Annotated in this window: 53 protein-coding genes, 2 tRNA genes and 1 other RNA gene (1 of these 56 cut by a window edge); 32 read left to right on the plus strand and 24 right to left on the minus strand. The window is 63.2% G+C overall.

The annotated features are described in order from the left end of the window. Positions 1 to 313 precede the first annotated feature (313 nt). Positions 314 to 970, minus strand: a complete 657-nt coding sequence (locus tag AC4P1R_RS16255; protein WP_069459892.1) for a c-type cytochrome — start codon at positions 968 to 970, stop codon at positions 314 to 316. A gap of 156 nt (positions 971 to 1,126) precedes the next feature. Between AC4P1R_RS16255 and AC4P1R_RS16260 the strand changes: the two genes are divergently transcribed. The 3 genes from AC4P1R_RS16260 (at position 1,127) to AC4P1R_RS16270 (ending at position 3,031) form a co-directional block, all read left to right on the plus strand. Continuing rightward, the gene (locus tag AC4P1R_RS16260; RefSeq protein WP_069459891.1) at positions 1,127 to 1,879 is read left to right on the plus strand and encodes a 3-deoxy-manno-octulosonate cytidylyltransferase; all 753 of its coding nucleotides are present in this window, start codon (positions 1,127 to 1,129) and stop codon (positions 1,877 to 1,879) included. Positions 1,880 to 1,893: 14 nt separating this feature from the next. After that, entirely contained in the window at positions 1,894 to 2,748 is an 855-nt protein-coding gene (locus AC4P1R_RS16265; protein ID WP_069459890.1) for a prephenate dehydratase, read from the plus strand. Positions 2,749 to 2,893: 145 nt separating this feature from the next. After that, the gene (locus AC4P1R_RS16270) at positions 2,894 to 3,031 is read left to right on the plus strand and encodes a DUF1127 domain-containing protein (RefSeq protein ID WP_069459889.1); all 138 of its coding nucleotides are present in this window, start codon (positions 2,894 to 2,896) and stop codon (positions 3,029 to 3,031) included. Positions 3,032 to 3,150: 119 nt separating this feature from the next. On the opposite strand, the gene nudC is transcribed toward AC4P1R_RS16270, so the two are convergent. Together nudC and AC4P1R_RS16280 are read right to left on the minus strand one after the other, a co-directional pair. Then, positions 3,151 to 4,131 (minus strand): NAD(+) diphosphatase, encoded by a 981-nt coding sequence (gene nudC, locus AC4P1R_RS16275; protein WP_069459888.1) that lies wholly within the window; start codon positions 4,129 to 4,131, stop codon positions 3,151 to 3,153. A gap of 2 nt (positions 4,132 to 4,133) precedes the next feature. Then, positions 4,134 to 4,580, minus strand: a complete 447-nt coding sequence (locus AC4P1R_RS16280; protein ID WP_492177207.1) for an HIT domain-containing protein — start codon at positions 4,578 to 4,580, stop codon at positions 4,134 to 4,136. Between the two features lie 64 nt (positions 4,581 to 4,644). Between AC4P1R_RS16280 and ffs the strand changes: the two genes are divergently transcribed. The 5 genes from ffs to AC4P1R_RS16305 all read left to right on the plus strand — a co-directional run bounded on the left by ffs (position 4,645) and on the right by AC4P1R_RS16305 (position 9,003). Continuing rightward, an RNA gene (ffs, locus tag AC4P1R_RS16285) (signal recognition particle sRNA small type) lies at positions 4,645 to 4,742 on the plus strand. Between the two features lie 48 nt (positions 4,743 to 4,790). Further along, positions 4,791 to 6,680, plus strand: coding sequence for a DNA polymerase III subunit gamma/tau (locus AC4P1R_RS16290; protein ID WP_151611863.1), 1,890 nt, complete (start codon positions 4,791 to 4,793; stop codon positions 6,678 to 6,680). A 57-nt stretch (positions 6,681 to 6,737) separates the two neighbouring features. Further along, positions 6,738 to 7,061, plus strand: coding sequence for a YbaB/EbfC family nucleoid-associated protein (locus tag AC4P1R_RS16295; protein WP_069459885.1), 324 nt, complete (start codon positions 6,738 to 6,740; stop codon positions 7,059 to 7,061). Between the two features lie 49 nt (positions 7,062 to 7,110). After that, positions 7,111 to 7,716, plus strand: coding sequence for a recombination mediator RecR (gene recR, locus AC4P1R_RS16300; protein WP_069459884.1), 606 nt, complete (start codon positions 7,111 to 7,113; stop codon positions 7,714 to 7,716). 36 nt (positions 7,717 to 7,752) lie between these two features. Then, positions 7,753 to 9,003, plus strand: a complete 1,251-nt coding sequence (locus AC4P1R_RS16305) for a lytic murein transglycosylase (RefSeq protein ID WP_492177208.1) — start codon at positions 7,753 to 7,755, stop codon at positions 9,001 to 9,003. Between the two features lie 294 nt (positions 9,004 to 9,297). On the opposite strand, the gene AC4P1R_RS16310 is transcribed toward AC4P1R_RS16305, so the two are convergent. The 6 genes from AC4P1R_RS16310 to speB form a co-directional block, all read right to left on the minus strand. Continuing rightward, positions 9,298 to 10,263 (minus strand): bile acid:sodium symporter family protein, encoded by a 966-nt coding sequence (locus AC4P1R_RS16310; RefSeq protein WP_069459882.1) that lies wholly within the window; start codon positions 10,261 to 10,263, stop codon positions 9,298 to 9,300. Between the two features lie 16 nt (positions 10,264 to 10,279). Further along, positions 10,280 to 11,713 carry an NAD-dependent succinate-semialdehyde dehydrogenase gene (locus AC4P1R_RS16315; RefSeq protein WP_069459881.1) on the minus strand — a complete coding sequence of 478 codons (1,434 nt, stop codon included), beginning with the start codon at positions 11,711 to 11,713 and terminating at the stop codon, positions 10,280 to 10,282. 22 nt (positions 11,714 to 11,735) lie between these two features. Continuing rightward, on the minus strand, positions 11,736 to 13,328 hold the full coding sequence (gene ggt, locus AC4P1R_RS16320) for a gamma-glutamyltransferase (protein ID WP_069459880.1): 1,593 nt from the start codon (positions 13,326 to 13,328) through the stop codon (positions 11,736 to 11,738). 10 nt (positions 13,329 to 13,338) lie between these two features. After that, a complete protein-coding gene (locus AC4P1R_RS16325; protein WP_069459879.1) occupies positions 13,339 to 14,724 on the minus strand; it encodes an aspartate aminotransferase family protein in 1,386 nt (461 codons plus the stop codon). Between the two features lie 221 nt (positions 14,725 to 14,945). Further along, positions 14,946 to 15,758 carry a transporter substrate-binding domain-containing protein gene (locus AC4P1R_RS16330; RefSeq protein ID WP_492177758.1) on the minus strand — a complete coding sequence of 271 codons (813 nt, stop codon included), beginning with the start codon at positions 15,756 to 15,758 and terminating at the stop codon, positions 14,946 to 14,948. Between the two features lie 83 nt (positions 15,759 to 15,841). After that, on the minus strand, positions 15,842 to 16,906 hold the full coding sequence (speB, locus tag AC4P1R_RS16335; RefSeq protein WP_069459877.1) for an agmatinase: 1,065 nt from the start codon (positions 16,904 to 16,906) through the stop codon (positions 15,842 to 15,844). Between the two features lie 187 nt (positions 16,907 to 17,093). Here speB and AC4P1R_RS16340 point away from each other — a divergent pair, with 187 nt between their 5' ends. The 4 genes from AC4P1R_RS16340 to AC4P1R_RS16355 are packed head-to-tail and all read left to right on the plus strand — an operon-like array spanning position 17,094 to position 20,069. Further along, the gene (locus tag AC4P1R_RS16340) at positions 17,094 to 17,792 is read left to right on the plus strand and encodes a GntR family transcriptional regulator (RefSeq protein WP_069459876.1); all 699 of its coding nucleotides are present in this window, start codon (positions 17,094 to 17,096) and stop codon (positions 17,790 to 17,792) included. A 32-nt stretch (positions 17,793 to 17,824) separates the two neighbouring features. After that, positions 17,825 to 18,550 carry an ABC transporter permease gene (locus AC4P1R_RS16345; RefSeq protein WP_069459875.1) on the plus strand — a complete coding sequence of 242 codons (726 nt, stop codon included), beginning with the start codon at positions 17,825 to 17,827 and terminating at the stop codon, positions 18,548 to 18,550. Next, entirely contained in the window at positions 18,550 to 19,254 is a 705-nt protein-coding gene (locus AC4P1R_RS16350) for an ABC transporter permease (protein WP_069459874.1), read from the plus strand. The genes AC4P1R_RS16345 and AC4P1R_RS16350 overlap by 1 nt, the downstream gene beginning before the upstream one ends. Positions 19,255 to 19,265: 11 nt before the next feature. Continuing rightward, positions 19,266 to 20,069, plus strand: coding sequence for an ABC transporter ATP-binding protein (locus AC4P1R_RS16355; RefSeq protein WP_069459873.1), 804 nt, complete (start codon positions 19,266 to 19,268; stop codon positions 20,067 to 20,069). 27 nt (positions 20,070 to 20,096) lie between these two features. On the opposite strand, the gene AC4P1R_RS16360 is transcribed toward AC4P1R_RS16355, so the two are convergent. Continuing rightward, positions 20,097 to 21,725, minus strand: a complete 1,629-nt coding sequence (locus tag AC4P1R_RS16360) for an MFS transporter (RefSeq protein WP_069459872.1) — start codon at positions 21,723 to 21,725, stop codon at positions 20,097 to 20,099. A 256-nt stretch (positions 21,726 to 21,981) separates the two neighbouring features. Between AC4P1R_RS16360 and rimP the strand changes: the two genes are divergently transcribed. From rimP to AC4P1R_RS16410, 10 genes are all read left to right on the plus strand, one after another. Then, the gene (gene rimP, locus AC4P1R_RS16365; RefSeq protein ID WP_069459871.1) at positions 21,982 to 22,599 is read left to right on the plus strand and encodes a ribosome maturation factor RimP; all 618 of its coding nucleotides are present in this window, start codon (positions 21,982 to 21,984) and stop codon (positions 22,597 to 22,599) included. A gap of 45 nt (positions 22,600 to 22,644) precedes the next feature. Continuing rightward, the gene (nusA, locus tag AC4P1R_RS16370; RefSeq protein ID WP_069459870.1) at positions 22,645 to 24,255 is read left to right on the plus strand and encodes a transcription termination factor NusA; all 1,611 of its coding nucleotides are present in this window, start codon (positions 22,645 to 22,647) and stop codon (positions 24,253 to 24,255) included. A gap of 5 nt (positions 24,256 to 24,260) precedes the next feature. Then, a complete protein-coding gene (locus AC4P1R_RS16375; RefSeq protein WP_069459869.1) occupies positions 24,261 to 24,968 on the plus strand; it encodes an RNA-binding protein in 708 nt (235 codons plus the stop codon). Between the two features lie 105 nt (positions 24,969 to 25,073). Continuing rightward, a complete protein-coding gene (gene infB / locus AC4P1R_RS16380) occupies positions 25,074 to 27,737 on the plus strand; it encodes a translation initiation factor IF-2 (RefSeq protein ID WP_492177209.1) in 2,664 nt (887 codons plus the stop codon). 214 nt (positions 27,738 to 27,951) lie between these two features. Beyond that, the gene (rbfA, locus tag AC4P1R_RS16385; protein ID WP_069459867.1) at positions 27,952 to 28,359 is read left to right on the plus strand and encodes a 30S ribosome-binding factor RbfA; all 408 of its coding nucleotides are present in this window, start codon (positions 27,952 to 27,954) and stop codon (positions 28,357 to 28,359) included. A gap of 2 nt (positions 28,360 to 28,361) precedes the next feature. Continuing rightward, positions 28,362 to 29,297 (plus strand): tRNA pseudouridine(55) synthase TruB, encoded by a 936-nt coding sequence (gene truB / locus AC4P1R_RS16390; RefSeq protein WP_069459866.1) that lies wholly within the window; start codon positions 28,362 to 28,364, stop codon positions 29,295 to 29,297. A 352-nt stretch (positions 29,298 to 29,649) separates the two neighbouring features. Continuing rightward, on the plus strand, positions 29,650 to 31,365 hold the full coding sequence (locus tag AC4P1R_RS16395) for a sensor histidine kinase (RefSeq protein ID WP_069459865.1): 1,716 nt from the start codon (positions 29,650 to 29,652) through the stop codon (positions 31,363 to 31,365). A 182-nt stretch (positions 31,366 to 31,547) separates the two neighbouring features. Next, positions 31,548 to 31,817, plus strand: a complete 270-nt coding sequence (gene rpsO / locus AC4P1R_RS16400) for a 30S ribosomal protein S15 (RefSeq protein ID WP_069459864.1) — start codon at positions 31,548 to 31,550, stop codon at positions 31,815 to 31,817. A gap of 454 nt (positions 31,818 to 32,271) precedes the next feature. Beyond that, positions 32,272 to 34,416, plus strand: coding sequence for a polyribonucleotide nucleotidyltransferase (gene pnp, locus AC4P1R_RS16405; RefSeq protein ID WP_069459863.1), 2,145 nt, complete (start codon positions 32,272 to 32,274; stop codon positions 34,414 to 34,416). A gap of 253 nt (positions 34,417 to 34,669) precedes the next feature. Next, a complete protein-coding gene (locus AC4P1R_RS16410) occupies positions 34,670 to 35,686 on the plus strand; it encodes a class I SAM-dependent methyltransferase (RefSeq protein WP_069459862.1) in 1,017 nt (338 codons plus the stop codon). 66 nt (positions 35,687 to 35,752) lie between these two features. Here AC4P1R_RS16410 and fabI read toward each other — a convergent pair whose 3' ends face one another. Genes fabI through fabA form a run of 3 tightly spaced genes read right to left on the minus strand, consistent with a single transcriptional unit; the run spans position 35,753 to position 38,350 of the window. Beyond that, on the minus strand, positions 35,753 to 36,559 hold the full coding sequence (gene fabI, locus AC4P1R_RS16415; protein ID WP_069459861.1) for an enoyl-ACP reductase FabI: 807 nt from the start codon (positions 36,557 to 36,559) through the stop codon (positions 35,753 to 35,755). 4 nt (positions 36,560 to 36,563) lie between these two features. Next, positions 36,564 to 37,784: a beta-ketoacyl-ACP synthase I gene (fabB, locus tag AC4P1R_RS16420; protein WP_069459860.1), complete on the minus strand. Its 1,221-nt coding sequence runs from the start codon at positions 37,782 to 37,784 to the stop codon at positions 36,564 to 36,566. Between the two features lie 50 nt (positions 37,785 to 37,834). Then, the gene (fabA, locus tag AC4P1R_RS16425; RefSeq protein ID WP_069459859.1) at positions 37,835 to 38,350 is read right to left on the minus strand and encodes a 3-hydroxyacyl-[acyl-carrier-protein] dehydratase FabA; all 516 of its coding nucleotides are present in this window, start codon (positions 38,348 to 38,350) and stop codon (positions 37,835 to 37,837) included. A 372-nt stretch (positions 38,351 to 38,722) separates the two neighbouring features. On the opposite strand from fabA, the gene irrA reads away from it, so the two are divergent. Then, the gene (gene irrA, locus AC4P1R_RS16430) at positions 38,723 to 39,145 is read left to right on the plus strand and encodes an iron response transcriptional regulator IrrA (RefSeq protein WP_069460031.1); all 423 of its coding nucleotides are present in this window, start codon (positions 38,723 to 38,725) and stop codon (positions 39,143 to 39,145) included. An 18-nt stretch (positions 39,146 to 39,163) separates the two neighbouring features. On the opposite strand, the gene AC4P1R_RS16435 is transcribed toward irrA, so the two are convergent. After that, positions 39,164 to 39,799: a trimeric intracellular cation channel family protein gene (locus tag AC4P1R_RS16435; protein ID WP_069459858.1), complete on the minus strand. Its 636-nt coding sequence runs from the start codon at positions 39,797 to 39,799 to the stop codon at positions 39,164 to 39,166. A 70-nt stretch (positions 39,800 to 39,869) separates the two neighbouring features. Continuing rightward, positions 39,870 to 40,661, minus strand: coding sequence for a YdcF family protein (locus tag AC4P1R_RS16440; protein ID WP_069459857.1), 792 nt, complete (start codon positions 40,659 to 40,661; stop codon positions 39,870 to 39,872). A 181-nt stretch (positions 40,662 to 40,842) separates the two neighbouring features. Between AC4P1R_RS16440 and AC4P1R_RS16445 the strand changes: the two genes are divergently transcribed. Further along, positions 40,843 to 41,235, plus strand: coding sequence for a cupin domain-containing protein (locus AC4P1R_RS16445; protein ID WP_492177210.1), 393 nt, complete (start codon positions 40,843 to 40,845; stop codon positions 41,233 to 41,235). A 206-nt stretch (positions 41,236 to 41,441) separates the two neighbouring features. Here AC4P1R_RS16445 and AC4P1R_RS16450 read toward each other — a convergent pair. Then, positions 41,442 to 41,517 (minus strand) — tRNA-Ala (locus tag AC4P1R_RS16450). A 245-nt stretch (positions 41,518 to 41,762) separates the two neighbouring features. Further along, on the minus strand, positions 41,763 to 42,155 hold the full coding sequence (locus AC4P1R_RS16455; RefSeq protein WP_069460030.1) for a TIGR02300 family protein: 393 nt from the start codon (positions 42,153 to 42,155) through the stop codon (positions 41,763 to 41,765). A gap of 283 nt (positions 42,156 to 42,438) precedes the next feature. On the opposite strand from AC4P1R_RS16455, the gene aroA reads away from it, so the two are divergent. From aroA to rpsA, 3 genes are all read left to right on the plus strand, one after another. After that, positions 42,439 to 43,806 (plus strand): 3-phosphoshikimate 1-carboxyvinyltransferase, encoded by a 1,368-nt coding sequence (gene aroA, locus AC4P1R_RS16460; RefSeq protein WP_151611883.1) that lies wholly within the window; start codon positions 42,439 to 42,441, stop codon positions 43,804 to 43,806. Beyond that, entirely contained in the window at positions 43,806 to 44,444 is a 639-nt protein-coding gene (cmk, locus tag AC4P1R_RS16465; protein ID WP_492177211.1) for a (d)CMP kinase, read from the plus strand. Before aroA ends, cmk begins: the two co-directional genes overlap by 1 nt. Positions 44,445 to 44,704: 260 nt before the next feature. Continuing rightward, on the plus strand, positions 44,705 to 46,411 hold the full coding sequence (gene rpsA, locus AC4P1R_RS16470; RefSeq protein ID WP_069459853.1) for a 30S ribosomal protein S1: 1,707 nt from the start codon (positions 44,705 to 44,707) through the stop codon (positions 46,409 to 46,411). Between the two features lie 188 nt (positions 46,412 to 46,599). Here rpsA and AC4P1R_RS16475 read toward each other — a convergent pair whose 3' ends face one another. Further along, positions 46,600 to 48,138: a hypothetical protein gene (locus AC4P1R_RS16475; protein ID WP_492177212.1), complete on the minus strand. Its 1,539-nt coding sequence runs from the start codon at positions 48,136 to 48,138 to the stop codon at positions 46,600 to 46,602. Positions 48,139 to 48,461: 323 nt separating this feature from the next. Between AC4P1R_RS16475 and AC4P1R_RS16480 the strand changes: the two genes are divergently transcribed. Further along, complete coding sequence (locus tag AC4P1R_RS16480; RefSeq protein ID WP_492177213.1) at positions 48,462 to 48,815, plus strand: DUF6665 family protein; 354 nt, start codon at positions 48,462 to 48,464, stop codon at positions 48,813 to 48,815. On the opposite strand, the gene AC4P1R_RS16485 is transcribed toward AC4P1R_RS16480, so the two are convergent. After that, positions 48,812 to 49,333 (minus strand): BA14K family protein, encoded by a 522-nt coding sequence (locus AC4P1R_RS16485; protein WP_069459851.1) that lies wholly within the window; start codon positions 49,331 to 49,333, stop codon positions 48,812 to 48,814. The two genes, AC4P1R_RS16480 and AC4P1R_RS16485, sit on opposite strands and share 4 nt — an antisense overlap. A gap of 313 nt (positions 49,334 to 49,646) precedes the next feature. Between AC4P1R_RS16485 and AC4P1R_RS16490 the strand changes: the two genes are divergently transcribed. Then, positions 49,647 to 49,731 (plus strand) — tRNA-Leu (locus AC4P1R_RS16490). A 139-nt stretch (positions 49,732 to 49,870) separates the two neighbouring features. Here the strand turns inward: AC4P1R_RS16490 and AC4P1R_RS16495 are convergent. Both AC4P1R_RS16495 and AC4P1R_RS16500 read right to left on the minus strand, forming a co-directional pair. Beyond that, positions 49,871 to 50,902 (minus strand): hydroxyacid dehydrogenase, encoded by a 1,032-nt coding sequence (locus AC4P1R_RS16495; RefSeq protein ID WP_069459850.1) that lies wholly within the window; start codon positions 50,900 to 50,902, stop codon positions 49,871 to 49,873. Positions 50,903 to 50,984: 82 nt separating this feature from the next. Beyond that, complete coding sequence (locus tag AC4P1R_RS16500; protein WP_069459849.1) at positions 50,985 to 51,314, minus strand: hypothetical protein; 330 nt, start codon at positions 51,312 to 51,314, stop codon at positions 50,985 to 50,987. A gap of 118 nt (positions 51,315 to 51,432) precedes the next feature. On the opposite strand from AC4P1R_RS16500, the gene AC4P1R_RS16505 reads away from it, so the two are divergent. Continuing rightward, positions 51,433 to 52,059: a ribonuclease D gene (locus AC4P1R_RS16505; protein WP_069459848.1), complete on the plus strand. Its 627-nt coding sequence runs from the start codon at positions 51,433 to 51,435 to the stop codon at positions 52,057 to 52,059. 12 nt (positions 52,060 to 52,071) lie between these two features. Here AC4P1R_RS16505 and AC4P1R_RS16510 read toward each other — a convergent pair whose 3' ends face one another. Then, a complete protein-coding gene (locus tag AC4P1R_RS16510) occupies positions 52,072 to 52,485 on the minus strand; it encodes a YqaA family protein (protein WP_083265384.1) in 414 nt (137 codons plus the stop codon). 14 nt (positions 52,486 to 52,499) lie between these two features. Next, the gene (locus tag AC4P1R_RS16515) at positions 52,500 to 52,781 is read right to left on the minus strand and encodes an Rdx family protein (RefSeq protein ID WP_069459847.1); all 282 of its coding nucleotides are present in this window, start codon (positions 52,779 to 52,781) and stop codon (positions 52,500 to 52,502) included. Positions 52,782 to 53,068: 287 nt separating this feature from the next. On the opposite strand from AC4P1R_RS16515, the gene AC4P1R_RS16520 reads away from it, so the two are divergent. Together AC4P1R_RS16520 and AC4P1R_RS16525 are read left to right on the plus strand one after the other, a co-directional pair. Further along, positions 53,069 to 53,524 (plus strand): DoxX family protein, encoded by a 456-nt coding sequence (locus tag AC4P1R_RS16520; protein WP_069459846.1) that lies wholly within the window; start codon positions 53,069 to 53,071, stop codon positions 53,522 to 53,524. Positions 53,525 to 53,632: 108 nt separating this feature from the next. Continuing rightward, positions 53,633 to 54,118 (plus strand): GFA family protein, encoded by a 486-nt coding sequence (locus tag AC4P1R_RS16525; RefSeq protein ID WP_069459845.1) that lies wholly within the window; start codon positions 53,633 to 53,635, stop codon positions 54,116 to 54,118. A gap of 287 nt (positions 54,119 to 54,405) precedes the next feature. Here AC4P1R_RS16525 and lepA read toward each other — a convergent pair whose 3' ends face one another. Beyond that, positions 54,406 to 56,041: the 3' portion of a translation elongation factor 4 gene (gene lepA, locus AC4P1R_RS16530; protein WP_069459844.1), read on the minus strand. Its footprint extends 200 nt past the window's final position; the window shows 1,636 of its 1,836 coding nt (coding positions 201-1,836); its start codon lies beyond the right edge, outside the window; the stop codon is at positions 54,406 to 54,408.

A 56,041-nucleotide genomic window follows, 5' to 3' on the forward strand; every position in this document is an offset into this window, starting at 1 on the left:
TCCGAGCGGAAACGTCCCCTTCGCCGTGGGAGCAGGACTTAGCTCGGATCAGATCGTGATTGGTGGCGTTCATGCCTTCATACGCACAGATATTAGCATTGCAAAAGCAAAATCCGCTACTGCATGTCTCTTTGATCGATCTCGATGAAAGGACAAAGACATGCAGTAATTCAAAGTGCTACAGCGACCTTTGCGCGTCCCGATAGGACGCGCGGCGCTGTAGTCTCGCGTCGCCCCCCCCCGCAAAAACCGGACGAAAAGGAAAAGCCCGGCTGGTGAGCCGGGCTTTCTACTCAGACTTGTCTGGTTGAAATCAGTTTGCCGGTGCGGGTGCCGGAGCTTGGACGTCCTGGGCCGTCTGGCCTTCAACCGGAGCAGTTCCCTCCGTAGGAGCGGCTTCCGTCGCGCCGGTCGCTTCCGGAGCCGGCAGCGGTGCCGGATTATCCGAGTGCTCGCGCAGCCAGGCGATCAGGTTGGCCCGCTCGTCGGCTTTCTTCAGGCCGGCAAAGCCCATGGCCGTGCCCGGAACGTGCTTCTTCGGCGCTTCCAGGAAATAGCTCAGGTGGTCATAGTCCCACACGACCTTGCCCCCTTCGGCGAAGCTCTGCATGCCGGCGGAATAGCTGAAGCCCTCATGCGAGGCGACCGGGCGGTTGACGATGTCCCAGAGGTTCGGGCCGACCTTGTTGGGTCCGCCCTTCTCCACGGTGTGACAGCTCGCGCACTTCTTGAACACGGCTTCGCCCGCGGAGGCATCGGCTGTCGCCAGCAGCGGGCCAATCGGTTCGGGTGCGGCTTCCCCGCCGCCGGCGGCGCCGGGTTCGGCGGACGTCTCCTCGGCGACGATCGCGAAACCTTCCTTCTCGGGAGCTTCGGAATGGAATATGCCTTCCGAGGCGATGGACACGGTCATTAGCACGAAGACCGTACCCAACAAGGCACCCACACCCATGTTTACATATGGATTCATCTGCAAACGCTCCCTTTGCCACCGGCGCAAACAAAAAACCGGCCCATCTTGAAATCGCGCGGAACCTATGTCTTTTGGCTCTGCGTTGCAACAGTGATTATGGCCCCCGAAGTGAGACCTTTTGACACTTTCTGTGGGGTTCTTGAAGGCCAGACGATGATTCACGAAAAATCCGGCAAAAGCTTGGTGCTCATTCCGGCGCGCATGGCCTCGACCAGGCTGCCTGGAAAACCGCTTGCCGACATATGCGGTCTGCCGATGATCGTTCAGGTCGCACGGCGCGCACAGGAGGCCGATGTCGGCCGCATCGTGGTCGCCGTCGACCATGCGGAGGTGTTTGCCGCGGTGAGCGACGCGGGTTTCGAGGCGATCATGACGCGCGGCGACCACCAGTCCGGCTCCGACCGGATCCATGAGGCGCTCACCAAGGCCGATCCGGAGGGCGCGGCCGAGATCGTCATCAACGTCCAGGGGGACCTTCCGACGATCGAGCCCGGGCCGATCCGCGCGGCGCTCAGGCCCCTCGAGAATGCCTCGACCGACATCGCCACCCTGACGGTGGCGATTACCGACGAGCACGAAAAGACCAATCCGAACGTCGTCAAGGTGGTGGGCTCGCCCCTTTCCGAGAGCCGTTTGCGGGCGCTTTATTTTACCCGCACGACGGCACCCTACGGTGCCGGCCCCCTTTATCACCACATCGGCCTCTATGCCTATCGGCGCAAGGCGCTCGAGACTTTCGTGTCGCTCAAGCCCTCGACGCTCGAAAAGCGCGAATCGCTGGAGCAACTGCGGGCGCTGGAAGCCGGCATGCGCATCGACGTCGAGATCGTCGATTCCGTGCCCCTCGGCGTCGATACGCCGGCAGACCTCGAGAAGGCCCGCCGCATACTTTCCGCCAGAAGCTGAGGAAGGAACCGAGAGTGACCGTCAAGACCAACCGGATATCCTTTCAAGGTGACCATGGCGCCAATTCGGACATGGCCTGCCGCGACATGTTTGCGGGCATGGAGCCGCTGCCCTGCCAGACCTTCGAGGATGCCTTTCTTGCGGTCGAAAACGGTGATGCGGATCTGGCGATGATCCCGATCGAGAACACGATCGCCGGGCGCGTCGCAGACATCCACCACTTGCTGCCGGAGTCGCGTCTCTTTATCGTCGGCGAATATTTCATGCCGATCCGCTTCCAGTTGATGGTGCTGCCGGGCGTCAAGCGCGACGAGATCCGCACGGTGCACAGCCATATCCATGCGCTCGGCCAGTGCCGCAAGATCGTGCGCGCCAACGGCTGGAAGCCCGTTGTGGCCGGCGACACCGCCGGTGCCGCGAAGCTCGTCATGGAGACCGGGGACCGTTCGATGGCGGCGCTCGCGCCTCGACTGGCCGCCGAACTTTACGGCCTGGAGATCATCGCTGAGAACGTCGAGGACACCGATAGCAACGTGACCCGCTTTGTCGTGCTGTCGCGCGAGGAACAGCGGATCGTGCGCAGATCCGATGACGAAGTGATCATCACCACTTTTGTCTTCAACGTGCGCAACATTCCGGCTGCGCTCTACAAGGCCCTCGGTGGCTTTGCGACCAATGGCATCAACATGACGAAGCTTGAAAGCTACCAACTCGGCGGCAAGTTCGTGGCGACGCAGTTCTATGCCGATATCGAGGGGCATCCGGACGACCTTGCCGTCCGGCATGCGATGGACGAGCTGCGCTTCTTTTCCGAGAAGGTGCGCATCCTCGGCACCTATCTGGCTCACCCTATGCGCGGCGTGCTCTGACCGCGCGTCGCGCCCCAGCCCGAAAAAGCGGCAAAAGTGCGGTAGGGCGCCACGCGCTGAACGCATGCCTAGTTTGCAATCATGTCTCTACTTAAATTCCGGGCAAATGCCTATTTGACACTCGTCAAGATATGGAGTGTCAAAGATGAAGATCCGCCAGAAGATCATGGATTATGCAACGAAGCGCCGCGCGATCCGCGAGCTGAACGCTCTCGACGATCATGCGCTGAGCGATATCGGCCTTTCCCGTTCGCAGATCCAGGCCGCCGTCTACGGCCGCTGATGAGAGATATGCCCCGCGCCGTTGGCCGGCGCGACGCAGTCGTTTTGAACGCCCCGCCGTCACCCGAGCGGGGCGTTTCCCGTAAAGGCAGACCCGCAACTGAGCCCGGTGACAAAGGATCAGCCTCGCTCGGGCCAGGCGAGCCAGTCGCGCATGAGCTGGTGCGCGATCGCCCCCTTCGGCGGCGGGATGTGCTCGTCGCCGGTGTCGGCGATGCCGGTCGTGCGCTCCAACATGGCCTCGGTCTCGGCACGGGTGAACCAGCGCACGTCTTCGAGTTCCTGTTCGTCCCGCTTGATCGTCGTGGATTTCGCCTCCGCATAGCAGCCGATCATCAGTGAGTGCGGCAGCGGCCAGGGCTGCGAGGCGTGATAGCGGACCCGCCCGATGCGGATGCCCGATTCCTCCTGCGTCTCCCGGCGCACGGCGTTCTCGATCGTCTCGCCCGGCTCGACGAAGCCTGCAAGGCAGGAATACATGCCGGGCGCGAAATGCGGGCTGCGACCGAGAAGGCAGAGATCGTGCTCGAGATCGATCGTCAGCATGATGACGACCGGGTCCGTGCGGGGAAAGACCATGTGGCCGCAGGCGGTGCAGATGCGCCGGTAGCCGCCGGCCCGCCCGTCCATCGGACCGCCGCAGCGGCCGCAGAAGCGGTTGTTGGCGTTCCAGACGATCAGGCTCGATCCCTGCGCGAACTGGCCTAGGAGTTCCTCCGGCAGCATCTGTTGGCGATAGAGCATCCGCGCATCGGCGATCTTGAAGGGTTCGGGCAGGGTCTCCTCGGTGAGACCCGACGGCACGGCGAGCCGCGGCTCGCCATTCTGCAGATAGCCGAGCAGGATCGATTCATCGAGCGCCGGTTCGAGGTCGGCGAGCTCGTAGGGGGCAAAGAGCGGATCGATGATCTTCGCGTCGTGCTTGACGATCAGCTTGGCGCCGGAAAAGGCAAGAAAATGCGCCGCCGGATGTTTGAGCGCCAGTTCGAGGCAGTCGTCGCTTCGATGTTCGGATTGGCGTTCGAGGTGGTTCTCCGCAAAAGCGACGAAAGTGCTCGGTTCCGGGTGAGGGCTGTGAAGATCGAAGATCGTTTTCGTCATGTTCAGAGATTTTCCAATATGCGTTCCGCGAATGCCTGGTGATCCGTCTCCAACCACGGTTCGGCCTTGCCGAACCCCCAGACAGGACCCGGCCAGTTGGGGTCGCCCGTGCGCCGGGCGACGACATGCACATGGAGCTGCCGAACGATGTTGCCGAGTGCGCCGATATTGACCTTCTCCGCCCCGGCCACCTTTTTCAGGGCCGTCGCCACCATGTTCGTCTCGAAAGTCAGCATCGTCTGGTCGAGCGGCGACAGATCGAAGATCTCCGAGACACCGTCGCGCTGGGGGATGAGGATGATCCAGGGCCAGCGGCGGTCGTTCATCAGGCGCAATTGGCAGAGGCCGATCGAAGCGATCGGGATGCCGTCGCGCTCAAGGCGCTCATCGAGCGTGAAGGTGGACAAGAAACTCTCCTCGGTGTGCAACGGATTCCCCTTGTTTTGCATACCGATATCAGTTTTTTGATGGCTTGGCTTGCATTTGCTGGCGATATTGCCGATATGGAAGCCGGGAGGTTGGTGGTGGACGAGCCACTCGCCAACCGGGTCAGGTCCGGAAGGAAGCAGCCCTAACGAGCCACGGCACGGGTCATCGTGCCAGCCTCCCACCTTCTTCTCCGTCCTGTCGGGACAAGAGTTCGAGCAGCGGCAGGGTCGATGAGCGACGAAGCGCCTATTTCATCCCCCGGTTCCCTTCCCGTATCACCCGCCGAAAGACCGGCCGCCTATCGCGTTCTCGCACGCAAATATCGCCCGAAGGACTTCTCCGATCTCATGGTCGGCCAGGAGCCGATGGTGCGTACGCTCACCAACGCCTTCGAGACCGGCCGTATCGCTCAAGCCTATATGCTCACCGGCGTGCGCGGCGTCGGCAAGACGACGACAGCGCGCATCCTGGCGCGCGCCCTGAACTACAAGACCGCGGAGATCGACAGGCCGACCATCGACCTGGGTGTCCCGGGCGAACATTGCCAGGCGATCATGGAAGGTCGCCATGTCGATGTGATCGAGATGGACGCCGCCTCCCATACCGGCATCGACGACATCCGCGAGATCATCGAGCAGGTTCGCTACCGGCCCGTCTCGGCCCGCTACAAAGTCTATATCATCGACGAAGTGCACATGCTCTCGACGCAGGCCTTCAACGGCCTGTTGAAGACGCTGGAAGAGCCGCCGGAGCACGTGAAGTTCATCTTTGCGACCACGGAGATCCGCAAGGTCCCGATCACGGTCCTGTCGCGCTGCCAGCGCTTCGATCTGCGGCGCATCAGCGCCTCCGACCTTGTCGGGCTGTTTTCGACCATTCTCAGCAAGGAAGCGGTGCCCTTCGATCCGGAGGCACTGGCCATGGTGGCGCGCGCAGCCGAGGGCTCGGCGCGCGACGGCCTGTCGCTGCTCGACCAGGCGATCGCCCATGGCGGCGGCGCCGTCGAGGTCGAAACGGTGCGCTCGATGCTGGGGCTCGCCGATCGGGCGCGCATCGTCGATCTCTTTGCCCATATCGTCAAGGGCGATGCGGCGGCGGCACTCGGCGAATTTTCGGCGCAGTACGAAGCCGGCGCCAATCCGACCGTGGTTCTGACCGATCTTGCCGATTTCACCCACCTCGTCACGCGGATGAAATACGTGCCCGATGCGGCGAACGACCAGTCCTTGAGTGAGATCGAGCGCACGCGCGGTGCAGAATTCGCAGCCAGCGTCGCGGTGACGACGCTGTCGCGCATCTGGCAGATGCTGCTCAAGGGCATTCCCGAGGCGGAAAGCTCCGCGCGGCCGGCAGGCGCCGCCGAGATGGTTTTGATCCGGCTCGCCCATGCCGCGCATCTGCCCTCGCCGGAGGAGGCGGCGCGGCGGCTGCTCGAGCTTTCGGGAGGGGAAAACGGCGGACGTCCCATGCCGACCCGCAATGGCGCGAGCGCTGAGCCGCAGGCCGGTCCGGCGGTCGGGGCCCGTTCCGTCGAAGCCGCCCCCGTCCAGAGATCTTCGGGCAGTGGCGCCACCATGCTGCGCGCCGTCCCGGACGCAGCACCGCAGCCGATCGGCGTCGGGCGCCTGGAGGACAGCCCGGCAGCGGTGCCGGCCGCGAAGCCGCAGCCGAAGACTCCGGTCGCCTCGATCAGCGACATAGCCGATCTGTGCGCGAAGAACCGCGACATCAAGCTGAAGACTCTGGTGCGTGGTTTCCTGCGTCTCGTGCATATCGAGCCCGGCCGGCTCGACGTCAATCTGCCCGAGGACGCGCCGAAGACGCTGCTCGGGGAACTCGCGGTCAAGCTCAAGGAATGGACCGGCATTCACTGGGTCGTCAGCTACAGCCGCGAGCCCGGCCAGCCGACGCTGGTCGAAGCCGAGCAGCGCGCCCAGGAGGAGCGCGTCAACGACGCGCGCCAGGACCCGGACGTCGCGGCGATCCTCGCACGCTTTCCGGGCGCGAGAATCACCGACGTCCGTATTCGCGCGGCCGAGGAGGAGGAAGCGGAAAGCCTCGCGCCGGCGACGGCCGAATCCGAGGACGGCGATATCGTGCCGGGCGATGACATAGAATAGCGAGAACGGCATGGCGCATCGCGCGCCTTCATTCAGGTCGGAAAACAGGAGACGACAATGCGCGACATCATGGGCATGATGGGCAAGGTCAAGGAAATGCAGGCCAAGATGGAGAAGCTGCAGGCGGAGATCGCCGCGCTCGAAGTCGACGGCGCCTCCGGCGGAGGCCTCGTCACCGTTCGGCTCGACGGCAAGGGCCACATGAAGAGCCTGAAGATCGATCCTTCGCTCTTCAAGGAAGACGATGTCGAGATCCTCGAGGACCTGGTCGTCGCAGCCCACAAGGACGCCAAGGACAAGGTCGAAGCCCTCCAGGCTGAAAAAACCCGCGAGTTGACCGCCGGCCTGCCGATTCCGCCTGGTATGAAGCTGCCGTTCTGAGCGATACGAGACGATTCCGTTTTTCGGCGATATGCGCTAAAAGCGCGCCATGGCAAAGCGAGTCACCGGTCCCGAAATCGAAAAGCTCATCCAGCTCCTGGCGAAGGTGCCGGGCCTCGGCCCCCGATCCGCCCGGCGGGCGGCGCTGCACCTCGTCAAGAAGAAGGAACAGTTGCTCGGGCCCCTCGCCGAGGCGATGGGCGAGGCGCATCGCAAGGTGCGGGTCTGTTCCTGCTGCGGCAATGTCGACACGATCGATCCCTGCACCGTCTGCACCGACGAGCGGCGCGACCAGTCGGTGATCATCGTCGTCGAGGATGTCGCCGATCTCTGGGCGCTGGAGCGCGCCGGCGCCATGAACGCCGCCTATCACGTGCTTGGCGGCACCCTGTCGCCGCTCGACGGCATCGGCCCCGACGACCTGAACATCAAGGGCCTTGTCGACCGGGTGGGCAAGGGCGGCGTGCGCGAGCTGATCCTCGCGGTCAACGCCACCGTCGAGGGCCAGACGACGGCGCATTACATCACCGACCAGCTGGAGGGCATGGAGGTCAAGATCACCCGTCTTGCTCATGGCGTGCCGGTCGGCGGCGAACTCGACTATCTCGACGAAGGCACGCTGACGGCCGCGCTCAGGGCGCGCACGACGATCTGAGCCTTCGCAAACGCTCGTCTGATCGTGGGGAGCCCGATGCTGAAATTCCTGTCCGTTCTGATCCTTTCGCTCGCAACCTCGTGCGGCTCCTGCCTTGCCGCCTCAAAGGCCGAGGTGGAGGGGCAGTTCCGCCGTTGGCTGCAGGACGAACTCTGGCCGGAAGCCGAGAGAGCCGGCATTTCCGCCGGTTCCTTCAAGGCCGCCTTTCAGGGAGTGAGGCTCGATTGGGATCTGCCGGATCTCGCGCCGCCCGGCTTTCCAAAGCCCAAGGAGCGCAAACAGAGCCAGGCGGAGTTTTCCTCGCCAGGATCCTATTTTTCGGAAAAACGGCTGCAGGGACTGGCCGCGACCGGCCGAAGCCTCGCCTCCGCCCATGCCGCAACGCTGAAAAAGATCGAGCGGACCTATGGCGTACCGGGCTCGGTCGTTCTCGCCATCTGGGGGCGCGAATCCGGTTTCGGCCGGGCGAAAATCCCGCATCCGATCATCGACGTTTTGGCGACCAAGGCCTTCATGTCGACGCGGCCCGAGCTTTTCCGGCGCGAGCTGATCGCGGCGCTGCATATTCTGGAGAGCGGCGACGTGAAGGAGGCCGACATGCGCGGCTCCTGGGCCGGCGCCATGGGCCAGCCGCAGTTCCTGCCCTCCAGTTTCCTGCAATATGCCGTCGACTTCGACGGCGACGGCCGCCGCGACATCTGGAACTCCATACCGGACAGCCTCGCCTCGATCGCCAACTATCTCGCCGAGAAGGGTTGGCAGAGCGGCCGTGACTGGGGATTCGAAGTGTCGATCCCGGCCGGGGTCTCCTGCGCGCAAGAGGGGCCCGATCGCGCCCGTCCGATCGCCGACTGGGCCGGCCTGGGCATCGCTCGCGTTTCGGGCAAGCCTTTTCCGGCGGCGGAACGTACGGCGTCCGGCATGATGCTGGTGCCGGCCGGGCGGCATGGGCCGAGCTTCGTGGTGACGCCGAATTTCTATGTCATCAAGGAATACAACAATTCCGATCTCTACGCGCTCTTCATCGGCAACCTTGCCGACCGGATCGCCTCGGGCAGCGGCGCCTTCCGGGCGGACTGGGGCGATGTCGGCAAGATGCTGCGCTCCGACGTGCTCGGAATGCAGAAGGCGCTCACCGCCGTCGGCTACGACGTCGGAAAGGTCGACGGGTTGCCGGGCTACAAGACCCGCCGCTCGCTCGGCGACTGGCAGGCGAAAAACGGAATCGCCCCGACCTGCTTTCCGGATGCTTCCCTGAAGGGGAAGTTGCGAGGGGCACTCCCCTAGGTCGCGTTAGAACACGAACATATAAAGCAGGATAATGACGATCAGGGGGACACCCATCAGCCAGAGAACTATACCTTTCATCGCCCGCTCCATGTTGTTGGCGTCTGGTGGTAACGCCGCGAAGGCTATTCCGTTCCCCCATTAACGGTTCTCAAGCAAGACCGCGGCTTTGACCTTCTCCGCCAACTACAGCACCGCGCGTCTTTTCAGACGCGCAAAAGTCGCTGTCTTTGGGATCCGCGCATTGTCATCTTCGTTCGGTGGGCGTGGCGCAATCATACCGAACGGCCCCTCTCACGCCGTCGCCGCGGCAGCAGAATACTTCTGTGCCAGCATTGCGCACACCATCAACTGGATTTGGTGGAAAAGCATCAGCGGCAGAACAATGGCGCCGGTCGACTGCCCGGCGAAGATGACGCTTGCCATTGGCACGCCACTGGCGAGGCTCTTCTTCGATCCGCAAAAGGTGATGGTGATCTGGTCTGGCTTGTTGAAGCCCATGAGGTGGCTGCCGCGCATCGTGAAGGTGAGCACAAGGGCAAGCAGCAGCATGTCGAGACCGATAACGACGGCAATGTCTCTCAACGAGAAAGCCTGCCACAGCCCTTCGACGACTGCCTTGCTGAAGGCGAGGTAGACAACCATCAGGATGGAACCTCTGTCGACGGGAGCCAAAATCTTCTTCTTTGAGCGGACCCAGTCTCCGATCCACGGCTGTAGGATCTGCCCGATGACGAATGGCCCGAGCAACTGCAGCAATATCTTTTCCATGACGTCCGAGGAGAACCCGCCATGGCCGCCCGCGGAAAAGAGCAGGCCGACGAGCAGAGGCGTCAGGAACATGCCGAGTACATTGGAAGCGGAAGCCGAGCAGATCGCGGCCGGCACGTTCCCGCCTGCCACCGACGTGAACGCAATCGATGACTGCACCGTGGACGGCAGGACACTCAGGAACAGGATGCCGAGGTAAAGCGGCTGTGGCAGGATCGATTTCGGCACGAGGCCGAAGGCCATGCCGAGCAGTGGAAAAACGGCGAATGTCGTCAGGAGAATGAACAGGTGCAGGCGCCAATGCAGCACGCCGGCAATGACGATATCGGTAGACAACCGCGCGCCATGCAGGAAGAAGAGAAGCGCAATGGCGAGACTTGTGGCCACGCCGAAATGATCCGCAAAACTGCCGCTTGCCGGCAGCAGTGAGGCAAGGACGACGCTGAAGACGAGCAGGATTGTGAAAGTGTCGGGCAAAAGGCGGCGCATGGTGCTTCCCTGGATGTCAGATGGCTTCCGTAACCAGCTTGATGTTGAAGAAGTTGTCCATGGCCTCGCTTCCGCCTTCCGATCCGTACCCGGATTCCTTTATGCCGCCAAAGGGAAGTTCCGGCAGCGCCAGCCCGTGGTGATTGATCGAGATCATCCCGCTTTGTATGTCGCGGCTGAGTGCGGCGCTCGTTTTCCCGGACGTCGTATAAGCATAGGCTGCCAGGCCGTAGGAGAGGCGGTTCGCTTCCGTGATGGCGGCCTCATAGGTCGAAAAGGGACTCATCACCGCCACCGGGCCGAACGGCTCCTCGTTCAGGATTCGGGCACTCAGCGGCACATCCGTGAGAACGGTGGGTTTGTAGAAATTCCCGTGATTGCCGATCCGCTCGCCGCCGGTCGCGACCTTTCCGCCCCGCGCGACGGCATCGCTCACCAGTGTTTCCATGGCTTCGACCCGCCTGCCGTTTGCAAGGGGGCCCATGGTCGTTTCCGAATCCAGTCCATTGCCGACCGTGATGGCCTCCGCAGCCTTGACGAAGCGGTCGAGAAACCGCGCATAGATCTTCTCTTGTATGAGGAAGCGCGTCGGAGCGACGCAGACTTGACCCGCATTGCGGAATTTCGCTCCGGCCAGGATTCGAACCGCAAGATCGAGATCGGCATCGTCGAACACGATCGCCGGCGCGTGACCGCCAAGTTCCATCGTCACCCGCTTCATATGGGCACCGGCGAGAGCCGCAAGCTGCTTGCCGACGGACGTCGAGCCCGTGAAGGAGACCTTGCGAATAATCGGATGGGGAATGAGGTGGTTGGAGATGTCGGCCGGAATGCCGAATACCAGGTTGAGGGCGCCAGTTGGCAAGTCTGCGTCCGCGAATGCGCGAACAAGCTCCGCGCAACTCGCTGGCGTCTCCTCGGGTCCCTTCAGAATGACGGAACAACCGGCCGCAAGACCGGCCGCCACCTTGCGCACGGCCTGATTCAAGGGGAAATTCCAGGGGCTGAAGGCCGCGACCGGGCCGACCGGCTCCTTGACGACGAGCTGCCGAACATTGAGGGAGCGGGAAGGGATGACACGACCGTAAGCCCGCCGCGCCTCCTCGGCAAACCAGTCGATAATGTCGGCCGCCGCGAGGGTCTCGGATTTTGACTCCGCGAGCGGCTTTCCCTGTTCGAGAGTCATGATCGTCGCGATCCTCTCAACCCGGTCCCGCAGCAGCTGGGCAGCCTTGTGCAACAGCTTGGCGCGCTCGACCGCGCTGAACCGAGACCAGGCCTCGAACCCGGTTGCGGCTGTTGCAAGGGCCTCGTCAAGATCATCCCGCCCGGCATTCGCCACTGTTCCGATGATCTCATCGGAGGCAGGATTGACGATCGAAAGGCGCTCTCTCGATCCGTCTCGCCAGATGCCGCCGATATAGAGTTGCGTTTCCGGATAGTCGGACATCACCTTCTCCGATGTTCTGAAATCAGTACCCGAGCGCGCAACCATCCTTGCGGTGATCGGACGCGCCGAGCAGGGTTCCGTGTCGATCATCGATCCAGATCGCCTGCGCTCCGCCGATGGCCCATTTCGGTGGGATCACCTTGAAGCCCCGGCCCTGGAGGTTCTCGCCGATCGCACTTCGAATAGCTTCCTCGGCTTCGATCGTTCTGGTGCCGGGGAGGGGAAACAATCGAGGAAGCTCGATCGCCGCCTGGATATCCATGCCAAAGTCGAACAGCTTCGACAGAAACTGCGCATGCCCCATCGCCTGATAGTGGCCACCCATGACGCCGAATGAGAGGACGGTTTTGCCGTTCCGCGTGACCATTCCTGGAATGATCGTATGCATCGGCCTCTTGTATGGACCGATCGCATTCGGATGCCCGTCCTTCAGCACGAAACTCTGGCCGCGGTTGTGGAACAACACGCCCGATTTCGGAGCCATGAGTCCGCTGCCATAAGGGTGGAAAATGGAATTGATGAAGCTGACGGCATTGCGATCTTTGTCGACCACGGAGATGTAGACGGTGTCCGAATGTTCCACACCATCCATGATACCGATGGCGTCGCAAGCCTGGTTCGCTCTGATCATCGAGGCAAGGTTGTCGGCAAGTTCGTCCGACAGAAGAAAATCGACCGGCACGTCGGCTGTTTCCCCGTCCGCCAGCCAGCGTTCCCTCGCAGCATAAGCAAGCCGGGTCGCCTCCACTTCGATGTGCAGGTTGTCGGCATCCAGAGGATCGCCCGACGGGGTGAAACGCTCCAATATCTTCAGGATCATGAGAGCAATGATGCCTTGCCCATTGGGAGGGCATTCGTGAATCGTCCATCCCCGATAGGTGGCACTAATGGGCGTAACGTATTCTCCTGCGGCGGAGGCGAAATCCTCCAGGGTGTGCAGACCGCCGAGGCCCTCGAGATAGGAGACCATGTCCTCGGCAACGTCACCCCGGTAAAATGCGTCGCGCCCGTGCTTGCCGATAGCCGACAAGGTCTCGGCAAGCTCCGGCTGACGCTGAACCGACCCGACCGCGGGAGCTTCGTCGTTGTCGAGGAAAATGCGGCGCGTCGACGAATCGCGCGCAAGCATTGCCCGCTGATGCGAAATGTCGGCGGCAACGCGCGGTGTGATGGCGTAGCCGTCGCGCGCAAGCGCGATCGCCGGCGCCAGGATATCGGCCATGGACATGCGCCCATGATCAGCGACCAGCCGCGTCCAGGCATCGACGGCACCCGGAATGGTCACCGCGTGAGGCGAGGACCGCTCGATCTCCGAGATTCCTCGGCCGCGGAACCACTGGAAGTCAGCGGCGGCGGGCGTTCGGCCGGAGCCGTTATAGGCGATCACCTGGTCGCTGCCGTTGGCGGCCAGCAAGGCGAAGCAATCGCCGCCAATACCTGTGGAGCCGGCCTCGACCACGCACTGGACCGCACAGGCTGCCACCGCCGCGTCGATGGCCTTGCCGCCGCTCTTGAGGACCTCGATGGCGGTCAGGGTTGCCATGGGATGAGAGGTCGCTGCCATGCCGCTACGGCCGACTGCAATCGAGCGCCCGGGCTGTTCGAAGTTCCTCATGGAATCGTCCTTATGAATAGAGGTTGCTGGCGCGTGCCCATGCATAGGTGTCATCGAGCGCCTTTTCCGAGCGGTCGAACATGTCGTTGATCTCTGCTTCCGTGATGATCAGAGGTGGGCAAAGAGAGTAGTTGTCGCCGATGGCGCGCGTGACGACACCATGCACTTGTGCACGTTTGCCGGCGTGGATCGCGACGCCGTCCGCCGGCTTGAAGGGCTCCTTGGTTACCTTGTCGCGGACGAGCTCGAGCGTACCGATCAAGCCGCGTCCGCGCGCACTTCCGACGAGCGGATGTTCTGCGAGCGCGCGGAGCCTTCGTTGAAAGAGCGGCGCGACTTTCTGGACGTGCCCCAGAATGTCCCGTTCCTCGTATATCTTCAGGGTCTCCAGCGCCACCGCAGTGGCGACCGGGTGCCCGCTGTAGGTGAAGCCGTGGCCGAAGGTGCCGATCTTCTCGCTTTCGGCGACAATGGCCGCGTGGACCTTCTCGTTGACCATCAGCGCTGATATCGGCTGGTATGCCGCCGACAACTGCTTGGCCATGGAAATCATGTCGGGCCGCATGCCGAAGCTCTCGGAGCCGAACATCGTGCCAAGCCGACCGAAGCCGCAGATAACCTCGTCGGCAATCAGCAGGATATCGTACTTTCTGAGCACGGCCTGGATCTTCTCGTAATAGGTTGGCGGAGGGACGATGCAACCCCCCGACGCCATCAGCGGCTCGGCGAAGAAGGCGCCTATCGTGTCGGGCCCCTCGGCAAGAATCAGGTTCTCGAGCGATTCGGCGCAACGGGTCGCGAATTCCTCCTCGCTCTCGCCGGGATGACCATAGCGGTAAAATTCAGGACAATCGGTGTGAAGCACGCCTGCGAGGGGCAGGTCGAAATCGCGATGATTGTTCGGCAAACCGGTGAGACTTGCGGAGGCGATCGTCACCCCATGATAGGCGCGCCAGCGGGAGATGACTTTCTTCTTTTCCGGTTTGCCGATCGCATTGTGATAGTACCAGACGAGTTTCAGCGCCGTGTCGTTGGCCTCTGAACCCGAATTGGCAAAGAACACTTTCGACATCGGGACGGGAGCAAGGCGGATCAACCGTTCGGCAAGTTCGATTGCCGTCTCATGCGATTTTCCGCCGAAGCTGTGATAGAAGGGCAATTCCTGCATTTGCCGCATGGCAGCGTCGACGAGCCGTTGTTCGCTGAAGCCCAACGACGCACAAAACAGGCCACCGAGTCCCTCGATATACTTGTTGCCTTCGCTGTCGATGATGTGGATCCCTTCTCCCCTGGAAATCACCAGCGGCCCGTCCTGCAAATGCTGGGACGCATTCGTGTAGGGATGAAGGACAAACGCCGCGTCGCGCGCTTCGAGCGAATTGAGAAGAATGGTCACGATAACTCTCCGGTGCTGATCTGCTGCATGCCTCCGTGGAATCGCCGGGGATTCGAGGGCATGCAGCAACTCGAGGTGCCACAGCGACGTTTGCGCGTTTGACAGGACGTGCGGCGCTGTCGGCGTGCTGAAAAACTCGCCGCAGTTCGATTGCAGCCGCCGAATCTTTCGAGCTCCGACGGCTGTCGGTCTTGCGGGCCAGATGCCGGGCTACCGGCCGATCATTCGAGGTCAATCTTCATCCACTTTTTTGCAAGTGTGTTGATCGTGCCGTCAGACTTCGCCGCGCGGATCGCCTCATCGAGCATGGCCTTGAGTTCGATGTCGTCCTTGCGAAGGCCGGCAGCGATTCCTTGGCCGAATACGCCTCCGGTGAAGGTCGGCCCGGCAATGGTGTAGTCCTTGAAGTCATCCTTCGACAGCGTCGCGGTGAGCGATGTCGTCTGCGCTATGACGGCGTCGATGCGACCCGCCTGCAGATCGAGGTCGTGTTGCTCGACCGTCTTGTATTCGCGCGGTTCGACGACATCCTTGAAATAGGTGTCAAGGAAAGCAACGTTGGCCGTGGAGACCTGCGCGCCAACCGTCTTGCCGTTGAGAGCGTCCCGAAGAGGCTGCAATTCCTGCTCGACCTTCGCTTTTTCGCCCGCAAGATCGATCGTCGTTCCGGTGCCGGGGAGATTGGCGAGCGGGCCTGACTTTTCGACCATGAACGCCGCCGCGGTCGGAGCGTAGGGTTCGCTGAAGGAGATGACGGCAAGGCGCTTCTCCGTGACGATCATCGACGCCATGATGACGTCGAACTTCTTGGCGATCAGCGACGGGATGAGCCCGTCCCAGTCCTGCGCGACGATGTTGCATTTGATCTCCATGCGGGCGCAGAGATCATTGGCGAAATCGACCTCGAAACCGGCAAGCTTCCCGTCGGGTCCCGTGAAATTCCACGGCTCGTAGGCGCCTTCAGTAGCGATGGTGATTTCCGTTGGCCTGTTCTCAGCGTGGGCGCTGCCAGTGGCAAGGGCGACCAGAACCATGCTGGCGCATGCAAGTTCGATTGTTCTCATTTTCATTCCCCTTCTTGGTTTGGCGCTCATTATTGAGCGGCACTTGCTCTTGATCAGCGTGGCGGCTCGATCTGCCGAACGCGAACCCTTGTCGCCTCTGCGGCCAGGCAGAGAATTTCGAACAGAACCTGGGCGGCGATCTGCGCCGTATTCGTGGTCGGATCGTATTGCGGCGCGACCTCGACGACGTCGCCGCCGACAATGTCGAGGCCCGAAAGGCCGCGAAGGATGCCGAGCGCCTGGGCGGAGCTGAGCCCGCCGACTTCCGGTGTGCCAGTTCCTGACGCGAATGCCGGGTCCAGGGCATCCACGTCGAAACTGACATAGGTCGGGCCGTCACCCGCTACCGCGCGGGCCCTTTCGATCACATGCTTGATGCCGAGCTCCTCGACCTCCTCGGCGTGAATGACCGTCATTCCAGAGGCGTAGGAAAACTCCCAGAGATACTCGGAATTGCCGCGAATACCGATCTGTATCGTTCGGCGGGGATCCAGCACGCCGTCAAGCACGGCTTGTCGGAACGGGCCGCCATGATGGAATTTGCAGCCCTCGAACGAGCCGCTGGTATCGCAATGGGCATCGATGTGGATCATGCCCACCGGACGATCGCGTCCGACGGCGCGGAGCAATGGCAGTCCTATGGAGTGATCGCCGCCGACCGAGAGCGGCACAGCTCCAGCATCGACGACGCTGCGAACATATCGCTCTATATCCTCGTGGGAACGAGCCAGATCGAAACGGCTGCGAAAGGGCACGTCGCCCACATCGGCCACACGGACGTGTGCAGTGGGAACCGCACGCAAGACGTGATCGTAGGGCCCGACTCTCTCGACGTTGCGAACGGCGCGAGGACCGAAGCGTGCCCCGGGGCGGTTCGTCACGCCCAGATCCAAGGGAATGCCGAGAAGCGCTACGTCGATATCCGTAAACCGGGGCGCGGCGTCCTGCCGAAGAGGGGCTTTCAGCAATGTCGGGACGCCGCAATAGGGCGCTTGGCGGCTGTCGCCTTCGCCGAAGACTTGGTCTGCGACCTTGCGAAACTCCGGATCGAATATGTCTGCCCCGGATGCGTTTCCATAGCGGGCCCGCAGTTCTTCGAGGCGCAAGATTCCGGGCATGCAAACTCCTCTCGTCCCATTTTAGCCCCGCGGCTCGTCCCGACCGGGCCTTCGACAAAATCCGGTTGAATGCTGTGGGCAATATTGTATACATATTCGTATTCCACTTGATCTGGCAAGCGGAAAATCGATATCGTTCCCGCAGAGATCGGACTTCACGGCGGCGGACGATGAAAGGGGAGTTGGTTTGACACTCGGGAAAACGGAGCCGCGCGGCTCTCTGCGCGAAACGACATATGCTCGACTGAAGGATTTGATCCTCAGCGGACAGCTGAGGCCCTCCGAGCGCCTATCCGAAAACGCTCTCGCAAAGAGGCTCGGAGTAAGCCGCACGCCCCTCCGCGAAGCGTTGATGAAGCTTGAAGAGGAAGGCCTGGTGGTCGGCCAAAGAAACCTCGGTTACACGGTTTCCGACCTGGATATCACCGCCTTCTGCAATCTCCTCGTCGTCCGGGAGGCGCTCGATGTCTGTGCGGCCCGGCTCGCCTGCGCCACGGCGACGGAAGAAGACCTCGACAGGCTCCGCGGCGTCATCGCGCAGATGGTTGAGCTCAAGGAGAGCGTCAGCGACACGCCTTCCGATGCGGCGCGAAACCTCGATCTCGGTCTCTACATCCACCGGGTCATTCTGGAGGCGGCGCGCAACGATGCGCTCACCCGGGTCAGCGAGCAGGTGTATCAGCAGCTGCGGCTGGCGCTCTGGCTCGAGGTCCTGTGGGTGGATCTCGAGCAAACCGATCTGGAGGAGCATCGGGCCATTGCCGATGCCATCTGCGCGCGCGACCCCGAGGCCGCCGAAGCGGCTGCCCGAGCGCATGTCCAGAGCTCACTGAAAAACATGTCGAAACTGCAGCGCATCTGGGCGCATCGACGGGCTGTGGATTGATACGCCCGCGGGGCGGGAAGGTCGGAATACGGATGGAACTCATCGACAGGTATTTGGCGCTCGTCGGTTTTGGCGAGACCGGTTGGGGCGCGCTGCTGCTCAGCGCATCGGCCATGACCATCGCGGTCTCCGTCTGCGGTTTCTTGACAGGTACCGTCCTCGGAACGGTCGTCACGTTCATGAAGCTGTCGCGGTACCTGGTGCTCCGCCGGCTGGGGGACGGCTACACGACCGTGCTCCGCGGCGTGCCCGATCTCCTTGTCATCTACCTTTTCTATTTTGGCGGGAGCGCATTTCTGGGGTCTCTCGGAGGTCTCTTCGGCTATGAAGGCTTCATCGGGATGCCGGCTTTCCTCACCGGCACATTGGCGCTCGGCGTTGTTTCCGCAGCCTATCAATCCGAAGTGTTTCGCGGGGCCTTCAAGTCCGTCGCCGGCGGCGAGCTCGAGGCGGCGAGCGCCGTCGGAATGCGGCCCTGGCCGAAGTTTCACCGCATCGTCGCGCCCCTGGTTCTGCGCTACGCCATTCCCGGACTGGGCAACACCTGGCAGCTCGTGCTGAAGGAGTCGGCGCTGATTTCCATCACGGGCCTCGTCGAACTTCTGCGGCAATCGCAGATCGCCGCCGGTTCGACGCGGCGCCCTTTCGAGTTCTACCTGACTGCCATCGTCCTCTATCTCGTCATCACCTGGGCATCGTCGATCGCCTTTCGCCATTTGGAAACGAGAACCATGCGCGGCACCCGGAGGTCTCTGTGATGGACATTCAATTCATGTGGGAAACGTTTCTCATCCTCCTGACGGGCCTGCCGCTCACACTGGAGCTTGCAGTGACGTCGATTTTCGCCGGCGGCATTTTCGCACTCGTTCTGTCGCTTCTTGCGGTGGTCGGAGGACCGATCGGCGGTGGTTTCACCCGAGGCTACGTCTTCGTCTTCCGAGGGTCGCCGCTGCTCGTGCAGATGTTTCTCATTTATTACGGTCTCGGGCAGTTCCGGCCGTTCCTGCAGGACGTCGGCCTTTGGCCAATGCTGCGTGAGCCCTATTGGTGTGCGGTGATCGCACTGACGCTGAACACGGCGGCCTACACCAGCGAGATCTTCCGCGGAGGCTTGCAGGCCGTTTCCGTCCAGCAGATCGAGGCGGCACGTGCTTGCGGCATGTCGGGCCCCCTCTTGTTCAGGCGCATCGTTTTGCCAATTGCCATTCGGCATGCGCTCCCAGCCTACGGCAACGAAGTCATCCTGATGCTCAAGGCCACCGCGCTGGCATCCGTCATTACCATCATGGAAATCACCGGCCTTGCGGGGAAGCTGATTGCCGACAGCTTCCGCGCCTTCGAGGTCTTCATTGTCGCCGGTGCGATCTATCTCGCGATTACCTTTCTCGTCACGCGTCTGATGATGATCGTTGAATTCTGGCTCTCGCCCCATCTCCGCATGAGGCCACCAACTCTGGCATAACGGGAGTACGCATGTCCGACAGGGGAACGTTTCTCGCGGCTGACAACAAGAACAGCACAGCCGCCGTCTCGATCAAGGACCTTCGCAAATGCTTTGGTCCGCTGGAAGTGTTGAAGGGAGTTTCCCTAGAGGCCGGGGAAGGAGAGGTGATCTCGATCCTCGGTTCATCCGGATCCGGAAAGTCGACGATGCTGAGATGCATCAATATGCTCGAAGTACCCGACAGCGGTGAAGTCCGTATCGGCGGCGAAATGTTTCGGCTGAAGAAGGGGCGATTCAAAACCGAGCCGGCCGATCGGCGGCAGGTCGACCGTCTTCGCCAACACATTGGAATGGTATTCCAGAGCTTCAATTTATGGTCGCATATGACGATCCTCGAGAACGTGATCGAAGCGCCCGTACACGTTCAAAAGCGCAATCGCGCCGAATGCATCGAAGAGGCGGAGGCTTTGCTCGAGCGGGTCGGGATCGGCGACAAGCGTAATGCATACCCCGGGCATCTGTCCGGCGGACAGCAGCAACGGGCGGCAATCGCACGGGCGCTGGCGCAGCGGCCGAACGTCATGCTCTTCGACGAGCCGACATCCGCCCTCGATCCGGAGCTAGTCGGCGAAGTGCTGAAGGTTATGCGTTCGCTCGCCGAGGAAGGCCGGACCATGCTCGTCGTCACCCACGAGATGGCGTTCGCACGTGACGTGTCCAGTAAGGTGGTGTTCTTGCACAAGGGCGTCGTCGAGGAAGAGGGCCATCCTGCCGAAGTGTTTCAACACCCGAAGTCCGAACGGTTCAGGCAGTTTCTTTCCAACGAGCGGTAGCGCCGGGCGCTCACGACAGGTAGGCCGTCAATGCATCTCGACCGGCCGCTTATAGCGCTCGTAATGCTCGGGAACGATGGTCTGGCGCTCGACCATCCGGTGAACGCGCGGTGGCTTGTCGCCCCCATGAAGCGCCGTCAGCCTGTCGCCGACGGCGGCGTCGGCCTGAGTGCGGCGCTGGTTGTGCCGGACATATTCGACCCAGGTCGGCACGTGGTAGGTCTCAGTCCAGGTGGTCGGGTTCTCAAGGTCGCGCATCAGCGCCCAGTGGCCGGCACCGTCGCGGATGCGGATGCGCCGCCGCTCCGCCATCGTCTTCAGGAATTCGGGAATGTCCGCCTCGGCGATCTCGTAGTCGATCATCACCACGATCGGGCCACTGCGGGGCTTCAGGTCGAGCGCGAGCAGCGGCTCGTTGAAGCGGTTGAGCGGGTCGAGGTTCAGCGACGTGAATTCCGGCAGCGCGAAGCGCAGGCCGATGGCAATGCCCGCGAGCATGAGCAGACAGGAGCCGATCAGCGCGTTGGCGGCGCCGTATTCCTCGGCGGCCACGCCCCAGAGCCAGCTGCCGCCGGCAATGCCACCGAATGTTGCCGTCTGGTAGAGCGATAGCGCCCGGCCGACCACCCAGCGCGGCGTGGAGAGCTGAACCGTGGTGTTGAAGAGAGACAGGGCCAGCACCCAGCAGGCGCCGGAGACGGTGAGCACGAGCGCGGTCAGCCAGGCCGCGGTGCTCATCGCGGTGACGATCGCGCTCAGCGCGAAACCGGAAAAGGCGCAGCGCACGATGGTTTCGCTCGACAGATGTTCCCGAAGCCGCGCGCTCAGCAGCGCGCCGCCGATCGCGCCGAGACCGAAAGCGCCGAGCATGATGCCGTAGGTGAGCGGCCCGCCGGCGACGAGATCGCGCGCCACCAGCGGCAGGAGCGCCAGGATCGCGCTTGCCGAAAGGCCGAAGGCAAAGCCGCGCAGCAGCACCTTGCCGATATTGGGCGACATTGCCACATAGCGAAGGCCGGCGAATACCGCCCGTCCGAGCGCCTCCCGCGGCAGCCGGCTCACCTCGGTTGTGGGGCGCCAGCGGAAAAGGGCGAAGAGTATGGCGACATAGCTGATCGTGTTCACGGCGAAGGCGGCGGCGGCTCCGGCCGCCGCAACAATGGCGCCGCCGATTGCCGGCCCGACGCTGCGGGTGATGTTGAAGCCCATGCTGTTCAGGGCGACGGCCGCCGGCAGGTCGTCCCGCGGCACCATGTCGCCGACCGAGGCTTGCCAGGACGGATTGTTGAGCGCCGTGCCGCAGCCGATCAGGAAGGTGAAGATGAGCAGCAGCCAGGGTGTCACGAGCCCGAAATAGGCCGAGGCCGTCAGGAGCGCCGACACGGCGAGCATGAAGCCCTGAGCGACCAGCATGATGCGGCGGCGGTCGAAATTGTCGGCGAGCGCGCCCGAGACGAGCGAGAAGAGCATGATCGGCAGCGAGGTGGACGCCTGCACCAGCGCCACCATGTTGACCGACTGGGAGATGGAGGTCATCAACCAGGCGGCGCCGACCGCCTGTATCAGCCCACCGAAATTGGAGGCGAGGCTGGCGGTCCAGATGGTGCGGAATGTATTGTGGCTGAAAGGGGCCAGCGGCGATTGGCGGTTCGTCACCTCGTAGTCTCTTCCATTCGATCCTGAACCGGGAGGTTTCTTCGTTATACGCCTTGAAACGCGATGCGCCAGCCGCTGAAACTTGCCCCGACGAGCGAAAGGGGCAGTGTGCGACGTGAAGGCGCCGTTCGGCGCTACCCTTGCAATCTCCGGCAAGGAAGCGTATATGAGCCTCAAATTCTTGATCGGTAGATGAAGAGTGGGCTCCGTCAGGACCCGCTCTTTTTTATTAGCCGGTCCGATGAGGAGATGATCGTTGTCCGATAATGCATCGGCTGAAAGTGCAAATGAACCGCGGCTGATCGTGGAAACCGGCCTTGACCGGCGTGTTGCCGACATCGTCGAGCCCGTTCTGGTGCAGATGGGCTTCCGGCTGGTGCGCGTGCGGCTCTCCGGCCAGAATGGACTGACGCTGCAGGTCATGACGGAACGCGACGACGGCATGATGACCGTCGAGGATTGCGAAGAAGTCTCCAAGGCGATCTCGCCGGTTCTCGATGTGGAAGATCCCATCGACAAGGCGTATCATCTCGAAGTGTCGTCGCCGGGTATCGACCGGCCGATGGTGCGCAAGTCCGACTTCATCCGCTGGCAGGGTCATCTGATGAAATGCGAGACGTCGGTCATGGTCGACGGGCGCAAGCGTTTCCGCGGCAAGATCGTGTCGGTGGACGAGGAGGGCTTCCGCCTCGAGCGCGACCAGCCCGCCTATGGCGAGGAGGCAGCGGTCGCAATCCCGTTCACCGCCCTTTCGGAAGCGCGGCTGATCCTGACCGACGATCTGATTCGCGATGCGCTGACGGCCGACAAGAAGGCAAAGGCGGCGCGCGCCGCCAACGAAAACTTCGAAGACGAAGACAAACCTATCGAATGAGGCAGGGCGCTCTTTGAGGCTTCTGCAACCAGACGGAGACAAGACATGGCAGTCAGTGCTAACCGGCTCGAACTTCTGCAGATCGCAGATGCTGTGGCACGCGAAAAGGTGATCGACCGGGAGATCGTTCTGGCCGCGATGGCAGATGCGATCCAGAAGGCGGCGCGCTCGCGCTACGGCTCGGAATCGAACATCCACGCCGACATCAACCCGAAGACCGGTGAAATCCGTCTCCAGCGTCTTCTCGAAGTGGTCGAGCATGCCGAGGACTATTCGACCCAGATCCCCCTCGAGCTGGCGCGCGACCGCAATCCGGATGCCAAGCTCGGCGATTTCATCGCCGACCCGCTGCCGCCGATGGATTTCGGCCGCATCGCTGCGCAGTCGGCCAAGCAGGTGATCGTGCAGAAGGTTCGCGAGGCCGAGCGCGATCGCCAGTATGAAGAGTTCAAGGACCGCGTCGGCGAGATTGTCAACGGCACCGTCAAGCGCGTCGAATACGGCAACGTCATCGTCGATCTTGGCCGCGGCGAGGGTATCATCCGCCGCGACGAGATGATCCCGCGCGAGGCCATGCGCTATGGCGACCGCGTGCGCGCCTTCGTTTACGACGTTCGCCGCGAACAGCGCGGGCCGCAGATCTTCCTGTCGCGCACGCATCCGCAGTTCATGGTCAAGCTTTTCACCATGGAAGTGCCGGAAATCTACGACGGCATCATCCAGATCAAGTCGGTCGCCCGCGATCCGGGCTCGCGTGCCAAGATCGCCGTCGTCTCGAACGATTCGTCGATCGATCCGGTCGGCGCCTGCGTCGGCATGCGCGGTTCGCGCGTCCAGGCGGTTGTCGGCGAGCTGCAGGGTGAGAAGATCGACATCATCCCGTGGTCGCCGGATCCGGCGTCCTTCATCGTCAACGCCCTGCAGCCGGCGGAAGTGACCAAGGTCGTCCTCGACGAAGATGCCGAGCGCATCGAGGTCGTGGTACCCGACGAGCAGCTTTCGCTCGCCATCGGCCGCCGCGGACAGAATGTCCGCCTTGCTTCGCAGCTCACCGGCTGGGACATCGACATTCTCACCGAGCAGGAGGAGAGCGAGCGTCGCCAGAAGGAATTCAACGAACGCACTCAACTGTTCATGGAAGCGCTCGACGTCGACGAGATGGTCGGCCAGGTGCTCGCCTCCGAAGGCTTTGCCGAGGTCGAGGAAATCGCCTATGTCGACCTCGATGAGATATCGTCGATCGAAGGTTTCGACGAGGAGACCGCGACGGAGATCCAGACGCGCGCCCGCGAATATCTGGAAAAGATCGAGGCCGAAATGGATGCCAGGCGCAAGGAGCTCGGCGTTGCCGACGAGTTGCGTGGGATCGACGGGCTCACCAGCCAGATGCTGGTGGCGCTCGGCGAGGAAGGCATCAAGACGGTCGAGGATTTCGCCGGCTGCGCCGCCGACGACCTCGTTGGCTGGACCGAGCGCAAGGACGGCGAGACCAAGCGCTTCGAGGGCGTTTTCTCGAAGCTCGACGTCACCCGTGAGGAGGCTGAGGCAATGATCGTCCAGGCCCGTCTGGCGGCCGGCTGGATCACCGAAGAGGACCTGGCCAAGGATGAGGACGAGCCGATCGAAGTCGCCGAAGGCGCCGAGCAGGATGCCTGAACCTGATGACCGCAGCAACCGAGGCCGGGATAAAGCCTTTGGACATTCTGCCCTCGGATAGCGGGCCGAAGAACCGGAGCGGCAGCAGCCGGACCTGCATCGTCACGCGCGAGAGCGGTTCGCCGGAGACGCTGATCCGCTTCGTCGCCGGTCCGGACGGTCGTGTGATCCCGGATCTGAAGCGGCAGCTTCCCGGGCGCGGTTGCTGGGTCAAGGCGGAGCGCCACCTGATCGAGAAGGCCGTGGCGAAGAAGCTCTTCGCCCGCGCCCTTAGGGCCGATGTCAAGGCCGATGCGGCGCTGGCGGACGAAGTGGAAAGGCTGCTCGGCGAGCAGCTCGCCGGCATGATGAACATGGCGCGCAAGGCCGGCCAGTTCGTCACCGGTGCGACGAAGACGGAACAGGCCGTGCGTGGGCTCGCGGCGCTCGGCGTCTTCCACGCGATCGATGCGGCTGCCGACGGCGTCCGCAAGGTCGATAAGGCTCGCAAGGCGATGAGCTTTGTCAGCGAGGACGAAACGGAAATACCAGCCTTCCGCCCCTTCACGGTGGCGGAAATGGAGGGCCTTTTGGGAAGTAATGCTTTTATCCATGCCGCAGCGCTTGCAGGGCAGGCGGGTGAAGGTGTAGTGAAGCGCGCAATGATGCTCGAAAAGTACCGAGGATCCGTCCCGGTCCGGGCCGAAGGCGGCGCTGGCAAGCCACAGCAATGACACGCGTCACCGGCAGATGCCGGCATGGCGAACCTTGCTTGAGACAATTTGGAAGACGGGGTCAGGTGATACGCATCCGGCCCTGATCGCTAGGAACGGAACGGAATGACCGACAACAAAGACGACAAGACACTCAGCGTAGCGGGCAAGAAGACGCTGACCCTGAAGCCCTCCGGGGTGCAGCATGGGACGGTACGCCAGGATATGGGCCGCGGTCGCACGAAGGCGGTCGTGGTCGAAACCAAGAGAACGCGCGGCCATGTGACCAAGCACAAGGACGAGCGCCCGATCACGCCGGTCGCCGGAACGCCGGCTGCCCGGACGGCCGAGCAGCGCCCTGTTCCGCCGCAGCCGGCCGGCCGGCCGGCCCCGCAGCCGCAGCCGCATCAGCCCCGCGCGGAACAGAACCGTCCGCGTGTCGGCGTCGTCCTGAACGATCTGTCGGCAGGCGAAATGGAAGCCCGCCGCCGCGCGCTCGCCGAAGCTCAGGTCCGTGACGCCGAGGAAGCCAAGCGCCGCGTCGAAGAGGAAGCCCGCCGCCGGCGCGAGGAGGAAGAGCGTCTCGCGCGCGAGAAGGAAGAGGCCGCCCGTCGCGCCGCCGAAGAGGCTGCGCGCCCCGCCGGAGAAGCAGTAAAGGTCGAGGAAGTAGCGGAAGAGGGGCGTCCGGTTGTCGCCGAGCGCCCTGCCGGGACGCGCCCGCAGCCGGCACGTCCGGCGCCCTCCGCACCGCAGACGCCGCCGGCCGCCCTTCGTGGCCGCCGTGCCGGCGCCGAGGAAGAGGACGAGCGTCCGCGTCCCGCCGCCGGAGTGCCCCGCGGCAAGGTCACGCGGCCGGAGCCGGCAAAGCCTGCCGCCCGTCCGAAGGGCGACGAAGGTCGCCGCCAGGGCAAGCTGACGCTGACCGCTGCCGTCGACGAAGACGGCAGTCAGCGCGGCCGCTCGCTTTCGGCAATGCGTCGCCGCCAGGAGAAATTCAAGCGCAGCCAGATGCAGGAAACGCGTGAGAAGATCTCGCGTGAAGTCGTCCTGCCGGAGACCATCACGATTCAGGAATTGTCGCAGCGCATGTCGGAGCGCGCCGTCGACGTCATCAAGTTCCTGATGAAGGAAGGCCAGATGATGAAGCCCGGCGATCTGATCGACGCCGATATGGCCGAACTCATCGCGGTCGAATTCGGCCACACCGTCAAGCGCGTCTCCGAGTCCGATGTCGAGGAAGGCATCTTCAACATCGCCGACGTGGAAGAGGATCTGGAGGCGCGGCCGCCGATCGTCACGATCATGGGCCACGTCGACCACGGCAAGACGTCGCTGCTCGACGCGATCCGGCATGCCAACGTGGTGGCCGGTGAAGCGGGTGGCATCACCCAGCACATCGGCGCCTATCAGGTCGAGCAGAACGGGCAGAAGATCACCTTCATCGACACACCCGGCCACGCCGCCTTTACGGCGATGCGCGCCCGCGGCGCTCAGGCGACGGACATTGCCGTCCTGGTCGTCGCGGCCGATGACAGCGTGATGCCGCAGACGATCGAGTCGATCAACCACGCCAAGGCGGCGAATGTGCCGATCATCGTGGCGATCAACAAGATCGACAAGCCGTCGGCGGACCCGCAAAAGGTCCGTACCGAGCTTCTGCAGCATGAGGTCTTCGTCGAGTCCATGGGCGGTGAAGTGCTCGACGTCGAGGTTTCGGCGAAGAACCATACCAACCTCGACAAGCTGCTCGACGCGATCTTGCTGCAGGCGGAAATCCTTGACCTCAAGGCCAATGCGAACCGGACGGCCGAGGGTACCGTGGTGGAAGCCGAGCTCGATCGCGGCCGCGGTGCGGTTGCGACGATTCTCGTCCAGAAGGGAACCCTCACGCCGGGCCAGATCATCGTCGCGGGCGACCAGTGGGGCCGGGTGCGTGCGCTCGTCAATGACAAGGGCGAGCATGTGAAGGCTGCCGGTCCGTCGACCCCGGTCGAAGTCCTCGGCCTCTCCGGTACGCCGGCCGCCGGCGATAAATTCGCCGTCGTCGAAAGCGAAAGCCGTGCCCGCGAGATCTCCGAATATCGCCAGCGGCTTGCCCGTGAGAAGGCGGTCGCCCGCCAGTCCGGCTCGCGCGGTTCGCTCGAGCAGATGATGAGCCAGCTCCAGACCTCCGGCCTCAAGGAGTTCCCGCTGGTCATCAAGGGCGACGTTCAGGGCTCGATCGAAGCGATCGCCGGCGCATTGGAAAAGCTCGGTACGGAGGAAGTCCGTGCACGAATCGTGCATTCGGGCGCGGGCGGCATTACCGAGTCGGACATCTCGCTCGCCGAGGCTTCCAACGCCGCGATCATCGGCTTCAACGTCCGCGCCAACAAGCAGGCGCGCGATGCCGCCGAGCGCGCCGGTATCGAGATCCGCTACTACAACATCATCTACGATCTGGTGGATGACGTGAAATCGGCGATGTCCGGTCTGCTCTCGCCTGAGCGGCGCGAAACCTTCCTCGGCAATGCCGAGATCCTGGAGGTGTTCAACATCACCAAGGTCGGCAAGGTCGCGGGCTGCCGCGTCACGGAGGGCAAGGTAGAGCGCGGTGTCGGCGTCCGCCTCGTGCGCGACAACGTCGTCATCCACGAGGGCAAGCTCAAGACGCTCAAGCGCTTCAAGGACGAGGTCTCCGAAGTCCAGTCCGGCCAGGAATGCGGCATGGCCTTCGAAAACTACGAGGACATCCGGCCGGGCGACACGATCGAGTGCTTCCGCGTCGAGCACGTCACGCGGACCCTCTAAGGCTACTGCATGTCTCCTTTAATCGGCCTCGATTAAAGGACAAAGACATGCAGCAGTTCAAAGCTACAGCGATCTTCGCGCGTCTGATAGGACGCGCGGCGCTGTAGTCCGGCAGGAGATTGTGCGAGCGCCGGATCGCTTCCGGCGCTCGCGCTGTTTTCTACAGAACCGAAAGCGACCGCCGCGGAACGGCAGGCGGTCCGGGATAAAAACGATGACTAGACCCACATCCTCCGCCCCGTCCCAGCGCATGCTGCGCGTCGGCGAACAGGTGCGTGCCGCGATCACGCAGGTGCTGCAACGCGGCGAAGTGCGCGATCCTGTGATCGAGAAAACGGTGATTTCCATTTCCGAGGTGCGCATGTCGCCCGACCTCAAGATCGCCACCGCCTATGTGACACCGCTTGGCGTCGTGGATCACGCGGCGATCATCGAGGCGCTGAACAAGCATGCGAAGTTCATCCGCGGCCGGCTCGGACCGCAGCTTCGGCAGATGAAATACATGCCGGACGTCCGATTCCGCGACGACACCAGCTTCGACAACTACAAGAAGATCGACGCGCTGCTTCGCTCGCCCGAAGTCAGCCGCGATCTCGATCCGGATTCCGAAGACGAAGAATAAGAATGTCCAAACCGCGCAAACCCAAGGGCCGTCCAATCTCGGGCTGGCTTATTCTCGACAAGCCGCTCGACTACGGTTCCACCGAAGCGGTCTCCAAGATCAAGTGGCTGTTCAAGGCACAGAAGGCGGGTCACGCCGGCACGCTGGATCCGCTTGCCTCCGGAATGCTGCCGATCGCGCTTGGGGACGCGACGAAGACCGTTCCCTATGTGATGGATGGCCGCAAGATCTACGAATTCACTGTGGCCTGGGGCGAGGAACGCTCGACCGATGACCTCGAAGGCGAGGTCGTCCGCTCGTCGGCCGAGCGGCCGAGCGAGGAGGCGATCCGCGCTTTGCTGCCGAAATATACAGGTGTCATCGCACAGGTGCCGCCGCAGTTTTCGGCGATCAAGATCGACGGCGAGCGCGCCTACGACCTCGCGCGCGACGGCGAGACCGTGGAGATTCCGGCGCGGGAGGTCGAGGTTTTCCGTCTGTCCTTGATCGGCTGCACGCCGCATCTGGCCCAGTTCGAGATCGAATGCGGCAAGGGAACCTATGTCCGCTCGCTTGCCCGCGACATGGGCCGCGACCTCGGCTGCTTCGGCCATATAGCATCGCTCCGCCGCACCTTCGTCGCTCCCTTCGGCGAGGAGGACATGGTGCCGCTTGCCGAACTCGTTGCGCTGGAAAAGATAGAGGACGAGGCGGAGCGGCTTGCCGCCCTCGACGGCTGCCTCATCGAGACCGGCGAAGCGCTTTCCGACCTGCCGCATGTTGCGGTCAACGACGATCAGGCGTACCGACTCCGGATGGGAAATCCGATCATCCTGCGGGGTCGAGACGCGCCTCTGCCGGCCCCTGAAGCCTATGCCACGGCGCGCGGCAAGCTCGTCGCCATCGGGGAGGTCGCCGAGGGTGAATTCCGGCCGAAGCGCGTATTTGCCGGTCAGTGAGCAATCCAGCGCATCGGCCCGAAAATCGTAGCGCGTCTGAAAAGACGCCACTATGCATAACGGTAGCGTAAATGGGTTTGGCGGCGCCCCCACCACAACCATGAGGCGGCACTGTGATCGTGCGCGCCACGGCTGAGTAATCCCGTTGAATTGCCGCACGTCTTCGTTGTCATATCGAGGGAGATCCGCATCAGGCGCCGCCGAAAAGTCATTCCCGTCGAAGCAAGCGCGCGTATACTCCTATTGACGCGAAGGGAGTGAAGTGTGTCGATCGGATTGCCCCCACCTCGTGTGCCGGCGGGCGGATGAGGGGATACACGGTCTTACATCCCAAGGGCAAAAGGCGATCCGGATGATTGAAGTGAGCAAGAGTGAGCGAGAGATCTCTGGCGGCGGCTTACAGTCGGTAGCTAGCTACATTCGCCACTACCTCCGGCGTCCCTTCAGCTTCTACCTGATTTCGCTCCTGTTGATCGCAATCATACCGCCCTTCATCTTCTCGCTGGTGATCCTGAAGCGCAGCCTCGATGCACAGGAGCAGGTGGTTACCTCGCTGCTCAAGGCCTCGACCGGATCCGTCACGCGCATCGTCGAGCGCGAGGTGGAGGGAATGCTGACGACGCTGAAGGTGCTTTCGACCTCGCCGGCGATCGATCCTGACAAAATAGGCACCTTCTTCGATCGCGCGTCGGTGGCGCTCGCCGATTCCGATTCCGACATGATCATGATCGACCGCAACCACAATCTGCGCCTGAACACACGCTTTCCCCTCGGAACGCCGCTCGGCAAGGGTTCGGATCCAGAAATCGAACGCGCCTTCACAAGCGCCACGCATTCCGTCTCGGGCGTCTTCTTCTCCGAAGCGAGCGGGCGATGGGTCTTCAGTGTCTACCTGCCCTATATGGCTTCGGACGGAGAGCAATATCTGCTGGGCCTGACCCAGGATGCTTCCAGCATGGGAAAGGCCGTCAACCGCGAGACGCTGTCGCCCGGCTGGAATGCGGCGCTGGTCGATCGCGCGGGCAAGGTCATCGCCTCCTCCGATCCGGTGGTGAGGTCGGGCGAGCCGTTCTTTCTGAAGACGCTGCCGGCGATCAGCATCGGTGTTGGCAATGTCAGTGCGAACGGCACGGAATATCGGGTCGCATCGGAATTCTCCGTTGTGTCCGGCTGGCGCATCGTCGCCTGGGCGCCGCGCGAGATCGTCGATCAGCCGATGGTTTCGTCATTCCTGTGGCTGTCGCTCGGCGGAGTCCTCTTCGCGGGGATCGCAATCGCGGGTTCGCTGACGATCGCGCGGCTGCTGACGCAGGGCGTCAAGCTCCTGGCGCTCGACGCGCGGCGTCTCGGTGCCGGCGAAGCGATCGAGCCGCGCCGCTATGTGATCGCCGAAGTCGAGGCCGTGTCGGCGGCTCTGGCGCTCGCGGCGGCCGCGCGCACCCGGGCCGAAGCGGAAATTCGCCTTCTGATGCGCGAAGTCGCCCACCGCTCGAAAAACCAGTTGACGGTCATCCAGTCGATGCTCGCCCAGTCTGCCGCGTCCGCCGACGATACGACGGAATTCGTCGATGCATTCCGCCGGCGCCTGGCTGGGCTGGCGCGCTCGACCGACCTGATGCTTGCCAATGCCGCGCTCGGGGTCGAATTCCGCGAGCTGGTGCTGGGCCAGTTGCAGCCCTTTATGCCCGACGATCAGAACCGTGTCATACTCAAGGGTCCGGATCTGCGGCTGGACACGCAAATGGCCCAGACGCTCGGCATGGTTTTCCACGAGCTGTCGACCAACGCCATCAAGCATGGTGCTCTCGCCAATCCGGCCGGGACGATCATGCTGGAGTGGTCAATGGAGGAGAAAATGCTCGTCATTCGTTGGCGCGAGCGGGGCGCGAAGATAAGCGTCTCGAACAAGGCCAGGCCCCGCAGAGGGTTCGGAACCGTCGTGATCGAGCGCATGCTCGGCATGGCACTGAGCGCCGAACTGGAGCGAACGACGCATGCCGACGGCATCGAATGGCTGATTCGCATCCCGCGTGACGGGGGGGATAGCCGCGAGGAAGCGGCGTCGTGAGGGGTCGGGAGGCGCCTGTGCGGACGGCGCAAGCGCCAGTGGTGCATCGCCCTTTCCTTTTGGACCGGTTTCGGTTATAGGCACGCCAGCGAAGGGGCGCTGCCTCTTCGTGTGAACGGCCGCGGCTGGACGACATCCCGGCTGCCGGCGACCCCGAAATCCTCGAACGAAAGGATCATCCGATGTCGATCGCTGCAGAGCGCAAGGCTCAACTCATCAAGGAATTCGCGACCGCCGAAGGCGATACCGGCTCCCCGGAAGTCCAGGTTGCGATTCTGACGGAACGGATCAACAATCTGACCGAGCACTTCAAGGACCACAAGAAGGATAATCATTCCCGCCGTGGCCTTCTCGCGCTGGTTTCCAGCCGTCGTTCGCTCCTCGACTATCTGAAGAAGAAAGACGAAGCGCGTTACACCAAGCTGATCGGTGCCCTCGGCATCCGTCGCTGATAAAGCTGACCGGCGGGTCGCCTGGCGATCCGCCGGCTTTTTTTGGCGCTCGCGCGCCGCAATGCATGTTTCCATAAATCGGAACCGATTTAAGGCTAGAAGACATGCAGGCAATCGAAATGCTGCACCGACATCGCGCCTTGAGAAAAGCCGCGCTTCGCTGCAGAAATCGTCTCCCCAGGAGCGCCGGACGCGCTTGAAAGAAAGGGGGGATTGTCCAGCGAACCGGATGGGCCGGTATCGCGGATCAACCGATGGCCCGTCATGGGGCAGGATTGCAGGATGCTTCGGCGCCTGCTTGCCGAGGCGCTTCCCTGCGGGTGCGCAGCAGGCGGCGAGCGGCCGGTCTTATCAGAAGCCTCCCGTTGTCTTGCCCGTGATGCGCCATAAGCGGCATTGAGATCGCCCGCGCCGCAGTGGCCGCGGACGCTCTCCCGCACACGAAGGACAGAACATGTTCGAGACCCACAAGGTAGAAATCGAATGGGCTGGGCGTCCGCTCAAGCTCGAAACCGGCAAGATCGCCCGCCAGGCCGACGGTGCCGTTCTCGCCACCTACGGCGAAACCGTCGTGCTTGCCACCGTCGTTTCGGCCAAGGCGCCGAAGCCCGGCCAGGATTTCTTTCCCCTGACCGTCAACTATCAGGAAAAGACCTATGCCGCCGGCAAGATCCCCGGCGGTTACTTCAAGCGCGAAGGCCGCCCGTCGGAGAACGAGACGCTTGTTTCGCGCCTGATCGACCGTCCGATCCGCCCGCTTTTCCCCGAAGGCTACAAGAACGACACGCAGGTCATCATCACCGTCATGCAGCATGACCTGGAGAACAATCCGGACGTCGTGTCGATGGTCGCCGCCTCCGCTGCGCTGACGCTTTCCGGCGTTCCCTTCATGGGCCCGGTCGGCGGCGCCCGCGTCGGTTACATCAACGGCGAATACGTCCTGAACCCGCATCTCGACGAGATGGACGAGTCCACGCTCGACCTCATCGTCGCCGGCACCCAGGACGCCGTGCTGATGGTCGAGTCGGAAGCGAAGGAACTGCCCGAGGACGTGATGCTCGGCGCCGTCATGTTTGGCCACAAGGGCTTCCAGCCGGTGATCGACGCGATCGTCAAGCTTGCCGAAGTCGCCGCCAAGGAGCCGCGCGAATTCGATCCGGAAGACCATTCCGCGCTCGAAAACGCCATGCTCGAACTTGCCGAGGCCGAACTGCGCAACGCCTACAAGATTACCGAGAAGACTGCGCGCTACGCCGCCGTCGATGCCGTCAAGGCGAAGGTAAAGGAACATTTCCTGCCGGAGGGCGTCGAAAACCCCGGCCATACCGCGGAAGAGATCGCTCAGGTGTTCAAGCACCTGCAAGCCAAGATCGTCCGTTGGAACATCCTCGATACGCAGAGCCGCATCGACGGCCGCGATCTCGTAACCGTTCGCCCGATCGTCGCCGAAGTCGGGCTCCTGCCGCGCACCCACGGCTCCGCACTCTTCACCCGCGGAGAGACGCAGGCAATCGTGGTTGCCACGCTCGGTACCGGTGAAGACGAGCAGTATGTGGATTCCTTGACCGGCATGTACAAGGAAAACTTCATGCTGCATTACAACTTCCCGCCCTTCTCGGTCGGCGAAACGGGGCGCCTCGGCTCTCCGGGCCGCCGCGAGATCGGTCACGGCAAGCTCGCCTGGCGCGCCATCCACCCGATGCTGCCGACGGCTGAGCAATTCCCCTACACGCTGCGCGTCGTCTCCGAGATCACCGAATCGAACGGCTCGTCCTCGATGGCGACCGTCTGCGGCACCTCGCTGGCGCTGATGGATGCCGGCGTGCCGCTCGCCAAGCCCGTTGCCGGCATTGCCATGGGCCTGATCAAGGAAGACGAGCGTTTCGCCGTTCTCTCGGACATCCTCGGCGACGAGGATCATCTCGGCGACATGGACTTCAAGGTCGCGGGCACCGAATCTGGCATCACCTCGCTGCAGATGGACATCAAGATCGCCGGGATTACCGAGGAGATCATGAAGGTCGCGCTCGACCAGGCGAAGTCCGGTCGCGTTCACATCCTCGGCGAAATGGCCAAGGCGATCTCCGAAAGTCGCGGTCAGCTCGGTGAGTTCGCGCCGCGCATCGAAGTCATGAACATCCCGGTCGACAAGATCCGCGAAGTCATCGGATCCGGCGGCAAGGTCATCCGCGAGATCGTCGAGAAGACCGGCGCCAAGATCAACATCGAGGACGACGGCACGGTCAAGATCGCCTCGGCCTCTTCGAAGGAGATCGAGGCCGCCCGCAAGTGGATCCACTCGATCGTTGCCGAGCCGGAAGTCGGCCAGGTCTACGAGGGCACGGTCGTGAAGACCGCCGACTTCGGCGCCTTCGTCAATTTCTTCGGCGCCCGCGACGGCCTCGTCCACATCTCTCAGCTCGCCTCCGAGCGCGTCGCCAAGACGACCGACGTCGTCAAGGAAGGCGACAAGGTCTGGGTCAAGCTGATGGGCTTCGACGAGCGCGGCAAGGTCCGCCTCTCCATGAAGGTCGTCGACCAGACGACTGGCAAGGAGATCGTCGCCGAGAAGAAGGATGGTGGCGAAGCGGCCGAATAAGCCGGCATTGCCGCAAGAATGCGAGCGTGGCTCCGTGCGCAAGTGCGGGGCCACGCCCGTTTCCGCCGTTATGAGACCCCTCCCCAACCCCTCCCCACATAGTGGGAGGGACTCAGTGCTGCACCCGCCTGCCGCCATCTGCACCTCCGAAATCGGGGAGCCGTTGAGGAATGGAGAGGCGGTGCGACAGGTAAGCCCCTCCCCCTTGTGGGGAGGGGTTCCTCCGCTGACCTTGAAACCGGAATCCACCCCCATGAGCCGTGACGCGCTGAAAACCCTCTTCCATCCCTTCGACACAGGCATCATCGACCCGCCGGGCGAAGACGAGCGCGTTCTGTTCCTCGGCGCCGAGGCCGGTTACCGACTGCCGGAAGGCTTCGCCGGATCGATCGCCGCCGTGCAGCCGCTGCGGCCGCTCTATCGCGCCTTGGCGGCCGCCCGCATCGACGTTGCGCCCGTCGCCGCGGGTGAGGACTACGACCTGGCGCTGGTGCTCTGCGGCAAGCACAAAGGCGAGAACGAGAACAGGATCGCCGAGGCGCTGAAGCGCACCCGCGCCGGCGCGTTGGTGGTCGTCGCCGGCGGCAAGGAGGATGGCATCCAGCCGCTGCGCAAGAAGATCGGCAAGTTAGGCTGGGATGGCGATTCCATGCCGAAATACCATGGCGTCGCCTTCTGGTTCACGCGCCCCGAGGACGTTTCAGAAGCCGTCTCCAGGCTCACGAAAGCGCCGGTGCACATCGAAAGCCTGTTCGAGGCCGCGCCCGGCATGTTCTCGCATGACCGCGTCGATGCCGGCTCGGAGTTGCTCGCGTCGCGCTTGCCGCGCGATTTCACCGGACATGCGGCGGATTTCGGAGCCGGCTGGGGCTATCTTTCGGTCAAGCTCGCCGAGGCGTCCCCGGGTCTCAAGGGCATTGATCTCTTCGAAGCGGATTACGAGGCGCTGGAGGCCGCACGGGCCAATATGACGGCGAACGCGCCCTCGACGCCGGCGCGCTTCTACTGGCACGACCTGACGGCCGAGGAGACGCGCGACAAGTACGACCTGATCGTCATGAACCCACCCTTCCACGAAGGGCATGCGGCGGAACCGGCGCTTGGCGCGGCCATGATCGGGGCCGCCGCCAAGGCCTTGAAGCAGGGCGGCCGCCTGCTGCTGGTCGCCAATCGCGGCCTGCCCTACGAACAGGTCCTGTCGGAAGGTTTCAGGGAAAGCGGCGAAACCTGCCGCAATGCGCGCTTCAAGGTGCTCTGGGCGAAGCGCTGAGCGGCTTTTCGGCTCGCCCTCCATCCGCCCATTGTGAGCCGCTGGTGCGAATCTCGCCCGGCGGTGTCACTCCGCGTCGGCGATCCTGAGCGTGTCCAGCGTCGGCATGGAGGTGATGTTGTAGCCCGAATCCACGTAATGGATCTCGCCGGTCACGCCGCGGGAGAGGTCCGAGAGAAGGTAGAGCGCCGAGCTGCCGACGTCGTCGATCGTGACGGTGCGGCGCAGCGGCGAGTTCTTCTGTTGCCAGGAAAGCATGGCGCGCGCGTCGGAGATGCCGGCGCCGGCGAGCGTGCGGATCGGGCCGGCGGAGATTGCGTTGACGCGGATGCCGCGGACGCCGTAATCGGCGGCGAGATAGCGCACCGAGGCCTCGAGTGCAGCCTTGGCGACGCCCATCACATTGTAGTTCGGCATGACCCGCACCGAGCCGCCATAGGTTAGCGTCAGCATGGTGCCGCCCGCGCTCATCAGATCGGCGGCACGCCTGGCGATCTCCGTGAAGGAGAAGCAGGAGATCACCATGGTGCGGCTGAAATTTTCCCGGGTCGTGTCCGCATAGAGTCCCTTGAGCTCGCTCTTGTCGGAGAAGCCGATGGCATGGACGATGAAGTCCAGCTTGCCCCAGCGCTCCTTGATCGCGGCGATGGCGGCATCGACCGTGGCGATGTCCTCGACGTCGCAGGGCAGCAGGAAGTCGGAGTCGAGTTCGGCCGCCAGCGGCTTCACGCGTTTGCCGAGCGCCTCGCCCTGATAGGTGAAGGCCAGTTCCGCACCCTGCGCTGCCAGCGTTTTCGCAATCCCCCAGGCAATGGAATGATTGTTGGCCACACCCATGATGAGGCCGCGCTTTCCGTTCATCAGTCCGTTCATGCTGTTATCCGTTGTAGCGCTGGAACACGAGCGTTGCGTTCGTGCCGCCGAAGCCGAAGGAGTTCGAAAGAACCGTGTCGATCTTGGCATTGTCGATCCGCTCACGCACGATCGGCACGCCTTCGAATTCCGGGTCCAGTTCGCGGATATGGGCGCTTTCGCCGATGAAGCCGGCCTGCATCATCAGCAGACCGTAGATCGATTCCTGTACGCCGGCCGCACCGAGCGAGTGGCCGGTGAGCGACTTGGTCGATTGGATGTGCGGAATTCTGTCGCCGAAAACCTCGCGAATGGCGCCGATTTCCTTCTGGTCGCCGACCGGCGTCGACGTGCCGTGGGTGTTGATGTAATCGACCTCGCCCTTCACGGTCGCGAGCGCCTGGCGCATGCAGCGCACGGCGCCTTCGCCGGAGGGGGCGACCATGTCGTAGCCGTCGGAGGTCGCGCCGTAGCCGACGAGTTCACCATAGATCTTGGCGCCGCGAGCCTTTGCCCGCTCCAGTTCCTCGAGTACCACCACCCCTGCGCCGCCGGCAATGACAAAACCGTCGCGGTCGGCGTCATAGGCGCGCGAGGCGCTTGCCGGCGTGTCGTTGAAGTTCGAGGACATCGCGCCCATCGCGTCGAAGAGGTTGGACATGGTCCAGTCGAGGTCTTCATGGCCGCCCGCGAACATCACGTCCTGCTTGCCCCACTGGATCATCTCCGCCGCATTGCCGATGCAATGCGCCGAGGTCGAGCAGGCCGATGAGATCGAGTAGTTGACGCCATGGATCTGGAACCAAGTCGCAAGCGTCGCGGAGGCCGTCGAGGACATGGCCTTCGGCACGGCGAAGGGGCCGATGCGCTTGGGGCTCCCGTTCTTGCGGGTGATCTCGGCCGCTTCGACGATGGTGCGCGTCGAGGCGCCGCCCGAGCCCATGATGATGCCGGTGCGCTCATCTGTAATGTCGGCAGCTTCCAGGCCGGCATCCGCGATCGCCTGCTTCATCGCCACATGATTCCAGGCGCCGGCCTGCGACAGGAAGCGCATGGCGCGCCGGTCGACGTGGTCGGTTGGATCGAGCGTCGGCCGACCCCAGACCTGGCATTTGAAACCGTGTTCGGCGAAATCCGGAGAAAACGTGATGCCCGACTTCGCCTCGCGCAGCGACGCGGTGACTTCGTCTGCATTGTTACCGATCGAGGAAACGATGCCGAGGCCCGTTACAACAACCCGTCTCATAATTGATGACCTTTTCTTCGGTTGGATCCGTGCGGGTCAGGGCCCGCAGTTCAATCGGCCTTTTCCTGGAAAAGGCCGACCCTGAGGTCGGTAGCCCTGTAGATCACTTCGCTGTCGGCCTTCATCCAGCCATCGGCGATGCCGAGCACCAGCCGGCCGCGCATCACGCGCTTGAAGTCGATGCCGTATTCGACCAGCTTGGTCTTCGGCGTCACCATGCCGGTGAACTTCACCTCGCCGGTGGAGATGGCACGGCCCTTGCCGAGTTCGCCGAGCCAGCCGAGAAAGAAGCCGGTCAATTGCCACATGGCATCGAGGCCGAGGCAGCCCGGCATGACGGGATCGCCCATGAAATGGCAGGGGAAGAACCACAGATCCGGCGTGATGTCGAACTCGGCACGCACATAGCCCTTGTCGTGCGGACCGCCGGTCTCCGAAATATCGGTGATGCGGTTGAACATCAGCATCGGCGGCAGCGGCAGCTGTGCATTGCCGGGGCCAAACATTTCGCCTCGGCCGCAGGTCAGGATTTCCTCATAGCTGAAGCTGGATTGTCTGGTGGTCATGAAAGGTTGTTTCCCCGCGTGTCTCAAGTGTTGTCTGCCTGCTTTAGAGCAAGCGCGGCCCGAATTGAAGCGCAGCCCGTCGGTGACTGCAGTTTGTCACGTTCTTTCAAGTAGAGCGACATTGCGGTTTGGAAAACCGCTTTGGCATTGTCCTCCATTTCGCTCCCTGTGGCGATATCGTTCCGCCGTCGCTTACAGTATGAATGTGGCCACGGCCAGAGTTAAATGCCAGCCTTCCCCCGCTTTGGCCCGATTTTCAGGCCTTTGCGCGCTACTTCCGGCCTAGAATCTATTGAAAGCAACGGCGCTAGAAGTTATATCGCAAGCTGATGGTCCATGGTCCTCAAGCAGGAATATCGGAACGGTTGCCGTATGACGAAAGCAATGGAGATATCCTCGCAGGAGAGGCTGCGCAAATCGGGCTTGCGTCCGACGCGCCAGCGCGTGGCGCTTGCCGATCTCATCTTCGCCAAGGGCGACCGCCACCTGACGGTGGAGGAACTGCATGAGGAGGCGGTCGTCGCCGGCGTCCCGGTATCGCTCGCGACCGTCTACAACACCCTGCACCAGTTCACCGAGGCGGGAATGATCCGCGTTCTCGCCGTCGAGAGCGCGAAGACCTATTTCGATACCAATGTCTCGGACCACCACCATTTCTTCGTCGAAGGCGAGAACGAGGTCCTCGACATTCCGGTGAGCAACATCCAGATCGACAATCTGCCCGAGGCGCCGGAAGGCATGGAAATCTCCCATGTCGATGTGGTGATCCGCCTGCGCCGCAAATCCCGCTGCTGAGCGGCTGACCTTTCATTATCACATCACCTCGTTCGGGTCGCGGCCCGGCCCCGCCTTGCCGGTCGGCAGCGTCCAGCCGTATCGAAGCGCCCCGCCGCGCACGGCAAAGGCGGCGGCCACGCCGAGCGCCGAGCTTGCCGCGAGAGGCAGTCCGGCGATCGTCGCCAGCACGAAACCGCCGGCACCGACGAGCGCCGCGGTGACGTAGATCTCTGGCCGGAGCAGCACCGAAGGCTCGCCGGCGAGGAGATCACGCAGGATCCCGCCGAAGGTTGCCGTCAGCATGCCGGTCACCAGCGCGACGATCGGCGAACCGGTGGCCGCGAGCCCCTTTGCCGCGCCCATGACGCAATAGGCCGAAAGGCCGATCGCATCGAGCCAGACGAGCATCCGGTAGCGCGACTCCAGACGGTGGGCCCCGAAGAAGACGAGAAGGCCGACCACGGCGCAGACGACGAGATAGGCCGGGTTGACCGCCCAGAACACGGGAGTGGCGCCAAGGACGACGTCGCGCATCGTACCGCCGCCGATGCCGGTCACCGAAGCCAGGAAGATATAGCCTATGATGTCGAGCTGCTTGCGCGAAGCCGACAGTGCGCCGGTCGCCGCAAAGACGGCGACTCCGGCATAGTCGAGAAATTCAAGAATCGGCATCGGGCTCCCCGCGTCATGGTGGGTGAGTTGCAGGCTGGCGCAGCTTGCCTCCTCTCGTCAATGGCTGCCATCAACCCGAATCCGGCAGGACCGTCGGCGTTCGGCCGGTCAAGTAGTAGCCGATCAGGCCGATCCATTCGCGCGCCGCGGTGGTCGTCAATTGGGCATTGAGCGAGGGCTGGGTGAAATCAAAGCCGAGCCGAACCTTGCCGCTGGTGCGGTAGTCCGTCGGCCAGGGCATGACATCTACCCCGAGCCTGCGGAACAGGCCGACCGAACGGGGCATGTGGAAGGCGGAGGTGACGAGCGCGCAGTTCTCAAGCCGATGGGCGGCGAGCAGGTCCTTCGTGTTCGCCGCGTTCTCGAAGGTCGTGCGCGATTCTTCCTCGCGGATCAGACGCTCCGGCCGGATGCCGAAAGCCGCAAAGAAGGCTTCCGACGCCCTCGCATCGCCCTCATAAGTCCCGCTGAACGATCCGTCGCCGCCTGAGACCAGAACGCGTGCCGCCGGATAGGTCCTGGCGAGCCTGACCGTCTCGACGAAGCGATCGCCCGCCTGGTTGAACTCCAGGCCGCCGCGTCCCGCCATCACCTCGTTCTCGAAGGCCCCGCCAAGCACGATGATGCAGGAGAGTTCCCGCGGCGGCGAGGGGCGGGGAAACCGGTCCTCCAGGATCTGCAAGAAATAGGAGCCCGTGCTCGTGAACAGGGTCAAGAACAGCACGAGAAGCCCGAGCACGCTCAAGGCGCCGCTGGTTCGCCGAAGACGGGCGAAGGTCAGCAGCAGGCCGATCAGCAGGCTGAAGAAGGCGAAGGAAAGCGGCTGGGCGACGAGCCAGAAGATTTTCGAAGCGAGGAACATAAAGCCGTTCTTCGGGGGCGGATGGTTAAAATTCCGGAAAATCGACCGGAGAACGAATTGTCACCCGGCATGCAGTTACCTTGGTGTCTGCCCCATGCCGCCCGCGTGTCTTAATATGACGATGGTGCCACAGGGAGGGAAACCGATGAAACGATCTTGCGCATTTTCAACATGTCTCGTTGTGCTGGGCGTCACGGCTGCGGTTGCTCAAGACGATCCGTTGCCGCAGGGCTTCGAGACGCAGCCGCTGATCAAGACGGGCGTGAGCAGAGATGATGATCCGATCGTCTACCCCACCGGAAATCCCGAGGTGATCTCCGTTATCGGTACGCTGACAAAGAACGGACGGACCGCCCTGCACGAACATCCCGTACCCGTGTACGTCTATATCATGGAAGGCGAGGTGGAATTGAGAACGGAAGGCAAGGAGCCGCATCGCTACAAGGCGGGTGAGGCATTCATCGAAACGCAGAACCGCAAGCACCAGGCCTTCAACGCGTCCGACATGCCGACCAAGATTCTAGTGGTTTTTATCGGCGAACAAGGCAAGCCGACAACGGTTGTGACGGAGTGATGGCAGTCCGCTCGGGCGCTGGAGATATATCAACCTGCACCAATATTGATCGAAAACGCCCTGAGTGGCCCGTCTGTCGGCCGCCAGCGGGGTCGCAAACCTCGACCGATGCACGAGCATGGCTCTGCGGTCCGCTCCTCACAGGACATCCGCAGCCGGTCTCACGCACTCGGTGCAGGTTGGTTAAGGCGCCTCGGGAGAGAGTTTGGTGGAGCTAAGCGGGATCGAACCGCTGACCTCCTGCGTGCCATGCAAGCGCTCTCCCAGCTGAGCTATAGCCCCATCGAGGGTCCGGCTGTGCCGGTCCGGGAACATCGTCGGGCCATCGTGCCCGGCGAGTGGCGGCTTATTACTTCTGCTTTTTGCAGATGGCAAGCCGAAAATTGAAGGCCGGTGCGATTTTCTCTGTCCCCCCGGCTTTGACCCCGACCGCGGGCTGTTCCGGCGGGCGGGGCGGTTTCACGCGTCTTTTGAGACCCTTAGGTCAAGGGCATGCGGGCGAAGCCGCCCGCATCGCTGGAGCTTGATCAGACGTCTTCGTCGTCGTCGGAGACGCCGATGATGTCGCTCATGTCGTCATCATCGTCCTCGTCGTCGGTCTCAAGGAACGTGCTGTCGTCGTCGTCGCTGTCGATCTCGACGTCGTCATCGCCGAGATCCGGCAGGTCGTCGCCGCCCGCAGCCTCGTCGTCGGCATCCTCGAGCGAAACGAGTTCGACTTCCGTGTTCTCTGCATCGACTTCCGTGACGTCTTCCTCCTCCTCCTTCTCGAGCACCTTGGCGACGGAGCTTTCCTCGAAGAAGGACAGCGGATAGGACTTGCCCGTATAGGGGGAGACGATCGGATCACGGTTCAGATCGTAAAATTTGCGCCCGGTTTCCGGGTCGATACGCTTTGTTCCAAGTTCCGGTTTTGCCACAGTCAAAGCCTCTTGAATGGCCGGCGAGCCGGCACTTGCCGGTAATCCCGGCTGATGGAAAGGTATCAAACTGATGATTGATTAGCCGGTCCCCTTAATCGTCTTGGCCGCGTCTGTCAAAGACAAACTTCCGTGTCGCGTCACGGCAATTTCTTCCCCTTGAGAGGATGACCCATTTTCAGCTTTGTGTTACGGAGCCGGCCAGACGGAGCGGCTCCACCTTTTGCCATCACAGCAGGGTTGCGGGCCGCCGCCACGCCGGACTGTTAGAGGAAAAAGCACCATGTCCCACGGCCAGAGCTCGCGGCCCGCCACCGCACGCAAGTCTTCCGATCTCAAAGGCACCGTGCGGATCCCCGGCGACAAGTCGATCTCGCATCGCTCCTTCATGTTCGGCGGCCTTGCCTCGGGCGAGACGCGCATCACCGGCCTGCTCGAAGGCGAGGACGTGATCAACACCGGCAAGGCCATGCAGGCCATGGGCGCGAAAATCCGCAAGGAGGGCGACGCCTGGATCATCGACGGTGTCGGAAACGGGGCGCTGCTCGCGCCGGAAGCGCCGCTCGATTTCGGCAATGCCGGCACGGGCTGCCGCCTGACCATGGGCCTGGTCGGCGTCTATGATTTCGCGTCCACCTTCGTCGGCGACGCCTCGCTTACGAAGCGGCCGATGGGGCGCGTCCTCGATCCGCTGCGTGAGATGGGCGTGCAGGTGAAGTCGGCCGAGGGCGACCGCCTGCCGGTGATGCTGCACGGGCCGAAGACGCCGAACCCGATCACCTATCGCGTGCCGATGGCTTCCGCCCAGGTGAAGTCCGCCGTGCTGCTCGCCGGCCTCAACACGCCCGGCATCACAACCGTCATAGAGCCGGTGATGACGCGCGATCACACGGAAAAGATGCTCCAGGGCTTCGGCGCCGATCTCTCGGTCGAGACCGATGCGGCGGGCGTGCGCACCATCCGCCTCGAGGGCCGCGGCAGGCTCACCGGCCAGGTGATCGACGTGCCCGGCGACCCGTCCTCGACCGCCTTTCCGCTGGTCGCCGCCCTTATCGTTCCGGGTTCCGACGTCACCATTCTCAACGTCCTGATGAACCCGACCCGTACCGGCCTGATCCTGACGCTGCAGGAAATGGGCGCCAACATCGAGGTCATGAACAAGCGCCTTGCCGGCGGCGAGGACGTCGCGGATCTGCGCGTGCGCCATTCCGAACTGAAGGGGGTCACCGTGCCGGAAGAGCGCGCACCGTCGATGATCGACGAATATCCGGTGCTCGCCGTCGCCGCCGCCTTTGCCGAGGGCACCACGGTGATGAACGGGCTCGACGAGCTGCGCGTCAAGGAATCGGACAGGCTTTCCGCCGTTGCCGATGGCCTGAAGCTCAACGGCGTCGATTGCGACGAGGGCGAAGCCTCGCTCGTGGTGCGGGGGCGCCCCGATGGCAAGGGCCTCGGCAACGCCCCGGGCGAAAAGGTGAAAACCCATCTCGATCACCGCATCGCCATGAGCTTCCTCGTCCTGGGGCTCGCCTCGGAACATCCAGTGACGGTCGACGACGCGACGATGATCGCCACCAGCTTCCCGGAATTCATGGGCCTGATGACGGGGCTGGGCGCGAAGATCGAGCAGACCGAGACCAAGGCAGGGTGATGACACTGGTGATTGCCATCGACGGACCCGCAGCAGCCGGCAAGGGAACGCTCTCGCGCCGCATCGCCGAGGAATACGGCTTCCATCATCTCGATACCGGGCTCACCTATCGCGCCACCGCGAAGGCGCTTCTCGATGCGCGACTGCCGCTCGACGATGAGGAGGTGGCGGAGAAGACGGCGCGCGAGGTGGAGCTTGCCGGGCTCGATCGTTCCGTGCTTTCGGCCCATGAGATCGGCGAAACGGCCTCGAAGATCGCCGTCATGCCGGCCGTGCGCAGGGCGCTGGTCGAGGCGCAGCGCGCCTTTTCCCGGAAGGAGCCGGGAACGGTGCTCGACGGCCGCGACATCGGCACCGTCGTCTGCCCCGATGCGGCGGTGAAGCTCTATGTCACCGCCTCGCCCGAAGTCCGGGCGAGGCGGCGCTATGACGAGATCGTCGCCGGCGGCGGGAGTGCCGACTATGACGCCATCTTCGAGGACGTGAAACGGCGCGATGAGCGCGACATGGGCCGGACCGACAGCCCGCTCAGGCCCGCCGAGGACGCGCACTTGCTTGACACGTCTGAAATGAGTATAGAGGCGGCATTCCAGGCGGCGAAAATGCTGATCGACGCGGCCTTGAAAGAGAATATCTGAGGAAGGCCTCGTCCTCGGCCCCGGCCGGACTGCCTTCCGGCATGATCTCGAAAACCCTACCGCGGTTTCGGGACGGATCATGCGAAATCAAGAATCCGGATCGTGACGACAGTTCGACAGAATGGTCGGCATGTTCCGAAGAAGCCTGAAATTCCGTCCACGCGCCGGAAAGCCCCGTTGAAGGGGCGGACTGGGTTCAGGCCGTTCAACGCGAACCACCGGCGCATATGCGTCTCAAGCGAGATGCAGCAGGAGATTATATGTCTGCAACCACCCCCACCCGTGATGATTTCGCAGCACTTCTGGAAGAGTCCTTCGCCAAGACGGACCTCGCCGAAGGCTACGTCGCCAAGGGCGTCGTCACGGCCATCGAAAAGGACGTCGCCATCGTCGACGTCGGTCTCAAGGTCGAAGGCCGCGTGCCGCTGAAGGAATTCGGCGCCAAGGCAAAGGACGGCGCGCTCAAGGTCGGCGACGAGGTCGAAGTTTACGTTGAGCGCATCGAAAACGCGCTCGGCGAAGCCGTGCTCTCGCGCGAGAAGGCTCGCCGCGAGGAAAGCTGGCAGCGCCTGGAAGTGAAGTTCGAAGCCGGCGAGCGTGTCGAAGGCATCATCTTCAACCAGGTCAAGGGCGGCTTCACCGTCGATCTCGACGGCGCCGTGGCCTTCCTGCCGCGTTCGCAGGTCGACATCCGTCCGATCCGCGACGTGACGCCGCTGATGCATAACCCGCAGCCCTTCGAAATCCTGAAGATGGACAAGCGCCGCGGCAACATCGTCGTTTCGCGCCGCACGGTTCTGGAAGAGTCCCGCGCCGAGCAGCGTTCTGAGATCGTTCAGAACCTCGAGGAAGGCCAGGTTGTCGAAGGCGTCGTCAAGAACATCACCGATTACGGTGCGTTCGTCGACCTCGGCGGCATCGACGGCCTGCTGCACGTCACCGACATGGCATGGCGCCGCGTCAACCATCCGTCGGAGATCCTGAGCATCGGCCAGCAGGTCAAGGTCCAGATCATCCGCATCAACCAGGAAACCCACCGCATCTCGCTCGGCATGAAGCAGCTCGAGTCCGATCCGTGGGATGGCATCGGTGCGAAGTATCCGGTCGGCAAGAAGATCACCGGTACCGTCACGAACATCACCGACTACGGTGCGTTCGTCGAGCTGGAGCCGGGCATCGAAGGCCTGATCCACATCTCCGAAATGTCCTGGACCAAGAAGAACGTCCATCCCGGCAAGATCCTGTCCACCAGCCAGGAAGTCGACGTGGTCGTTCTCGAAGTCGACCCGACCAAGCGCCGCATCTCGCTCGGCCTCAAGCAGACGCTCGAGAACCCGTGGCAGGCCTTCGCCCATAGCCATCCGGCCGGCACCGAAGTCGAAGGCGAAGTCAAGAACAAGACCGAGTTCGGTCTGTTCATCGGCCTCGACGGCGATGTCGATGGCATGGTCCACCTCTCCGATCTCGACTGGAACCGCCCGGGCGAGCAGGTCATTGAGGAATTCAACAAGGGCGATGTCGTCCGTGCTGTCGTTCTCGATGTGGACGTCGACAAGGAGCGCATCTCGCTCGGCATCAAGCAGCTCGGCCGCGATGCCGTTGGTGAAGCTGCCGCTTCCGGAGAACTGCGCAAGAACGCCGTCGTTTCGGCCGAGGTCATCGGCGTCAACGATGGCGGCATCGAGGTGAAGCTCGTCAACCACGAGGACATCACGGCCTTCATCCGCCGCGCCGATCTCTCGCGTGACCGCGACGAGCAGCGCCCGGAGCGCTTCTCCGTCGGCCAGACCGTCGATGCCCGCGTCACCAACTTCTCCAAGAAGGACCGCAAGATCCAGCTGTCGATCAAGGCTCTGGAAATCGCGGAAGAGAAGGAAGCCGTCGCTCAGTTCGGTTCGTCCGACTCCGGCGCTTCGCTCGGCGACATTCTGGGTGCGGCCCTCAAGAGCCGCCAGGGCAACGAATAATCGTTCTTGCACTGACAGCAATGGAACCCGCGGAGAGCGATCTCCGCGGGTTTTTTCATGGGCGGAACTACACGACGGACAGGATTGCCGTAGCGCCCGGGGATTTCGGCATCGGTTGAGGAGACATGAGGTCGACGGGACGCGGCGCGATTCGCGGATGATCTGCGCGACCGGGCAGAGCACGATGCTCAACCGAGGCCGCCGAGTTTCCTGTAGAGATCGTAGGGATCGGCGTCCGGCTCTTCCGACGGATCATCTTCGCCGTGCTGACGGGCGTCGCCTTCGCCGCCATCCTCCGCTCCGGCTTCGGCATTCTCATCGCTCTCGTCCTGCGGCTCCCGCTCCGGCTTGTCATTTTCCGCCTCCGCCTGGGTCGGCGGGAAGGGGACAAGCGCAAAAGGGATGACTTCTTTGGGAAGTCCGCTGTCGACGAGAAGGGCGATCGCCTGCTGCGTCGACGGGTCGTCGGGCGCCTGCAGCGGACGCTGCTGGATGGCGGCACCGTCCCGGGAAGGAGGGTCGTTCCGGTCCATCGCGTCCGGATCGACGGAAGGCTCGCCGCCTGCCATCGTGCTACGCGACCGAATGGCGCTATCCCGCGCCGGTTCTTGGGTGGGAAGATCCGCTGACGGGTGCCGTCGATCGCCGGGGGAACCCGGCGATTCCGATCGCGCGCCGACCGCCGGCTTGTGCAAGTCGGCGGGGCTCTCGCCCGCAAGCGCGTTGACGGCATCGCCGAGCGCGCGCGAGGGGGCTGCCGTTCCATTCCGCGCGGCGGACGGCCGCGCCTGTTGCCGCTCGCCTTCCCCCCTGGCCCGCGGCGGCCCGTAGGTACCGTCCGAATCCGGTCCCGCTGGGCCTTCTTCCGGCTCTCGGTCCGCCCCACCGTGTCGCGCCTGCTCCGTCTTCGCTTCGGCCTTCCGCCTTGCATCGGAGACGGGTGTGTCGCCACCCGAGGCTGCCGGTGTCTGGCCGGCCTTCTCTGGCGGTGCCCGTGGGGCGCTGCTGTCGGCATCGCCGGGCAAAATCCTGTGCACCGTTTCCGTGGGGCCGTCTTCAATCGGGGCCGGACTATGCGTTTCGACCGGAGCCCGGCGGCTCTCGCCGGCATTTTCCGGCTTTGGACTGCCCGCACGCGCCGCGTCCGGCCTCAGCTCGGGCCGGTCTTCGATCGCCGGATCGGTTCCTCCGGCCTCGCCATCGGCGCCGAAAGTTCTTTTCAACATCGCCTGCAGCAAGGCCGCGTCGGCTGTCGAGGCCGGCGCAGCAGGATTCTGCAGCGGCGGCGCCGACAGGGGCAAGCTTCTAATTGCAGGCCGCTCGGCAGGAAGCGGCGGTACGGCCCCGGGCTCGGCCGGCGGCACGCTTGCCGCTTCGCGGGCTGCCGCGGCGAGACGTTGTAGCGGATTGCGGGAAAGCTCCCTCTCGACGGCGAGACGTTCAGGTGCGGGCAGGGATTCGATGAACGCCACCAGCCGTCGAGCGGCGGCCAGTTCCCTGTCCTGGGGCAGGAACGACGATTTCAGGAGGCGGGAAAGATCGTCGGTCAACCGCGCAACGGCATCGCTGGAAACTACCTGATCGCCGGAAAGGTGATGGGCGAGCGCATCGAGGATCTTCTGGACCGCCACTGCCCGCGGGCCCACGGAGGGCAGCGAACGGCGAACACCCTGGGCGTCATCGCCCGGGCCGGTCGCGTTCCTGATCGTGACGATGGGCATCGGCATCTGCTCTCCAAGGCGCGCGGCGGTCCGTGCCGAGCTATGCTCGCCGTCGCGATTCCAGGTGATCGGAGGGGCGCTTCATGCGCTTTGCTGCATGTCTTTGCACTTAAAGTCGCGGTCGATTCCAGGAGACAGGCAGTTGCCCGCATGGTCCGCCGCGGGCTCGAACGCTTCGACTCTGCGCATCGAGCGCCAAAGATAAACCGGAGAGGTTTATCAAGCGTTAACCATGTTGTAGGGGGGCGCGGCCGCCCTTGCATCGGAACTTCTCCAGGTCCATCCTGCCTCTGCCGAGACACCGGATCCCGAACTTGATGGAGCCGCCGATGACAATCCGTCCGCCGCAATCGCTCAGTCCTCGCGGGGTCACCGGCAGTGGCCTCAACGTTTTGGAATACGAGCTGATGGCGGAGCGCGCGGACGCGCTTGGCCGCCACGGCCTGAAAGTCGAGACAGCGATCGCGGCGCTGAGCGGTTTCGACGCCGACAAGCAGCCGCCGCAGGAAAGGCATCGGCTGCTCGACGAGGCAGCCGATGCGGTCTGGGCATTTCTGATCCAGCGCGAAATATGCGGCTTGCGCGACAGCCGTGACGTCGTTCGCCGCTATGGCATCCCAAAGGAGGTCATGGCGCGCCTGGGCATCGTCCGCAGACGACAGTCCCGGGCCGAGCCCGCTTAGCGGTACGGCGAATTGCAGACCCTGTAGAGCCCGCTATAGGCCAGATAACGGTTGGTCGCCGGATTGTAGGAGCGATAGCGCGACAGGCACCAGTTCACATGCGCGCTGTAACCCTGCCCGACATAGCCGGGACGGTAATGTCGGTAGCCGTAATCGGGGCGGAAATAGCGGTAGCCATAGTAGCCGGGGCCGTAATACCGGGGACCGAAATAATAGCGGTTCCCATAATAGTAGCGGCCCGGATAATAGCCGGGACCCGTCCCGATAGTGATGCTGATGCCCGAGCGTCTCGGATAATAGCCGCCACCCCAGCCGCCGTAGGTGCCCGACCACGGCCCGTAATAGCGCGGGCCCCAGCCATAATAGTGTCCACGGTGGCGCACGGGCTCGATTTCCGCCGGCACCGAGGCCGCTATGTCGAGCACCGGACGCGGCATGGCCATGGCAGGCGCTGCAGGAGGGATCACGGAGGCGGCCGCCAATGCGCAGCTCAGAACGAAATTGCGAAATCCCGTCATCTTGTCCTCACTTTCAGAAAGCCGTGCTTTCCGGTTACCGTCCCTTCTCTGTCCTTGCTGTTTGCGGGTTTATCCCAACGCCGCGGCACGCGTCTGAAATGCCGGATTTCCGCGCCGGTCAGCATGCCTCAAGCATGCGCCTCTTGAGCGGTGATGTCACTGAATTTCTTCAGCTATCGCCGCGGGCAGGGGTTCGCCGCGAAGTGCCGTCACGCGATCGCACGATTTTGCCTCGGCTTTTTCGCCTTCCGACACGAAAACTTCAAAATGCCTGTTGACACTTTGGGCCGGGCCTTTTACATGCCGGTCCGTCGCCCAGATGGCGGAATTGGTAGACGCGCAGGTTTCAGGTACCTGTGCCGCGAGGCGTGGAGGTTCGAGTCCTCTTCTGGGCACCATTTCCCCTTTTCAGATCGTCTCTGACGATCATGAATTGCAGAAAAGACCCGGTTCGCCGGGTTTTTTGCATGTCAGGGGTGCGCTCTTTCAAGCCGCTCTGTCCGCCTGCCCGGTGCGTTATTGCCCGGTTGGGGCGCGTCAATTGACCGTGACCGGCCGCGAGCGCATCCGCCTGACCGTTTCGCGCTCCGCCCGCTTGCAGCGCATCGGCGGCAGGTCGCGGTCCATCAGTTCCATGTCCTCAAGCACCATGTCGCCCATCTTCTTGAACGCGACGTCGAGCGCCCCCGCGCGATGCGCAGAGCGCAGGAAACCCGGAAGCCTGCGGATCCTGTGGTCGAGCGGCAGCGGTTCTTCCGGAAAGACGTCGCTCGCCGCGAGGATATGGCCGCGCTCGACCGCCGCAACGAGCGCGTCGAAGTCGACGACGCCGGCGCGGCTGAGGAGGATGAAGGCGGCGCCGCGGCGCATCCTGGCGAAGGCATCGGCGCCGAGGAAGCCCTCGTTCTCGCTCGTCACGGCGGCGACGACGAAGACGAAATCACTTTCAGAAAGCACCATTTCCAGCAAAGCCGGCTCGACGCCGCTGTCCTTGAGAAGGGAGGCCGGCAGCCAGGGGTCATGAACGCGGATGCGGGCGCGGAATCCGGAAAGCACGCGGTTCAAGGCTCGTCCGAGATCACCGAAGCCGATGATGCCGATCTCGGAGCCGGAAAGAAGCCGCGCCGAGCGGTTGCCTTCGCCGCCCCAGAGCTCGCGCCCTTCGCGAAAGGCGAGATCGGCATCGACGATGCCGCGGGCGAGATTGAGCGCCATTGCGAGACCCAGTTCCGCCACCGGCTCGGCGAAGACCTGCCCCGTCGTCAGCACATGAATGCCGCGGCGGAACAGGATCGCATAGGGCATGTTGTCGAGGAGATTGCTTTCGACATTGAGGATCGCCCGCAAGCGCGGCAGGCGCTCGAGCGTGTCCTCGTCCAGGGGTGGCTGGCCTATGATATAGCGCGCTTCGCCGAGCGTCTCGTCGCCTAGCCCGGCAAAGTCTGCGGGATCGGCTTCGATCACACGATAGCCCCGATGGAGCAAGGCAAGGGCCTCGGGCGTGAAGATCAGATCGAGTGTGCGTGGCGCGGGGGCGCTGATGACGAGCGGGCGGTCTATCTCCGTCATGTCTCTCCTCCCGATCGGCTGCGGGCACGGCAACCGTTTCATCTTTGCAGGAGCAGGCAACCCTTGCCAAGACGGCTGCGGGTCAATAGTTCAGCCCGCGTTTCTGCCGCTCGAGCGACGGCGGCAGCCGCCCGCTCTGGAAGACCGGACCGCCGCCCTTGCGGCAGCGGTAGATGGTTTCATAGCGAGGCCGGCCGCTGGAGGGCTCGAACGGACCGTAACGGTCGACGAAAACCTGCTCGCAGACCACATCGGCACCTTCCTTGAGCGGATCGAGCGGCTCAACGCCGGGAAGGTCGTGAAACGCCTGCGCAAGCTGCAGCGTCGCCCGGTCCGCCAAGCCTGGCTGGGAGGAGAGACCGAGAAGCAGAGCGGCCAGAGGAAGCGCCGAGGCGGAACGAAACCTGATCATGCTTGCGGACTTTTCCGGCAGGGGCCGGCGAATTCGACGCCGACGCGAGAGGAACGGTATCGCGGCCGCCAAACTTGCGCTATAGGCCAACGACGTTGAAGGCATTTGGGGATTTTCAATGGCAAATACAATAAGGTTCCACGAAGGCGATATTTCCGCGACGGACGCCGCGCGCTATACGGGTGCGATCGCCATCGACACGGAAACGCTGGGCCTTGTCCCCCGCCGCGACCGCCTTTGCGTCGTGCAGCTCTCCCCGGGCGACGGCAGCGCCGACGTGATCCGCATCGCCGCCGGCCAGAGGCAAGCGCCGAATCTCGTAGCGATGCTCGCCGATCCCGCCCGCCAGAAGATCTTCCATTTCGGCCGCTTCGATATCGCAGTGCTGTTCCACACCTTCGGCGTCACGGCGGCGCCCGTCTTCTGCACGAAGATCGCCTCGCGTCTCACCCGCACCTATACGGACCGGCACGGGCTCAAGGACAATCTCAAGGAACTGCTCGACGTCGACATTTCCAAGCAGCAGCAATCGTCCGACTGGGCCGCCGATATCCTCTCGCCGGCGCAGCTCGAATATGCGGCTTCCGACGTGCTCCATCTGCATGCCTTGCGCGACAGGCTGACCGAACGCCTCCTGCGCGACGGCCGCATCGAGCATGCCGAAGCCTGCTTCGCCTTCCTGCCGACACGGGCCAAGCTGGACCTGCTCGGCTGGGAAGAGACCGATATTTTCGCCCACAGCTGAGCGTGCGGCGGCTCAGGGCGTCAGCCACAGAAGCGCGGCATAACGCGCCGCCTTGCCGATCGTCACATAGACGAGGAAGATGGTAAGCGGGGTGCGCAGCAAGCCGGCGGCCAAGGTCAGCGGATCGCCGATGATCGGCAGCCAGGAGAAAAGCAGCACCGGCTGTCCGTAGCGGGTGAACAGCGTCTCGGCCTTCCGCCGGGCAGGCGATGACACGGGAAACCAACTTCGGCCCTCGAAACGCAAGAAGAACCGGCCGAGCGCGAAGTTGACGAGCGCTCCGAGCACATTGCCGGCCGTTGCCGAAAGAAAGAGTGCCGTCCGGCTCGTCTCGGCCGTAAGCGCCGCGGCGGCGACCGCCGCTTCCGACAGGCCGAACAACAGGGTCGCGGAGAGAAAGGCGGCGCCGAAGACGCCCGCAAGCATGCCGAGATCCAGTGTCAGCTCCTGTCGACGTGACCGAGATCGCGCTCGGGCTCGATGACGTCTCGGATCCGCTGCTTCAGTTCCTTCGGACCGGGAAAGCCGCCATCGCGCTTGCGCTCCCAGACGAGTTCGCTATCGACGCGGATCTCGAAATTGCCGCCGGTGCCGGGGATCAGCGCCACTTCTCCAAGCGTGTCGGCAAAGGTTGACAAGAGTTCCTGCGCCATCCAGCCGGCCCGCAGCAGCCAGTTACACTGGGTGCAATAGAGAATCGTGACGCGCGGCTTTTCACTCATACGGCATGTCCTGTTTGCGTTCTGCGGGCACAGTATAGCATCGGCCCGAAAATCGTACCGATTTTCGGAAAGCTCGATGCGCAGAGTGAAAGAGTTACAGCGACCTTTGCGCGTCTGTTAAGACGCGCGGCGCTGTAGCCCCGCGGTCGGTCCGGAACAACCGGCCCCTCACCGCCTCTTCACATAAATGTCAACTGGGGAAGTCATGATTTTGCCGGGCGCCCCTTGCTTTCGGAAGGGTGTGCGGCAAGAGACTTCTCCACTGCAACAACTGCGAGAGAGATTTGATGACCGATACCACTCATACGAACAGCCGCCCGCGCGCGATCCTGCCGGCGCTCGAAAAGCTCTACCTGCCGCTCGACACCTTCGCCGAGACGCTGTTGCGCGTGCTTGCGGGTGCGCTGCTCGTCACCCATGGCTACGGCAAGATCCTCGATCCCTTCGGCGCGGTCGGCATGGTGGAAGGCCTCGGCTTCTATCCGGGCGTCTTCTGGTCGCCGCTGCTTTCCGCCACCGAATTCTTCGGCGGCATCTTCATCGCCATCGGCTTCCTGACGCGGCCGGCCGCCTTCGCGGCCACCATCGTGCTCATCGTCACGGTCTATTTCCATGGGATCGTCCAGGGCCAGGGTCTCGGCGGCGCAGAGAAATCGATACTCTGGGCGGCGATCACCTTCTTCTTCGCGATCCGCGGCGCCAACAGCCATTCGGTCGACGCCAAGCTCGGCAAGCAGTTCTGAGCCTGCCGTTTCGGCATACGGCCCGCTTCGGCCGTATGCCGGTCCGGTTCTAAGCCGCTCTTGCAAGCCGGCGCCGCCCATGGTGATCTCGGTTGACGGAGGTGGACCATGCACGAACCGATCGAAGGCGGCTGTTTCTGCGGCCGCATCCGCTACAGGCTGAAGCGCCGGCCAATGTTCGTCCATTGCTGCCACTGTACCGATTGCCAGCGGCAGGTGGGCAGCGCCTTCGCCATCAACGGCCTTGTCGAGGCGGAGAACGTCGAGCTTCTGCAAGGCGAACCCGTTTTGGTGACGCTCACGACCGACAGCGGCCGCCCGCATGACGTCTACCGTTGCGCCGGGTGCCAGTCGCCGCTCTGGAGTGATTACGGCCGGCGCAAGTGGCTCTCATTCCTGCGCCTTGCCACGCTCGACCGGCCGTCCGAATTCACACCCAATGTGCATATCTACACCCGTTCGAAGCTCGACTGGCTGCCGCTGCCGCCGGGCGCCAGGGCTTTCGAGGCCTATTACAACGTCAAGGCGGAGTGGCCGAAGGAAAGCCTGGAACGGCTCGAAGCGGCGCGGGCCAAGGCAAAGGCAAAGGGATAGGTCCGGTCATGACGTCGAACGAGCGCGATAAGATGATGGCGGGCGAGTGTATCGCGGGGCACACCGACTGCGCAGGGGATAGACGTGAAACGGCGGCATCAGATTGCCGGTATCTGGCCACGGCAGCCGGGTCTTTCGACAAAGCCGTTCTGCATCGGCGATTGACTGGGCGTTCTTCACGCGCAAGGGCCTTTCCTGTTCGGCCCTTTTAGCTTGCGAGATTGCCCTTCAGCTGCATGTGAATGGCTGGTCTTAAGATCGCGCGGCTGAGAAAACAGATCGCGCAATCACTCGTCGCCCATCTTCAGCGCCGCGATGAACGCCTCCTGCGGGATCTCCACCTTGCCGAACTGGCGCATGCGCTTCTTGCCTTCCTTCTGCTTTTCCAGAAGCTTGCGCTTGCGGGTGGCGTCGCCGCCGTAGCACTTGGCGGTAACGTCCTTGCGCAGCGCCCGCACCGTCTCGCGGGCGATGATACGGCCGCCGATCGCCGCCTGGATCGGGATCTGGAACATGTGCTGCGGGATCAGGTCCTTGAGCTTCTCGCACATGACGCGGCCGCGCTTTTCCGCCGCCGAGCGGTGGACGAGCATCGACAGCGCATCGACCGGCTCGCCATTGACGAGGATCGACATCTTGACGAGATCGCTCTCGCGATAGTCCGAGAGGTGGTAATCGAAGGAGGCGTAGCCCTTGGAGATCGACTTCAGCCGGTCGTAGAAATCGAAAACGACTTCGTTGAGCGGCAGGTCGTAGGTCAGCATCGCGCGGTTGCCGACATAGGTGAGTTCAGTCTGGATGCCGCGCCGGTCCTGGCAGAGCTTCAGGATGCCGCCGAGATATTCGTCCGGCGTCATGATCGTCGCGCGGATCCACGGCTCGCGGAATTCGGCGATCTTGACGACATCCGGCATATCGGCCGGATTGTGCAGCTCCTTCTCGGTACCGTCGGTCATGGTCAGCTGATAGACGACCGAAGGAGCGGTCGCGATCAGGTCGAGGTCGAACTCGCGCGACAGCCGCTCCTGGATGATTTCGAGATGCAGGAGTCCGAGGAACCCGCAGCGGAAACCGAAGCCGAGCGCGGCGGAGGATTCCATTTCGAAGGAGAAGGAGGCGTCGTTCAAGCGCAGCTTGCCCATGGCGCTGCGCAGCTCCTCGAAATCGGCGGCGTCGACCGGGAAGAGGCCGCAGAAAACTACCGGTTGGGCCGGCTTGAAGCCGGGAAGCGCTTCTGCCGTCGGGCGCTTGTCGTCGGTGATCGTGTCGCCGACGCGGGTGTCGGCCACTTCCTTGATCGAAGCGGTGATGAAGCCGATCTCGCCGGGGCCAAGCGAATCAAACGCCACCATCTTCGGCGTCAGCACGCCGACGCGTTCGATCGTGTACTTGGCGCCGGTGCCCATCATGCGGATGGTCTGGCCCTTGGCCAGGACGCCGTCGATGATGCGCACCAGAACCATGACGCCGAGATAGGTGTCGTACCAGCTGTCGACGAGCAGGGCCTTGAGCGGCGCCTTCTCGCCGCCGGGGCTCTTCGGCGCCGGCAGCCTGTTTACGATCGCTTCGAGCACGTCGGGAATGCCGAGACCGGTCTTGGCCGAGATCATCACGGCATCGGAGGCGTCGATGCCGATCACCTCCTCGATCTGATCCTTGATCCGCTCCGGTTCCGCCGCCGGCAGGTCGATCTTGTTGAGCACGGTCACGAGCTCGTGGTTGTTGTCGATCGCCTGGTAGACATTGGCGAGCGTCTGCGCTTCGACGCCCTGGCTGGCGTCGACGACGAGCAGCGAGCCTTCGCAGGCCGAGAGCGAGCGCGAGACCTCGTAGGCGAAGTCGACATGCCCGGGCGTGTCGATGAGGTTCAGGACATAGGTCTCGCCGTCATTGGCCTTGTAGTGCAGGCGCACGGTCTGCGCC

It is taken from the genome of Sinorhizobium sp. Y406 (assembly GCF_058732025.1).

Coding starts and splice junctions, on each gene's coding strand:
- AC4P1R_RS16515 (WP_069459847.1), bottom strand. CDS start 52,781: ATGAGTGAAAAGCCGCGCGTCACGATTCTCTATTGCACCCAGTGTAAC.
- AC4P1R_RS16525 (WP_069459845.1), top strand. CDS start 53,633: ATGCACGAACCGATCGAAGGCGGCTGTTTCTGCGGCCGCATCCGCTAC.
- AC4P1R_RS16350 (WP_069459874.1), top strand. CDS start 18,550: ATGGACATTCAATTCATGTGGGAAACGTTTCTCATCCTCCTGACGGGC.
- nudC (WP_069459888.1), bottom strand. CDS start 4,131: ATGACGAAAACGATCTTCGATCTTCACAGCCCTCACCCGGAACCGAGC.
- AC4P1R_RS16505 (WP_069459848.1), top strand. CDS start 51,433: ATGGCAAATACAATAAGGTTCCACGAAGGCGATATTTCCGCGACGGAC.
- AC4P1R_RS16475 (WP_492177212.1), bottom strand. CDS start 48,138: ATGCCGATGCCCATCGTCACGATCAGGAACGCGACCGGCCCGGGCGAT.
- AC4P1R_RS16485 (WP_069459851.1), bottom strand. CDS start 49,333: ATGACGGGATTTCGCAATTTCGTTCTGAGCTGCGCATTGGCGGCCGCC.
- AC4P1R_RS16305 (WP_492177208.1), top strand. CDS start 7,753: ATGCTGAAATTCCTGTCCGTTCTGATCCTTTCGCTCGCAACCTCGTGC.
- AC4P1R_RS16480 (WP_492177213.1), top strand. CDS start 48,462: ATGACAATCCGTCCGCCGCAATCGCTCAGTCCTCGCGGGGTCACCGGC.
- speB (WP_069459877.1), bottom strand. CDS start 16,906: ATGCCCGGAATCTTGCGCCTCGAAGAACTGCGGGCCCGCTATGGAAAC.
- AC4P1R_RS16280 (WP_492177207.1), bottom strand. CDS start 4,580: ATGCAAAACAAGGGGAATCCGTTGCACACCGAGGAGAGTTTCTTGTCC.
- aroA (WP_151611883.1), top strand. CDS start 42,439: ATGTCCCACGGCCAGAGCTCGCGGCCCGCCACCGCACGCAAGTCTTCC.
- AC4P1R_RS16255 (WP_069459892.1), bottom strand. CDS start 970: ATGAATCCATATGTAAACATGGGTGTGGGTGCCTTGTTGGGTACGGTC.
- AC4P1R_RS16435 (WP_069459858.1), bottom strand. CDS start 39,799: ATGCCGATTCTTGAATTTCTCGACTATGCCGGAGTCGCCGTCTTTGCG.
- AC4P1R_RS16345 (WP_069459875.1), top strand. CDS start 17,825: ATGGAACTCATCGACAGGTATTTGGCGCTCGTCGGTTTTGGCGAGACC.
- AC4P1R_RS16410 (WP_069459862.1), top strand. CDS start 34,670: ATGAGCCGTGACGCGCTGAAAACCCTCTTCCATCCCTTCGACACAGGC.
- truB (WP_069459866.1), top strand. CDS start 28,362: ATGTCCAAACCGCGCAAACCCAAGGGCCGTCCAATCTCGGGCTGGCTT.
- AC4P1R_RS16495 (WP_069459850.1), bottom strand. CDS start 50,902: ATGACGGAGATAGACCGCCCGCTCGTCATCAGCGCCCCCGCGCCACGC.
- AC4P1R_RS16440 (WP_069459857.1), bottom strand. CDS start 40,661: ATGTTCCTCGCTTCGAAAATCTTCTGGCTCGTCGCCCAGCCGCTTTCC.
- AC4P1R_RS16355 (WP_069459873.1), top strand. CDS start 19,266: ATGTCCGACAGGGGAACGTTTCTCGCGGCTGACAACAAGAACAGCACA.
- fabA (WP_069459859.1), bottom strand. CDS start 38,350: ATGACCACCAGACAATCCAGCTTCAGCTATGAGGAAATCCTGACCTGC.
- AC4P1R_RS16500 (WP_069459849.1), bottom strand. CDS start 51,314: ATGATCAGGTTTCGTTCCGCCTCGGCGCTTCCTCTGGCCGCTCTGCTT.
- ggt (WP_069459880.1), bottom strand. CDS start 13,328: ATGAGGAACTTCGAACAGCCCGGGCGCTCGATTGCAGTCGGCCGTAGC.
- AC4P1R_RS16520 (WP_069459846.1), top strand. CDS start 53,069: ATGACCGATACCACTCATACGAACAGCCGCCCGCGCGCGATCCTGCCG.
- AC4P1R_RS16395 (WP_069459865.1), top strand. CDS start 29,650: ATGATTGAAGTGAGCAAGAGTGAGCGAGAGATCTCTGGCGGCGGCTTA.
- AC4P1R_RS16510 (WP_083265384.1), bottom strand. CDS start 52,485: ATGCTTGCGGGCGTCTTCGGCGCCGCCTTTCTCTCCGCGACCCTGTTG.
- AC4P1R_RS16310 (WP_069459882.1), bottom strand. CDS start 10,263: ATGCGCCGCCTTTTGCCCGACACTTTCACAATCCTGCTCGTCTTCAGC.
- AC4P1R_RS16375 (WP_069459869.1), top strand. CDS start 24,261: ATGACCGCAGCAACCGAGGCCGGGATAAAGCCTTTGGACATTCTGCCC.
- infB (WP_492177209.1), top strand. CDS start 25,074: ATGACCGACAACAAAGACGACAAGACACTCAGCGTAGCGGGCAAGAAG.
- AC4P1R_RS16295 (WP_069459885.1), top strand. CDS start 6,738: ATGCGCGACATCATGGGCATGATGGGCAAGGTCAAGGAAATGCAGGCC.
- rpsO (WP_069459864.1), top strand. CDS start 31,548: ATGTCGATCGCTGCAGAGCGCAAGGCTCAACTCATCAAGGAATTCGCG.
- nusA (WP_069459870.1), top strand. CDS start 22,645: ATGGCAGTCAGTGCTAACCGGCTCGAACTTCTGCAGATCGCAGATGCT.
- rpsA (WP_069459853.1), top strand. CDS start 44,705: ATGTCTGCAACCACCCCCACCCGTGATGATTTCGCAGCACTTCTGGAA.
- fabI (WP_069459861.1), bottom strand. CDS start 36,559: ATGAACGGACTGATGAACGGAAAGCGCGGCCTCATCATGGGTGTGGCC.
- recR (WP_069459884.1), top strand. CDS start 7,111: ATGGCAAAGCGAGTCACCGGTCCCGAAATCGAAAAGCTCATCCAGCTC.
- cmk (WP_492177211.1), top strand. CDS start 43,806: ATGACACTGGTGATTGCCATCGACGGACCCGCAGCAGCCGGCAAGGGA.
- AC4P1R_RS16330 (WP_492177758.1), bottom strand. CDS start 15,758: ATGGTTCTGGTCGCCCTTGCCACTGGCAGCGCCCACGCTGAGAACAGG.
- irrA (WP_069460031.1), top strand. CDS start 38,723: ATGACGAAAGCAATGGAGATATCCTCGCAGGAGAGGCTGCGCAAATCG.
- AC4P1R_RS16270 (WP_069459889.1), top strand. CDS start 2,894: ATGAAGATCCGCCAGAAGATCATGGATTATGCAACGAAGCGCCGCGCG.
- AC4P1R_RS16290 (WP_151611863.1), top strand. CDS start 4,791: ATGAGCGACGAAGCGCCTATTTCATCCCCCGGTTCCCTTCCCGTATCA.
- AC4P1R_RS16315 (WP_069459881.1), bottom strand. CDS start 11,713: ATGTCCGACTATCCGGAAACGCAACTCTATATCGGCGGCATCTGGCGA.
- pnp (WP_069459863.1), top strand. CDS start 32,272: ATGTTCGAGACCCACAAGGTAGAAATCGAATGGGCTGGGCGTCCGCTC.
- AC4P1R_RS16260 (WP_069459891.1), top strand. CDS start 1,127: ATGATTCACGAAAAATCCGGCAAAAGCTTGGTGCTCATTCCGGCGCGC.
- fabB (WP_069459860.1), bottom strand. CDS start 37,784: ATGAGACGGGTTGTTGTAACGGGCCTCGGCATCGTTTCCTCGATCGGT.
- rbfA (WP_069459867.1), top strand. CDS start 27,952: ATGACTAGACCCACATCCTCCGCCCCGTCCCAGCGCATGCTGCGCGTC.